Source organism: Microbulbifer echini, assembly GCF_041447225.1.
Lineage (GTDB): Bacteria > Pseudomonadota > Gammaproteobacteria > Pseudomonadales > Cellvibrionaceae > Microbulbifer > Microbulbifer echini.
Map to the genome: position 1 here is coordinate 115,343 of NZ_JBGMEL010000009.1, position 57,671 is coordinate 173,013.

Sequence of the window (57,671 nt, forward strand, 5' to 3'; positions counted from 1 at the left end):
GCCAGTTGAATGCGGCACTCAAATCCTTAGACGATCTGCGCCAGATTGGCAAAGTCGAAACTGTGGAACTCAAGCTTCCCAGAGAAGTACTCGGCAATACCGGCAACGGCCTCGCCGTGCTGTTAGTGGAAAATAATAAACACGAATCCCTGCAGGCAACACTGGAAGCCATGGGTCATCATGTGCAAAGAGAGTGTAACGGTATCGACGGCAGCAGTGCCGCCCTGCAAAAAAACTTTGACCTGATACTGACCGATACGCACCTGCCGCTGATGGACGGTGTGGAAGCCGTGCGCGAAATTCGCCGAGAACGCGGCGCAGACCTACCAATTTTCGCCCTACTGCAAAGTGCCAGAACCGGCGATAAAGAGCGCTACCAGGCGCGTGGATTTACCGGGGTACTCACCCACCCGATTGGCGACCGGCAGTTGATGCAGCTGATGCAATGGGCGACGCGGCGCATTCAGGGAGCACCACAACAGCAGAAACCTCGCCCGGCGCAGCTACTGAACACCAATACCCTGTTGCGCCAACAAGATACCTTGGATCATCTCACATTCGCCGAACTACTCAGCGACCGCAGCGCCACCCTACCCAAGCACATTACCTCGCTCACCAGCGCACTCACCGGACGCCACTGGTTGGATGCGGAGAAACAAGCCCAGGATGTTGCCCGAGCTGCGGCGGAAGTGGGTCTCGACAATGTATCCACACGTCTGCGCAGCCTGGCCGCTAATCTCTCCATCGATAGTGAACGCGAGCACTGCCGCCGGCAGCGCACTGAATTATTGCAGCTAATGCGCGAATCGGTACGCCAGCTAAAAGCCTGGCGCGAACGCAATGTACACACCGAGTGGGCCCTGAAATAATATTACTTACGGTTGTTAGCCGACATACAGACAAGTTAATGGGATGATACGACACAGGGATGGGCCAACGCCCTCGAGGTTAACAGCCCCCCCAACTGTTCCAGCCCTTCAAGGTCCGGCTAACACAAACCATAGCCGGCACCGACTGTCGCACAAAAACACCACTCCAACGCACATACGTTGAATTGCGCAGTGGGGACCACACTATATTTTGCAGAGTTCAAAAGAGAATTACGTCATGTCTGAGCAGTACCCAACCCGCTCCCAAGAGGCCCGCGAACAGAGTGGCCGCGATCTGGCCATCATGGTCTACTTGATCCAGGCCATCAGCCTGTTTACCGCAATCCCTTTTTTTGTCGGCGTACTGATTAATTATTTTAAGCGCAGCGATGTACGCGGCACCCTGGCGGAATCTCACTTCCGCTGGCAGATTCGCACCTTCTGGTTTTGGCTGCTGTGGACGATTGTCGGCTCTCTAACCTGGTGGATACTCGGCCTGGGCTACTTAATTCTCGCCATCAATTGGATTTGGGTCATCTATCGGGTCATTCGCGGCTGGCTGATGCTGGTCGATCGCCGCCCCGCCTATGATCCGATGCACTATTAAAAAATGCCCGCCCGCGTGAAAATCCGCGCGGGCATTGCCCATTTAAAGCAAGCGCAAGCCACCACCACCCTGTCGAAATAACCCGTTCCTGTTAAGACGGTTTTACATTTCATCTTTTCTATAAAACTGCCATTCACTCTCTCCTGCATTCAACGCTTAATATTCGCCCTATCTTCGCCTGTGCATTTCGCAACTTCACGGGGGCTTCAAGTCTCAACTTTCCCTAACCTCGGCGGCGCAACCCCCTTGCGGAAAATTGTGCGAAGATAATGCCCAGAATCTTCACCGGATATCGCTAGGGAGAAAAAGGGTTGTGAGTCAGGATCAAAATACCCCGCTACGGGAGGACGTCCGCCTACTCGGCGAGGAACTCGGTTCGGTACTGCGCGAGCAGGCCGGTGAAACACTCTTCGATACCGTGGAAACCATTCGCCAAGCAGCGGTGGAAAGTCGCGGCACCGGTGAGATGCAAGTCGATCGCCTACACCAATTGCTGGACCCTCTCGACGATGACACGCTGTTGGAAGTCGCCCGCGCCTTTAGTCAGTTTCTGAATTTGGCCAACATCGCCGAGCAGCGCCACCGCGAGCGTCTGCACCGGCAACATCAACGCTTCTCCGGCGACCCGGACACCGACCGCGGCCTGCGCCAGGTACTGGCGGAGCTCAAGAACGCCAAGCAGGCACCGGGCGATATCCACGCAGTGCTGAAGGACCTCTCTGTAGAGCTGGTGCTCACCGCACACCCCACAGAGGTCACCCGCCGCACTCTGATCCGCAAGTACGACCGCGTCGCCGACCTCCTCGCCGACCTGGACCGGCCCGACCTCACCCAGGAGGAGGCGCGCGAGCTGCGCCGTCATCTACACGAGCAGATACTCTCCGCCTGGAGCACTGATGAAATCCGTCGTGAGAGGCCAACGCCGGTGGATGAAGCCAAATGGGGCTTCGCCACGATCGAGCAGTCGCTGTGGCAAGCGGTCCCGCAGAGTATGCGTGCCATCGAGGCCGAACTGGCTCTGGCTGAGCTGCCACCACTGCCGGATGACTGGGTGCCAATCCGCTTTGCTTCCTGGATGGGTGGCGATCGCGACGGCAACCCCAATGTCACCGCCAAGGTAACCCGCCAGGTGTTGTTACTGGCTCGCTGGATGGCTGCCGACCTCTTTCTGCGAGATGTGGAAAACCTGCTGGCGGACCTGTCTATGCACAAAGCCAGTGAAGAATTACTGGAGCAGACAGGCCCCAGCCACGAACCCTATCGTCTAATACTGAGACGTGTACGCCAGCGTCTGCGCAACACCCGCGCACAAATGGAGGCGCGCATCGGCGGCGCCGAACCCTCCAGCGATACCGTGTTTAACAGCAACCGGGAACTGTTCGAGCCCCTAAGCCTTATCGACCGCTCCCTGCGCACTGTGGGCCTATCCGCCATTGCCGATGGCCAGCTTAAGGATACCCTGCGTCGCCTCAACTGCTTTGGTATCACCTTACTGCGTCTAGATATCCGCCAGGAGTCCACCCGCCACGCCGATGCGCTCGATGCCATCACCCGCTATTTGGGCCTAGGTAACTACGCCAGCTGGGACGAACAGAGCAAATTGGCATTTCTACTGGCCGAGCTGGAAAATCGCCGCCCCCTGGTGAACGAGGATTTCTACCACACCGATTTCTGCGATGCGGATGTGCGCGAGGTCCTGGAAACCTGCCAGGTGGTGGCCGAACAGGGCCCTGAGGGGCTCGGTGCCTATGTAATTTCCATGGCCAGGAAAACCTCCGATGTCTTGGCGGTGATGCTGTTGCAGAAAATTGCCGGGGTCCATCACCCCATGCGCGTAGTACCGCTGTTTGAGACCCTCGATGATCTCAACAATGCCGCCGACACCATGAGTACCCTGCTCAATATTCCCCAATACAAGCAGCGTGTACTGGAGGGCCAAGAAGTAATGATTGGCTACTCCGATTCCGCCAAAGATGCGGGCTTTCTCGGTGCGGCCTGGGCGCAGTTCAGTACCCAGGAGGCCCTCACCAAGATCTTCCGCAACCACGGCATTCCTCTGACGCTGTTTCACGGCCGCGGCGGTTCCATTTCCCGCGGTGGATCGCCCACACGCATGGCGCTACTGTCACAACCACCCGGCTCGGTAGCCGGGCGTATCCGCGTGACAGAACAGGGGGAAATGATCCGCTTCAAATACGGTCGACCAACAGTGGCCGCCTATAACCTGGAGCAGTATGTGGCTGCCACTCTGGAAGCCACCCTGATGCCACCGGCACAGCCGCGCCCCGAGTGGCGCAACCAGATGGAGCGACTCACCGAGGTCTCGGTGCAGAGCTATCGCGAAGTGGTGCGCGACGACCCGGCCCTGGTAGCCTACCTGCGCACTGTCACACCGGAGACTGAACTCCGCCGCCTGGCACTCGGCAGCCGCCCGGCAAAACGCAAACCCGGGGGCGGCGTGGAGACTCTGCGCGCTATTCCCTGGGTGTTTGCCTGGACCCAGATCCGTCTAATGTTGCCCGCCTGGCTAGGCACGGGCACCGCCCTGGAGCACGCTCTAAAGCAGGCCGACGAGGCCGATACATTACGAGAGATGAGTTGTGAATGGCCCTTTTTCCAAGGGGTCGTGGATATGCTCGAGATGGTACTGGCCAAGTCCGACACCCGTGTCGCCTCCTGGTACGAGGAGCGGCTCACTGACAGCGGGGAACTGATCGAACTGGGCGAGAACCTGCGCGAACGCCTGGCCCATACGGTGAGCGCCCTGCAACAGCTCACCGGCCGCGAAAGCCTGCTGGATAATAACCCGGTGATGCGTTGGTCTATCCGCGTGCGCGACCCCTACACAGACCCGCTGCACCTGTTACAGGCCGAACTGATGGCACGCTTGCGTGAAAGGGAGAGCGACGCCGTGCTAGAGAGCGCCCTGATGGTGACGATTGCCGGCATCGCCGCGGGAATGCGCAATACCGGTTAGTAATGTCGAGCTACTACTATGAGGTTGCCGTAAAACCGAGGAAACAGGGAGAGGAGCGGCCTCTCCCGTAGGTAAGGGGAGTTAAAATTGCCCAGTTAAGGCCATCAGGAACAAATCCGGCGGCAGCTGCTGGCCATTGACTTCCAGGCGCCCGCGATTGACCTCCAGGTGCATCTGTAGCTCATCGTTGTGTTCGATCAGCAAACCATATTCCCGCAGCATCATCGCCTGCCCCACCAGTGGCGATTGCAGCAGTGCCGACTCGGCAGCACTCAAAGTCATAGTACCCACCAGCGGCTGCAGCCACTGGTTCAAGGCGCTGCCGTTGCGCTGGCGTGGGGCGCGCTTCATACCCTTCCAGTCAACATCAGCATCCACCAGTACTGGGCCATTGCGCGACTCCACCACCAACTGTTGCTGCAGGCGCAGCGGTGGGCGCAGATCAAGGGCCCAATTGCGCTCCGCCACCGGCAGCAACAAACGTAAATAGTGGCCCAGGTCAGCGGCCTTAATCTTCGGTAGGGTCATCTGCTGGCGCGCTGAGGTGATGGGTGTAGCAGACTGGACATTGGGCAAATGTAAATCGCTCACTACCTTGAGAGTCTGCGCAGCCAGCATTTCCAGGTCCAGGTTGAGGCGAATATCCCGCAACTCCACCGGGCCGGAATCGGACTCTGCCCGCAATAAGGAAAGGCTTAATTGTGCTTTGCCGCCCCGTTGGGGTTCCAGCTGGAACTCTCCTGTGACTGGTTCGGTAAATAGTACCTCTACCCCATCTCTCAGCTGGCGTAAGCTACCCAGATCGACAACCCCTTCGAGGGTTGCACCGCTGTAATCCGTCGAGACGGCAATTTCTCCACCATTAAATTCCAACTGACCAAAGTCCCCCGTACTCTTGAAGGGCTCCAGGCGCAGGGTATTTAGTACACGGTTATCCGCCGATACCAAAGTCTCTAAAACCAGAGGGCTGTCCTGCAAGCGCCCATAGAGGGATTCAAGCTGCGCGCGCAGCTGGGGATTTAATTGCTCAAGATCCAGGCGGGTTTCACTGTAGATCACCCCGAAGCGAGGCCCGCGGGAGGTCAACAGCAGTGGACCGTGATGGATTTCTGTACGCAATTCCGTGGTGCCATTTTGCAGGGCCACCTCGGTATTGGTCTCAGCGCCAAACCAGCCGCGCTGATAGCTGGTGGAGTTACCCCCCTGTAGCCGGCCCAATTGCTGCTTCCAGATCTCCTCCACTTTGGGCCCGATAATACCCGGCGCCGCCAGGGCGGAGATCACCAGTAAAGCCAGCAGTATTAACAGAAGCCAACGCAAGAGTTTCATAGCAATCAATCTAACAGCAGAATTTGCGCCGATGGTAGCAGATTATGGCGTTATTGGTGCGACAGCAACCACATTGCCCAAGATAAGTACAGCTAAACCGCTTAGTTCACAGGGTTCTTGGGTTTACCTACGATCAGCGCCTTGCCGAACTAACTCTCTAGAAGCTAAGCAAAGGGGGAATCTGTAGCATTACAAACTTGAGTAAAACTATAAATAGTTTTTTATCCCTGCGACCCAGCTAAATACCACCACTAGATAAATCACTTAAATAAAGTCTAATAGCTTATAAAATTCACCACGACATTGACGGCTATCAGTCCTGTAGATCGGCTAAATATTTCAAGTTCTCCTCTAAAATCATTACCCACTGATAATGTCTCTGATTTATGAGTTCAACAACACCCTTAAATTAATACAACCTATCAATTTGGCTGAAAATATTTTATCGACTAGCCTTAAAGCCTTCAGCTAAAATAGCTCCCAAAAAAAATAGACTTTAATTTCTGACCAACATAATAGATAACCACTTAAAGTCAGAGGCCACCTTATTATCCATTCAAGCCACTACTATTTACTTTGTTTTGTCTACACCTGCATTCATGTACACCGACTCAAAGCCTAACAGAGTCACAATAGAAAACCGGTATTCAGTAAATATAGAACCACTGCTGGCCGCCTGGTTTCTTCGGAATAAAGAAGCATCCAACCTACGAAAATTTATTTACAATCAATTGGCTTTCAGTTTGTTTACACTGCCTTCTTCCAACCAAACCTACACTCTCATATCCAATTTTTTTATTTTTGCTGCTACGTTCAAGCTGGACCGATGAAAGCACTGCCTTATCCAGTAGAATTCAAACGAGATCCCCCCTCCCTTTTGTACCACTTTCCAGGCAATGGTCACTCCTAAAACTTCAACCCGGATCAGCATCTAAGCTTCTGCCCGCGCCTTCGTTCTAGTTTCATCAATCACTCGAAAAGAGCACAGTGTTTTCTTTCACAGCCTGATAAATTCATGTATTTTGCAATCACCTACAATGCGAAATTTATTACCGTATATAACTTATCACTTCGTACAGCTTTACCCAGGGAGGGGATTCATTTCATGAACATACGTATGGCATCAAAACACGATGTATCTGCTATCGCCGATATACATAGTACAAGCTGGCAGGAAAACTATAGCAATGTACTCTCCACAAACTACCTAGAAAAAGAAGCCCCGGCCGACAGGCTTGCGCTTTGGAATACTCGCTTCGAAAAACCACAGTCTAATCAGCAAGTCCTTGTGGCAGAGGTCGACGGCAATACCGCAGGTTTTGTCTGTCTTTTTGCCGACAAACACCCCGAATGGGGATCACATTTAGATAATCTACATGTGCGGAAAGCGTACCGTTCACTAGGTATCGGGCACACACTCTTTATTGAGGCCGCTCGCTGGGCGTATCAACAGGCGCCATCCAAAGGCATGTGCCTTCTGGTAAATCAAGATAACACCAAAGCTCAGGCCTTCTACCAACGATTAGGGGGGCGCAAAGCTCAAGAGAGTATCTGGAATGCTGCCGATGGGAGTAAGGTAGCAACCTATTGGTATGTTTGGGAACACCTGAGAGATCTGACCAATTAGAAAGTAGGAAATATGGAAGAGATCATTGGCGGCGCATTCAGGTTTATCTTTCACTTATTATTCGAGGTTGTGGCTAGAATAATCCTTGACTGTATATTCTATTTCCCCGGCTACCATATCAGTAAGTGCCTCACTCCCAAAAGAAGAGAGCCGAGTACAGCAGAAATATTAGTCGCCAGTATTTTATTTTGGTTAACCATTGGCTTAATCAGCTTTTTTATTTATTCGAACATAGGGGGAGCGTCTGTACCACAGCCCCCTACAAGTTAAATAAGACTAATACGCAACATCATTAAGCAACAATAGGTATCGATATCGCTCGAGAAGCGGCAACTAAAAGATACTCAAAATGAAAAAAATAACCATTTTAATAAGTATCCTAATTTCACCGGTGAGTGGTGCACAAAATATCTCATTGGCCGAGGCAGCACTGGAACGAACTCATCATAAAGTGCGATACGTACCAGCCTATGTCGCCATCCCCTATCCAAATGGGGATGTGCCTGCCGATACTGGAGTCTGTACCGATGTAATAATTCGCTCTTTTAGAAAGCTGGGAATTGATCTGCAAAGAGAAGTACATGAAGATATCTCTGACGACTTTCAGGCCTATCCATCAAAGCGTATCTGGGGGCTCTCCAGACCTGACAGAAATATTGACCACAGACGAGTACCTAATCTTCAAGCATTCTTTACCCGCAAGGGATTGTCACTTCCGATAACCCATAAAACGAATGACTACCTGCCTGGAGATATCGTTACCTGGGTACTACCAGGGGGACTTCCCCATATCGGTATTGTTTCCGCGAAGCTATCACAAAATACGAATCGCTACTTCATCGTACATAATATTGGCGCTGGTCCGGTCCTTGAAGATATTTTATTCTCTTATAAGGTAACCGGGCATTATCGCTATGACACCGATCTAATCAAAGAACCATCAACTAGTATTCAAGGCCGGCGCAACTAAATATCTACTATAACTACCCGATAAACACCCTACTCATTTATGCTTGAAACGATGTTGAGCGCAAAGCAATAATCCGTGCATACCGGGGCCTCATTGGCTTCTAATTCATAATCACCGTAAGCCCTGGGAACTTCCAATGGTAAGGGTACACTTCTGCTTCTGCTTCTGCTTCTGCTTCTGCTTGCTGCTATTACTTCCCCCATCCCTCGCTGCCAGTGAGGAAAAGATTTCCACCAAAAAAACAAACCCTCTGACCCTGCTGGATCCCACAACTGTGGATAAGTTTGTTAACGAGCTGCCAAACCCCATCGAAATCCGACCCCTTGGCGCTGCCCCCGTGAAATTACCAGCCTTGCCTACCCGCACCTGGATGGGCCTGAGAGATAGGGAAGGCAAACGTTTGATGACCAAGGTCTGGGGGTTTGAATACGCAGGGCGTATCCATTCTCCCGGCCCAACTATTCGCGCCCGAGAAGGCCAGCCAGTATTTGTACACTGGGCAAATGGGCTGCCCGGACCACACCTCTTCCCCGTTGATCGTTCCATTCACCTCGCCGACGTAAAGGATCCCAAAGCCGTACCTATCGTTATCCATCTTCACGGTGGCCACACCGAGTGGAAGAGTGACGGCAATCCCCTCGCCTGGTACACCCGTAATTACCGCGAGACAGGTCCACAGTTTGATAAAAAAATCTACGAGTACGATAACTCCCAGGATGCCGCCACTATCTGGTATCACGACCATACCCTGGGAATGACCCGTCTTAATGTCTATGCAGGTCTATTTGGTTTCTACTTGGTTGGCGATAAAAATGAAGATCGCCTGATTCAGGAAAAGCTGCTCCCCAGTGAAGAACACACCAGGGTTGTCGCTATCACAGACAGCTTATTTACCTCTGATGGGCAACTCTATTTTCCCGGCTGGCGGAACCAGCCTCCATCACCAGTTTCCCATGAGGTGGTAAAGGCCAATTGGCCCAACCCCTCCCATCTGGATGAATTTTTCGGTAATTTTATCCTGGCAAACGGTATGGCCTGGCCCAAAGTCAGTGTCACCCCACACGTCTACCGACTGCGGCTACTCAACGCGTCCGATACCCGCACACTGATCCTCAGGATCAACGAAGATATTCCTTTTGTGCAGATTGGCGGCGACGGTGGTTTTCTCGATCACCCAGTACAACTGGATGAGTTAGTATTGGCCCCCGCAGAACGAGCAGATGTCTTAGTGGATTTCAGTGGTTATGAAGGGCGACAACTGACATTGAGAAATTTTGGTCCGGATATCCCATTCAAAGGATTTGTGGAAGCCAATGATCCAAAGAGTTCAATTCCACTTGTCTACAACCCGGGTGGTAAACGCGTATTAAGCGATGGACGCGGTGGCACCACACCAGCCACCGACCCCAATAACACTGGCCAAGTTTTGCAATTCCATATTGCTTCGGCACCTACAAAAGTTTCTCCGGATAGACAGAAAACAGCGGCTATAGACACGATTGGAGATTTAAAGCTAACTTTAAATACCCCCCTGCGCCCTCCGCTTAATAGGCTTAGTCAAGCGAGCAAAATACGACAACTTGCCACCTACCGCCTGGACGATCCCTACGGCCGCAATCTATTGATGTTAGGTCCAGTAAAAGAAGGCTCCCTATTCTTCGAAGACCCTACCACGGAAATTATCCAGCACAACGCCGTAGAGATCTGGGAAATCTACAACCCCACGGTATCGGCTCATCCCATTCATATTCATTTAGTGGAATTTCAGGTACTGGACCGCCAGCCTTTTAAGGGAAAACTGATTCCCAAGCCGCAGAAATTTATGCACACTGATAAGACATTCCAGGGGGCACGCCTGGAAATAGAATCCCTACAGGGAAAACCCCTTCCACCTCAACCGGAAGAAAGCGGTCCCAAAGATACGGTCATCGCCCTTCCCGGCCAGGTTACCCGAGTGATAGCGCGTTTCGACCGCGAAGGCCTCTATGTATGGCACTGCCATCTGCTCTCCCATGAGGATTACGATATGATGCGGCCGTTTGAGGTATTGGCACCCAAATTATCTACTGCTGACTAATTCACTATTTTCATTTATTTCACCACCCAAACCACCAGCATTTGCTCAAAAAAAATGACACGTTAAGGGCCTATGAAGAACAGGCATACGTTCTTTATAAACGCCTTACTTTTAAAATACTCCAGGAGCAGATTCATATTTTTTTTGGAATAAGTTGGCTTAAAAACTGAGAGGGTTAATGGGAAGTTATCTATACTGAAAATCAACTGAGTAATATAATCATAATTGCTCCCACTCTTCCCTTGGGTTCTCATCATCTTATGAATTTGAAGATAGGAGCTCATCATTACTAACAACAATAATCTATTCAAAAGCAGGTTAGATTCCCGCGTACCAATATGATTTTATATTTAGGACAATGCTGGAGAGCAGCAATGAAAATACCCGTCTTGGTATTCGCTTCATTTTACCCAAAGCCGGGAAAGGAAGAAGACGTCAAAGATATTCTGATGGGGATGGTAGCGCCATCAAGAGCAGAGCATGGCAATCTAATTTATGAGTTTTGTGAACAGGCGGGCACAAAAGGTAAAGAAAAAATCTACAACCTAATTGAAAAATATGAAGATGAAACTGCGCTTGACAAACATAAAAATTCGAGCCACTACATCAATTACCGAAAGAACATAGAAGCGCTCCTAGCCGAGCCTATAGGTGTCACTAATTTAAAAGGAGTTTTCTGAAAAATCTGTACTGTAATAACAGTTGTTTTAGCCGAATTGCATATACTGGAATTACTCATTGTCGCTTTTTAAGCTTTCCCGAGTATCGATACAACATCATGAGTTGCCTGCAAGGAAAAGAGCATGTCAATAAAGAGCATCAACCCTGCAACGGGTACCTTGCTGAAAAGCTTTCCCTCTTTAAGTGACGATGAAATAGACCGGGCGCTCACAACTTCTCACAGTGCTCAGATTCATTGGAAGAATGTTAGCGTGCCGGAAAGGAGTGAATTTCTCCGCCGAACGGCCGATATCCTACTGGCAGATCGCAATATGCTGGGTCAGCTGATGACAACTGAAATGGGAAAGCCGCTGACGCAGGCTATCGCTGAGGTCGAAAAATGTGCACTCGCCTGTAAATTCTATGCAGATGAAGGTCCAAAATATCTTGCTGATGAACCTATTTACCCCCGGTGGAAATGGAATAATACGTTATCTGCCGCTTGGGACTATTCTGGCTGTAATGCCCTGGAATTTCCCACTTTGGCAAGTGTTTCGCTGTCTAGCGCCTAATTTGCTTGCCGGGAATGCACTGCTATTGAAACATGCCTCGAATGTTCCCCAGTGCGGAGAGGTAATTGCAGACATCACAAAAAGAGCCGGACTACCAGACGGCGTTTTCCAGAATCTTCTTATTGGCCCCTCAAAAGTCGCAGGTATAATTCGTGACTCTCGGACTGCAGCCGTAACTTTAACCGGCAGCGGCCGCGCCGGCACCAGTGTTGCAGTTGCGGCAGGCCGGGCACTGAAAAAATGTGTCCTGGAACTTGGGGGTAGCGATCCCTTTATTGTCCTTCCCTCTGCAGATCTGGATGCCGCTGTGTCGACCGGCGTTAAGGCACGAATTGAAAACAATGGACAATCTTGTGTATGTGCGAAGAGGTTTATCATTCATGAAGCGGTTTATAACGAATTTCTAAAGAAATTTGTTGCGACTATGGAAGCCCTAAAATTGGGCGACCCGATGCTCGAAAGCACCAACCTTGGTCCACTTGCAACTGAGGATGGTGCTGCCACTCTTGAGGATCAGGTTAAGGAGTCAGTTGCGGTAGGTGCCAGATTACTGACAGGCGGTAAAAGAGCTGATGGCTCCGGTTTTTATTTCCCGGCAACGGTTCTTGCGGAGGTTAAGGAAAATACCCGCGCCTATAAGGAAGAACTGTTCGGACCTGTCGCCGTAGTTTTAAAGGCAAACAACCTGGATCATGCTATAACACTTGCCAATGACACACCCTTCGGTCTCGCCAGTAGCGTCTGGACTCACGATAAGGAGGAAATCGAACAGTGTATCAACAGAATTGAGGCAGGACAGACTTTTGTAAATGCAATGGTTGCATCTGATCCCAGGCTGCCGTTTGGAGGTATAAAGCACTCGGGATATGGTCGTGAACTTGGTGTCCCCGGAGCTAGAGCCTTTACAAACGCTAAAACGGTCTCATTACACACTTAACGTGGTTTTAATTATTTGCACAGATATCAAACTGACAGGCTCTGCTGAAATGAAAATACTTGATTTTGATAAGATTAAAGCCTGTTGCTAGGAAGCAAGCTTTAATCGAGGATATAGAAGAAAAATTTATCCATCACATTAATAACCCAATGGAGTTGCGTAATGGATCTTGGTATTTCAGACCGTGTTGCCGTTGTCACTGGGGCAAGCTCAGGAATTGGCTATGCTATCACGGAAGAGTTCCTTAAAAATGGGGCAAAGGTTGTGCTCGTTGCACTGCGGAAAAACCGCTTGCAGGAAGCAGAGAACACGTTTCACAAGAACTTTAAAACCAAAATTATTTCAATCGCAATAGATGTCACTGAGCCTGACTCGGCTCAGCGCATCCTCGATAAAACCCTTGATGCCTTCGGGCCGCCAGAGATTCTCGTCAATAATGCCGGTCGCGCCCAAACAGGTGGCCTATTATCCTCAACCGAAGAGGACTGGGAGCAGATGACTGCAGTAAAATTTACCTCCATGCGGCGCTTGTGCAAAGCTACTATTCCCTATATGCAAAAAAAGAGATGGGGTAGGATTGTCAATATGTCATCAATTGGCGGTACTTACCCTAATCCCAAGTTATTTATTTCTCATGTCCTAAGTGCGGCTATTAATAATCTATCGAAGGCCCTGGCACTGGAAGTTGCTGCGGACAATATTCTGGTCAATGCGGTTGGAGTTGGAGCCGTAAAAACCGAGAACTGGAAAAACAATATGCTCCCTTTTATCCGCAAGACCACCCCAGGGCTTGCTCAACTCTCTGATGACGAGCTCCTCGCTCAAGTATCCAAAGAATGTACGCCGGTAAAACACCCTGGAGCACCGGAAGATATTGCCTCCCTCACCGCCTATCTTTGCTCTGCACGTAACAATTTTGTAACCGGAGATGCTATCGAGGCATCAGGTGGAGCCGATCGCTTTATGTAAGTTTAGTAAGCTCGGCAAATCTGAATCAAAAAACTGACCATGTCACCAAATACTATGAACGCAGTTTTGTCTTAAGATAACCGGAATACGGCGACTCCAAGAAACCTAAAAAGGGCACCTCTAACAATTATATTTTTATACATTTTATTGTGCTGGAATCCCCACTATGCGCTACTGATCGACACCAAAAAAGTACTTTTTAGGGGTGCCCTTATATTCCTTTCAAGCACGATGACAGGCCAACTTCTTGCCAGCAGTTCCTCTAGAATTACAATGAAATATCAAATTCTGATTGTATCTACTATCGTCGTAGGTACAGGTTTCAAAATCCTTGTGACTGTCGCCCTGCGCACAAGGCGTTTATTTATTGACCATAGAGGGGCTGTGTGTGGATAGGCAAAACCTGAATTAGTGCAGATCAAATCTGGCACCTTATGTAATTTATATATAGGCGGGTTCCAAAACAGGTTAACTACTTTGACATGTCTTAACTTTGTTATAATTTTATGTGTAATTTGTGTTCCCAAGTGGCAGCAGGTGTTTTCTTTGCCAAGTAGCCTCCAAACTTAAAGGATAACCGGGATGCCAGCAATCAACCCCATTCCAGATGCGATGAGCGTAGTGCTTGTTCAATTTTCACCTAATGCTGCATCCGATGCCACTGGCATCAAAAAAAATATCAAGAGAATCGAAGCGTATATTGATCGTGCCTGTTTATGTTTTCCTGGCGTGGACCTTATTATTTTTCCTGAATACAGCACCTACGGCTTTGGCTTCCACCCTTACGCCCAGCATTTAAAACTTGCTTCGACTATACCGGGCCCCGAAACTGAGGCTTTCGGTAAAATTGCTAAGGCCAACGGGGTTTGGTTATGCGTATCGGTTGTTGAGCGTGCACCTGAACCGAATATGAAGCCATACAATGCCATGGTGTTAATCAATACCGATGGCGAGGTCGCTCTATCTTATCGAAAAATGATCCCATGGTGTCCCATGGAACCATGGAGTCCGGGGCCAGATATGTCGGTTTGCAAAGGACCGAAAGGATCTAAGCTGGCGATTACGATTTGCTCAGACCTTGACTATCCAGAGGTGGCGCGCGAAGCAGCCTGGAAGGGGGCAAATGTTATCCTTAGGCCCGCCAAATACATGTATCCCTGGGATCATATTTGGGGCATCACCAATCAGGTGCGTGCCTATGAAAACCAAGCCTATGTGGTTGCGGTCAATCACACTGGCGAGGATAGCTCCTACGCCTATTTTGGTCGGTCTATGGCCTGCGACTTTGACGGAAAGATCATCTGTTCACTCGATGGCAGCGAAGGCATGACAAAGGTTGACCTTTATCCGCAATTGGCCGATGAGGCACGTGATAAGCGATTATCAAACAACTACCTTTACCAGCTCAAGCACCGCGGATATACAGGACTTCCACCAAGGGGAGCAACCCATAATCCCTTCACCATATATAGCGATTGGGACAATATTCCGAAACGCTGGAACCGAGACCCCAGTAAAGAGGCTGAGAAGATCTCGGATAGAGGACGGGAAATTCTGGCAAAAGCGGCACAAAAGGGGAAAGCTAAGCCACCGGACTCGGCAGGGGAGTAATTTCCTTCCCCTCTTTTCTAGAGTAGGAAGCCCTCTGCGGAAAAATATTTGGATTTCACAAGAGGGCAGGTGCGCCACCGCCAGCCCTGTAAAGGCAAATTAATCTCCAAATCGCAGAAATTTATGCACACCGATAAAATGTTCCAGTGGGCGCGACTGGAAATAGTGTCCCCACTGGGAAATTCCTTCCCATCACAACCGACAGAAAGCGATCCCAAAGATACGGTGATCACGCACTTCGATCACAAAGGCCTCTATATATGGCACTGCCATCTGCTCTCCCATGAAAAGTATTCACCAACCGATTAAAGACATCATATCTTACTACGCCAGCAAATTATCAAATCAAGAAATTTTAGACACATTACAAAATACTCCATTGAGCCTGAAACTGAGGCAAAACATATTCTTTTATTTCTTGATTCTATCTGCACTGAAATTGCAAAAGATGCTCAGGAAAATATTGTAGTGCTTAGACAGTCCATTAAGACAACTGATGCAGAAAAAATCTGCGATATGGTTGAAGATCACATATAGAGGAATCCGGATTTTAAAGCCAACCAACAAATACCCGTTAATTTGAATACAAATTAGTACCATGAGAGAGCTTTCATTTAAGGAAATTTTATATTTATGCTGCGTTCTGGAAGGGTATATCAGCCATCTTAAGCTTGATATCGAATCAGGCGAACTTGAAGGCGAAGGAAGTCTAGATCTACAAGCCTCAACTCCTCTATGAATTTACCGAGGGAGACGTAATATTTATTGTATCAGTGAAAGGCAATAAAAGTGGATCTGAGATAATGAATCTTACAATGAGAAACCCTATTTAAATTTTCTCCGCCCACAATCAATCTGAAATACTCTGAAAGGTTCTCTCCAGGAAAAGTCTTCCCCTGGAGAGTGGCAGCCACTAACTCAGCAAGGCACCAAAGCCTTAGCCACACGGGAGTTGGTCTCCCGTCCCAACTGTTCAGAAATAAAGTTCCCAGCCTCTGCCAGTAACTGTAAATCCACGCCGCTTTCAATACCCATACCATTGAGCATGTAGAGCACATCCTCACTGGCAACATTTCCTGAAGCGCCACGGGCATAGGGGCAGCCGCCGAGGCCGGCTACAGCGGAATCCACGACTGCGACGCCCATTTGCAAAGCCGCGTAGATATTGGCCAGCGCCTGGCCGTAGGTATCGTGGAAATGCACCGCAAGTTTTTCCACAGGTACGCGGGCCAACACCTGTTCCAGCATGCGCTTGGCGGCTTCCGGGGTGCCGACACCGATGGTGTCTCCTAGAGAGATTTCATAGCAGCCCATTTCCAACAGCGCGGCACTGACGTCGGCCACCTTGGCCGGGTCAATATCGCCCTCGTAGGGGCAGCCGAGTACGCAGGACACATAACCCCGCACGGGAATACCATCCTGCTTGGCTTTTTCCACCAGCGGGCGGAAGCGCTCCAGGCTCTCCGCGATACTGCAATTAATGTTTTTCTGGGTGAAAGCTTCCGAGGCCGCACCGAATACGGCGACCTCGTCGGCTTTGGCTTCCACTGCACGCTCATAGCCTTTTAAATTTGGCGTGAGCGCGCTGTAGATAACACCGTCTTTGCGCTGGATACCCGCCAGCACTTCTTCGCTGGCGGCCATTTGCGGTACCCACCTGGGGCTGACAAAACTGCCGGCTTCAATCACCGCCAGGCCGCTGGCACTGAGCTTGTTCACCAGGGCGATACGGGTCTCCACGGAGATTGGCTGCTTTTCATTTTGCAGACCATCGCGGGGGCCCACTTCTACGATTTTAACTTGCTTGGGCAAATCCATTATTGCTCCTCCCCGGCGAAATCCACCAGCAAGCTGCCACCATCCACCAGCTCACCTTCGGCGCAGAAGAACTGCTGCACGGTGCCGGCGCCGGGAGCACGCAGGGTGTGCTCCATTTTCATGGCTTCCATCACCAGCAGTGGCTGGTCTTTTTCCACTGTGGAGCCGGGCTCAACCAGCAAGGAAATTATGGTGCCGTTCATGGGGGCATCGAGGCCGTGGGCCTGGTCGTTGCTCTCGCCGATATCCGGTGGCAGCAGTTTGAATTCCACCTGGGTGCCATCGATAAATACCGCACCGCCATCGCGGGTATCCACAGCGGAGAAACTCATGCGGCGGCCATCCACCAGCATCAAGTCGCGACCCGGCAGCAGGCGAATCTCACCGCTGTTTTGTTCCTCAGGCAAGGCATCGCAAGTCCAGTGCAGGCTATTGCCCTTCGCAATAAAGCGTATTTGAGCGTGCTGGCCACGGTAGTCCACCGTCTGGGTGCGACTGCCGACCAGGGCATTGCGCCAATTATCGCCACTGTGCCAGGGGGAGAAGGGGTCCCGCTGTGGAGCGCTGTTGCGCAGGTCACACTCTTCACGCTGCTGCAGGTATCCGGCAATAGCGGCGCACTTGAGCGGCGTCAGTGTCTGCTCCTGGTGCAGGACTTCCGCTTCGTAGTCTTCGATAAAGTGAGTGGAAACACGACCACAGGCGAAAGCCTCGTGATTGATCACCCGGCGCAGGAATTCGATATTGTGACGCACACCGGCAATCTGGTAATCGCGCAGGGCGCGGTCCAGTTTGGCCAAGGCCTCTCTGCGGGTGCGGCCGTGGCAGATCAGCTTGGCGATCATTGGGTCGTAGTACACACTGATTTCATCGCCGGTCTGCACGCCGGTATCCACTCGCACGCCCTCGTCTTCCGCCGGAGGCTGGTGACGCACTAACAGACCTGTTGCCGGTAGGAAATCATTGTCCGGATCTTCGGCGTAAATCCGCACTTCCATGGCGTGGCCGTTGATCTGCAGCGCATCCTGGCTCATGGGCAGGGTGTCGCCAGCGGCGACGGCCAGCTGCCAGGCCACCAGGTCCTGACCGGTGATCATTTCCGTCACCGGGTGCTCTACCTGCAGGCGGGTATTCATTTCCATAAAGTAGAAAGCACCGCTGGCATCCAGCAAGAATTCCACTGTGCCGGCGCCCACGTAACCGATGGCGTGGGCCGCGCGCAGGGCCGCTTCACCCATACGGGCTCGCAATTCCGGACTCATTCCCGGTGCCGGGGCCTCTTCCACCACTTTCTGGTGGCGGCGCTGCACCGAGCAGTCCCGTTCGAACAGGTAGACGCCGTTGCCCTGCTGATCGCAGAACACCTGAATTTCCACATGGCGCGGGCTTACCACGTAGCGTTCCAGCAACATAATATCGTCACTGAAGGCGTTCATGGCCTCGCGCTTGGCGGCAGCCAGTGCTTCGTGGAATTCATCAGCACTGTCGACACGGCGCATGCCTTTACCACCACCGCCGGCAGCAGCTTTCAGCAGTACGGGATAACCGATGCGATTGGCGTGGCCTTCCAACAGATCTTCATTTTGGTTGGTGCCGTGGTAACCCGGCACCAGTGGCACATTGGCCTCTTCCATAATGCGCTTGGCGGCAGACTTGGAACCCATCGCCTCGATTGCACCGGTGGGCGGGCCGACAAAAATTATGCCGGCGCTGTCACAGGCACGACAAAATTCCGCATTTTCAGACAGGAAACCGTAACCCGGGTGAATGGCATCGGCGCCGGTCTGTTTCGCCGCGCCCAGTACCTTGTCGATATCCAGGTAGGAATCCCTGGCCGGGGCGGGGCCCAGGTGTACGGCTTCATCGGCCATCTGCACGTGCAGGGCATCGGCATCCGCATCGGAATAAACCGCCACGGTGGCCACCCCCAGGCGGCGGGCGGTCTTGATAATACGGCAGGCAATTTCGCCGCGATTAGCTATTAATAATTTGCGAATCATAAAAATTATCCTTCGCCGCCATTCATCCACTTGGGCGCGCGTTTTTCCAAAAACGCCGTCAACCCTTCCTGCCCTTCCGGCGACACCCTCACAGCGGCAATCAGCGCACTGGTCTGCCCTTGCAGCTCGTTGTTAATCACCCGGTTGGACATGGACATGGCCAGTTGCTTGGCCATGGCAACCGCCTTGGGGCCGTTATCGGCAATGGCGGCCACCAATTTCTGTACATGCAGGTCCAGGTCACCCTCGGCACAGACTTCGGATACCAAGCCGATCTGCTCGGCACGCTCGGCGGAGAAGCGCTCCGCAGTCACAAAATAACGGCGCGCGTGGCGGGTGCCGATGGCATTGATCACATAGGGGCTGATGGTGGCTGGCAACAATCCGATTTTAACTTCGGACAGGCAGAAGCTGGCGCGCTCAGAGGCCACCGCCATATCGCAGCAGCTCACCAGGCCCACGGCGCCACCAAAAGCAGCGCCCTGTACCCGCGCGATGGTAGGCGCAGGAAAAGTATCGAGTTTGTACAGCATGGCGGCGAGTGCGGCGGCATCGCGGCGGTTTTCCTCTTCTGAATAAGTCGCCATGCGCTTCATCCAGTTGAGATCGGCTCCAGCAGAAAAACTCTTGCCGTTGGAAGCCAGTACCAGCACGCGTACGGCAGGGTTTTGCGCCAGGGTGTCAAAGGTAGTGGCCAGTTCGTGAATCAGTTCATCGTCAAAGGCATTGTGGATTTCCGGGCGGTTCAGGGTGACCGTGGCCACGCCCTCGCTATCCACTTCGCACAGCAATTTATCGCTCATTATCATTCCTCGAATGGGGCGTCTCTCTTGCGGCGCAGGTTTCAATCGCCCTCGCCGCAAACCACGGTTTGGTTACATGCGGAACACGCCGAACTGGGTCTCTTGCGGCTCCTTGTGGCTGGCTGCCGCCAGGCACAGACCGAGTACCCGGCGGGTATCCGCCGGGTCGATAACACCGTCATCCCACAGGCGCGCGGAGGCGTAATAGGGGTGCCCCTGGTGCTCGTAGTTATCCACAATCGGCTGTTTAAACTGGCGCTCTTCCTCATCACTCCAGGATTCGCCGCGCGCAGCCTTCTGGTCGCGCTTCACCTGCGCCAATACGCCGGCAGCCTGCTCGCCGCCCATTACCGAGATGCGTGCGTTAGGCCACATAAACAGGAAGTTGGGATCGTAGGCGCGGCCACACATTCCGTAGTTACCGGCGCCGAAGGAGCCGCCGATCAGGATGGTGATTTTGGGCACCTTGGCGGTGGCTACAGCGGTCACCATCTTGGCGCCGTGTTTGGCGATGCCGCCAGCTTCGTACTGCTTGCCCACCATAAAGCCGGTGATGTTTTGCAGGAATACCAGCGGAATCTTGCGCTGGGCACACAGCTCAATAAAGTGCGCGCCCTTTTGCGCACTCTCCGCAAACAGGATGCCATTGTTGGCAACAATGCCTACCGGGTAGCCCTGGATACGGGCAAAACCAGTGACCAGGGTGGTGCCGTACAGCGCTTTGAATTCATCGAACTCAGAGCCGTCCACAACCCGTGCGATAACCTCGCGCACATCGTATGGTTGGCGCGAGTCCTTAGGCACTACGCCGTAAATATCTTCCGGTGGATACATCGGCTCCACCGGCTTTTGAATATCCAGGCCCGGATTTTTGATACGGTTCAAACGAGCTACTGAGCGGCGCGCCAACTGCAGGGCGTGTACATCGTTATTGGCGTAGTGGTCGGAAACCCCGGAGGTGCGACAGTGCACTTCGGCACCACCGAGCTCCTCGGCGGAAACCTCTTCACCGGTGGCCGCTTTTACCAGGGGCGGACCCGCCAGGAAGATGGTGGCCTGTTCCTTCACCATAATGGATTCATCTGCCATCGCCGGTACATAGGCACCGCCGGCCGTGCAGCTGCCCATCACTACTGCGATCTGCGGAATATTCTGTGCAGACAGGTTAGCCTGGTTGAAGAAAATACGGCCGAAGTGTTCCCGGTCTGGGAAAACATCATCCTGGCGCGGCAGGTTGGCGCCACCGGAATCCACCAGGTAAATACAGGGCAGGTTATTCTGTTCGGCAACAGTCTGCGCGCGCAGGTGTTTTTTTACCGTGAGCGGATAGTAGGTACCGCCTTTTACCGTGGCATCGTTGGCAACGATCACACAGGGCTGGCCGGAAACAGTACCAATGCCAGTAATAATACCGGCAGCGGGAACCTCTTCACCGTAAACCTCGTGAGCGGCCAGCTGGGAAAATTCCAGGAACGGACTGCCCGGATCGAGCAGCGCATCGATGCGGTCCCGTGGTAATAACTTGCCACGCGCCAGGTGTTTTTCCCGCGCGCGCTCACCACCGCCCTGGGCGATGGCTTCCACTTTTTCACGCAGGTCTGCCACCAGCGCCTGCATCTGCTCGCGGTTTTCGCCAAAAGCGGCATCGCGGGTATTTATTTTGCTCTGCAACTGATTCATAAAATCTGATTCACTTTCCCGGAGAAAAGACCTCCACAGGGCGCGGCTGATACCGCAGGGCCCGACTGGAGACAGCTGCCACCGGCAAGCGCCGGCGGCGAGGAGAAATGCCCAGCCTTAGCGGGTCTCTTTAAACAGCTCGCGACCAATCAACATACGGCGCACTTCTGAAGTGCCCGCGCCGATTTCGTAGAGCTTCGCATCGCGCAACAGGCGGCCGGTGGCGTACTCGTTGATGTAGCCATTACCGCCCAGTGTCTGGATAGCCTGCAGGGCCATCTGCGTTGCGCGCTCAGCAGTAAACAGGATTACCGCGGCGGCGTCCTTGCGCGAATCCTCACCGCGGTCACACGCCCGAGCCACCGCGTAGAGATAGGAGCGGCTGGCATTCAGGTCGGCGTACATATCCGCAATCTTGCCCTGCATCAGTTGAAATTCACCAATGGCCTTGCCGAATTGCTTGCGCTCGTGGATATAGGGCACAACCACATCCAGGCACGCCTGCATAATGCCCACCGGGCCACCGGAGAGAATGGTTCGCTCGTAGTCGAGGCCACTCATCAATACGCGCACGCCGCCGTTCAATTCACCGAGGATATTTTCTTCTGGCACTTCGCAGTCTTCGAACACCAGTTCACAGGTGTTGGAACCGCGCATACCCAGCTTGTTGAGTTTTTGCGCCTGGGTGAATCCGGCGAAACCGCGCTCGACGATAAAGGCGGTGATACCACCGGAGCTGATGCCCGGCTCGGTGCGCGCGTAGATTACATAGGTATTGGCATCGGGACCGTTGGTGATCCACATTTTATTGCCGTTCAAGATAAAGCGATCACCGCGCTTTTCGGCACGCAGCTGCAGGCTCACTACGTCGGAACCGGAATTGGGTTCACTCATGGCCAGCGCACCTACATGCTCACCGGAACACAGCTTGGGCAGGTATTTGAGCTTCTGCTCGCGGGTACCGTTCTTGTGAATCTGGTTAACACACAGGTTGGAGTGGGCACCGTAGGAGAGCCCCACAGAGGCCGAGGCGCGGGAGATCTCTTCCATCGCCACGGCGTGGGCCAGGTAACCCATATTAGAGCCACCGAACTCCTCTTCCACGGTCATGCCCAGCAGGCCCAGCTCGCCGAACTTTTTCCACATATCGGCCGGAAACAGGTTGTCTTCATCAATCTGCGCCGCGCGCGGGGCCAGTTCGGCTTGGCAGAACTTGTACACCATGTCACGGAGCATATCGATGTCTTCACCGAGGCCGAAATTCAGGGTTGGGTAGGAGGTATTCATAGTGACTCCACTTAAAATGAAAGGGATTTAATTCAACTAGCTGCGCTGTGCCTGTGCATTACTGCAGAAGGTCTTTAGTGTATTTAAGGGCCATCGGCCACTCACACAGCGCTCGCCGAAATATTTACCGTTATTGTTTAGGGGGTTTCGTCTTCGCGACTTTTCAACAGGGCCGTTTGCGCGCGGACCTCGACTTCCTCTAATTCCCCCATCAGGCTCTCGATATCCCGCAGCTGCTGCTGCAACTGCGCACGCTTTTGTGCGATGCGCTCCAGCAGACGCTCTAATTGCTCCACATTACCGTGAGCCGGATCGTACATATCGATAATTTCGCGGCTCTCATCCAGGGAGAAGCCGAGCCGCTTGCCGCGCAGGATCAGTTTCAGGCGCACCCGCTCCTCGGGGCTGTAAACGCGGGTCTGGCCGCGCCGCTCCGGTTTGAGCAGCCCCTTGTCCTCATAGAAACGGATGGTACGGGTGGTGATATCAAACTCCCGCGCCAACTCCGAAATACTGTAACTATGGGGCTCTACGATGCTGGCTTTGGCTTTCATAAGTACTTCCTCGAGACACAGCAAAGCCTAACAAGAGTTTACGTTAACGTAAACGTAAAGCACGCATCAAAAAATAACTGCGGAGGGCTAATAAGTCATTAACTCTCCGCAGTGTAGAAGTGGGCTGTCAGGCGCCCAGCAGCTGCTGCAACTGGTTGTCGAGCAACTTTTGATAGGAGGGGGTCAGACCCGTGACCTCCAGAGCCCAACCGGCGCCATGGTGCTCAATCCGCCCAGCCAGGGAGGTGTCTTCCAGCAGTTCCGGGTGCAAGAACAACCCGCGTGATTGGTTCAACAATTGCTCGGCGGAAAAATCTGGGGCACTCGGCTCACAGGGTGCCACCGCCAGGGCCAGCTTCAGACCGGTGGCGCGACTCACACTTTGCATCTCCCGCAACAGCAGACCACAGCAAACTGCGCGAAACGCTGCATCGGTACCGGAGAATCCCAGGCCGATCTGCGGCCCGGCACAACTCAGCGGATGAGCTCCGTAAATGCGCCGCAGTAACTGCATACGCCCATCCAATTCCCGCTGTATTCCTTCGAGCGCACTGCGGCTCAGTTGATTGGTCAGCTGGGCCCAATTCAGGGGGCGCAGATAAAGACCTATGCTTTCACCTTTTTCCACCGGCAGATCCTGCGAAGGCCGCGACTCTTCGGCTGGCAGGCTTCGGGAAGAGGAAAGCCCACCCGCCAGCAGTGCCGCTACCGCGCTAAACGGCAGGGCGAACACCAGGATCAACAGCAGGCTGGCCCAGGGAAAGGTTACATCCGCTCCGGGTACCAGAGTCACGGTGACATTGCCGGCGATACTGTCGTGCAGCACTACCGGCACGCTAATCGTTTCGCCATTTTGCAGGTCGCCAACTTCCGCCAAACTATTCGATTCAACATCTTCAATGGCGATACCACTGACAGCGGGTAGCTCCAGCAGCTGTCGGGCCAGAAGCTGCATACTGATACGATCGGCGGCGACAATACGCTCAAGGCTCTGCCCAGCGAGAAAACTGGCCGCCGCCTGCGCTGAGGCCCGGTCTTTATCCACAGCGTCGGCATGCCGCTGCCCATAGTAGTGCGCCAGGGCGGCAGTACAGAATATGGCCAGGGTCAACCAAATTGTGACAGCCAGCAGGCGCTGGCGGGCACGCTTGGATAGAAGCGCAAGCTGCTGCGGCAATCTGCGCAGTAGAGAAATTATCGATACAGACATAAAACGGCTGAAATACCTTGCCTTGTTTATTATTACCTTGCGACTCAACAAGCCATCCCGACCTGTTAAGTCGTCGCCCATAAAAACACTGGCGCAGGTGCGTAGACCTGCAGGTGTGTTTTGGGCTCGCGATGGCCCGCGGCCGCGGCGCTATATTAATCCTTACACAGGTCTATTAATGCACCCTGTAATTTCCTGTGCCGTTTGTGGATCTGACAACAAAATAGTTCCATAGCAATGTTCAATCTTCAGCAAATAAAGAGGTCTTGCCTTTCGGCGGCGATTTTAACGAAGATTTCCGCTAGCGCTATAATGCGTCGCTTATCGAATACTATTGCGGAGTTGCGCCATGGGCGACAAAACGAAAGCACACGAATTTCACCTGCCCCTGGCAAAAATTACCCAGTCAGCGCTGAACTGCCCTGTGCGTTACCTCACTTTCCACAACGACCATGCGCGACTGGGTCTTGAATACAGCGGCGCCACTCCATTCTCAGACACCTTTCATTGTGACCTGAACTTACCAAGCTCAAAGCCTTTAATGGTGCAGTCCCCCTGGTGCCTGACTCTTCTGAGCCCTGCCGCCAGCCTGGATCAGCTACAGCGCTTAATACATTTTTGCGCCGAGCAAAATTGGTGTATCGATACTATCGATACACTTTCCTATCGACGTGAATGCACGGTAATCCGCTTCCAGTTCAGCGCGGAATTGGAGTTTTCCCCGGCGCGCTTTGCCTGTTTGCAACTGGCCGAGGAAATAGGAGTCGATTTGGTTTTACAGGAGGGCCCCAGCCAGCGGGTACCGGCGCTTGCGGGCTTCGATATGGACTCCACTTTGATCGATGCCGAGGTCATCGACGAACTCGCCAAGATCACCGGAATTGGCGAGCAAGTGGTCGCCATCACCGAGGCCGCCATGCGCGGCGAGCTGGACTTCCGCGACAGCTTCAAAAAACGTATGGCCCTACTCAAAGGTTTTTCCGAACAGCGCCTGGCAGAAATCGCTCAACAGCTGCCGTTGAAGGAAGGGGCACAAGAACTGTTGCACTGCCTGCGCGAGCTGGGCTGTAAAACGGTGATCCTATCCGGTGGTTTTACGTACTTTGCCAATTTCCTGCAGCGAGAACGTCTAGCCGTAGACTGGGTTCACGCCAATCAACTGGAGTTTGCCGAGGGCGCACTCACCGGTGAGGTCATAGAACCCATCGTCGACGGAATCCGCAAGCGGCTGTTGCTGGCAGAAACGGCAAAAGAGATGGGGTTATCACTGCAACAAGTGGTCGCTATCGGGGATGGGGCCAACGATATCCCCATGCTGAACCTGGGTGCCCTGGGTATCGCCATTCACCCGAAACCCAAAGTACGCCTGGAGGCGCCACAGTCCATCACCCGGTTCGGGCTCGACGCCGCGCTTTACCTGTTTGGTCTCAATGACCAGCAAATTGCCAAGTTGGGGCAACCGTAACAGCGCACCAGGAAAAGACGTCAGATGATTGCATGGGGAAAGGGGAAAGAGCGCGGCTTGCTGTTATCCGAACAGGCGCTGGGCTCATATCCACAACTCACGGCGCAAAAACTAAGCACAACCAATAATAAAATCCGCCTGTACATAGGTACCTCCCTTTGCCTAATTGGAATTTTATTCGAACCGCAGGTTACGCAAAGGGTTCCGGTTTGAATAGTGGCTTAATGATTTTTATGCCAGAAAATTGACGTAAAAACTCTCTTTTTGTACCGATTTGCTCAATTTTGCTACACAGCGTATTACACGAACTTTTTGTCATGCCCTGCACCTATTACATGGTGCTCTACAGATATTTAACCAAGACGGGTCCCTCCCCACTCAAGGAGTGGCAAAGGGGGACTAGAAGAAGAATAAAGTGAAGGGCTAAAGTGGCAAATAGTGCGTTCGCCCGCGCCTGTAAGGCGAGTCGCAATTTCGGCACAGAGTGCCGAAATTGCTGAAAGAGCTGGGAATGATTCAGCTCTCTTTTTTACCGTAGATTACCAGGCTGTTCACTTTGACTGTCAGCGGATGGTAGCCCACTTTGGCTCGCTCAAAAATACGCGCGGCCACATCTTTCTTACCCGTCTCAACCATATTGCGATAGAGCGGGCGTAGGAACTTATTGCGACCAATACTGGTGAGGAAATTCTCCAGGCGCTCGAAGGCAGGCTCGTAATCATTGCGCACCGCAATCATCAACCAGCTAAACGCCACCTCGTTATTACGGGATTCGGTCAGGCCAAAGCTGCGGTCCAGTTCTTTCAACTGCGCTTCGCTCAGTTTCTCCGGCATACCATCGAGGAAGTACTTCCACTGGTGGAAAGTCCAGCCTTTGGTGTCGATATCTTTGGCCGCCAGCTTACCGTCCAACCACTGCTGACGCACCGGGTCAAGCTTAGTGAAGGCATCGGATTGCGGGTGCGGCGCGCCTTCGGGGATACCCGGCTCGAAGATCCACTGATGAATACGCTCGCGATCCAGCTTGTCACCGTGCTCTACCAGCAGCGTCTCGTCGAGGTACTTCACGAAGTCCTCAGTGGTGATGCTCTGGAAGGAGAAGTGGTTGAAGTACTCCATCAGGAAGCGGTCGAATGCCTTGCGGCCCACTTTCTGTTCCAGCTCATACAGGAACAGAGAGCCTTTCTCGTAGGGGATATTGGAGAACACTTCATCGGGATCACGGCCGCGCAGGTCGATAGCCATAATCTCGTCGCGGGGCTCTTTATCGGCCAGATCCGCCTGTAGGTCGTCGAAACCCAGCGCCATTTCCATCTGGTAGCGCTCATCACCGTAAACAAACTGCATGATGCGGTTGGTCAGGTAGGTGGTGAAGCCTTCGTTCAACCACAGGTCGCGCCAGCTGGCATTGGTCACCAGGTTGCCGGACCAGGAGTGCGCCAGTTCGTGGGCAATCAAAGCCACCAGGCTCTTGTCGCCGGCGATCACGGTCGGAGTGATAAAGCTCAGGCGCGGGTTTTCCATACCGCCGAAGGGGAAGCTCGGTGGCAGGATGAGCAGGTCGTAACGATCCCAGTGGTAGGGGCCGTAGGCCTTTTCGGTTACTTCCAGCATGGATTCGGTATCGGCAAACTCCGCCGCTGCAGATTCCAGCATGGAGGGCTCGGCGTAGACACCGGTGCGCTCCCCCATAGGCTTGAACTGCAGGTCACCCACCGCCAGGGCGATCAGGTAGGAGGGGATACGCTGGGGCATCTCGAACTCGTAGACGCCATCTTTGGTCGCCTGCGGGTCGTTATTCGCACTCATCACCGCGCGCAGTTCTTTCGGTGTGTGAACGGTGGCGTTATAGGTGATACGAACTTTGGGGGAATCCTGCAGCGGGATAAAGCTGCGCGCATGGATCGCCTGGGCCTGGGTAAACAGGAACGGGTGCTTCTTGCCGGCAGTCTGTTGTGGCTCCAGCCACTGCACACCGGAAGCGCCCGGGGCTGTGCGATAGCGGATAGTGATGCTCTCGGCATCTTCTGGCAGCTCAACGTTCAGCGGAGTACCCAGGTGACCGTCTTTCTCGCCCATGGAGAACTTCACCGGCGCGCCATTGGCGGAAACGGAAACCACTTTCAACTCGCGGGTATCCAGCACCATTGGCAGGTTCTTATCGTTGAGGCGCTTGAAGTCCAGCTTCGCTTCGCCCTCGAGAACCTTGCGTGAAAAGTCCACGGTCAGGTCCAGATCCAGGTGCTGGACCTGGTAATCATTGCTGTTGGCAAAAGAGTGGTAGTCCACACCGGACTGCGGTGCCTTGTCAGCGGTGGTTTTCTTTTCCATCACCGCGGCCGCTTTTACCGGAGTGCTTGCACTATCGGCTTCAGATTTGGACGGTTCTGTCTTGGAACAACCGGCGACTACGGCGAGGCCGCCGACAATCAGGCTGGTGCACAGTAAACGGGGCAACATGGGTCAACTCCCTAGGTTCAACTTTTCAATTTGCGCCACAGGATACCCGAGAGCGCGCGGATGCGGAACGACGGGGGTTCAGATCCCCGCTCCGGGCCGAACTCAAGTTGCGCCTATTCACAACTAAAACCTCAAAACATACTTTTAAGAAAGGCGTAAGTAGACTCATTTCTCAACTTTACCCCTAACGGACGAATTTGCTGACTAAACCGCACCGAGAGCGAAAATTTCTGCGGCAATTAACAAAGCCTTCACTTTCTGAATCCAGACTGCGGGTCCTCTACAACATACCGATAAGGAGAACCCCATGTCCCTGTCCCGGAGGCGATTCCTACAATTTTCCGGTGCCGGCCTGGCATCCCTGCCACTGCTAAAAGCCTATGGCGCCGGCTTACAGCCTTTCCAACACGGCGTTGCCAGCGGCGATCCATTGAGCGATCGGGTAATTCTGTGGACCCGTATCACCCCCTCCGACGACCCCAGCTTTCAGTCCATAGTGCCCTACACTTGGCAGATCGCCCTGGACCCGGAAATGGGCATGGTGGTAAACAGCGGCAGCGGTGTCACCGGCCCCGAGGTGGACTACACCATCAAGGTGGACGCCGCCAGCCTGCAAGCGGGCACCACCTACTACTACCGCTTTTATTCCAACGGCATAGATTCCCCCATCGGCCGCACCCGCACACTACCCACCGGCCATGTGGACCGCCTGCGCTTTGCGGTCACCAGCTGCTCCAACTATCCCATGGGCTACTTCAATGTGTACCGGGAGATCGCCCTGCGCGCCGACCTGGATGTCGTGCTGCACCTGGGGGATTACATCTACGAGTACGGTCCCGGTGGTTTCGGCACCGGAACCGGTCTGGGGCGCGAGCCTATTCCCGCCAAAGAAATGGTGGATATCCAGGACTACCGCCTGCGCTACGCCCAATACCGTACCGACCCGGACCTGCAGGAGGTCCACCGCCAGCATCCGTTTATCTGTGTGTGGGACGACCATGAAACCACCAACAATGCCTGGGCCGGGGGCGCGGAAAACCACGATCCACAGGAGGGCGAAGGCGACTGGAGTGTGCGTCGCACCGTAGCCAATCGGGCCTACTTCGAGTGGATGCCAATCCGCGATAACGGCCTTCTTGATCTCTTCGGCGACAGGGCTATCTACCGCAGCTTTCGTTTCGGCAATCTGATGGACCTGATGATGCTGGATACCCGCATCGCCGCCCGCGACGAGCAGGCCAATTGGTTTGACCAGAAGACCGCCGATAACCCCGAGCGCAGTATTCTCGGCGCACAGCAAGAGCAGTGGCTACACAGCGGGCTCAGCCGATCCCAATCTGATGGTGTGCGCTGGCGGGTACTGGGCCAGCAGGTGATGATGGCCCAGCTGACCCTGGCCAAAGATCTGTCTGTAAATATGGATCAATGGGATGGCTACACCGCCTCCCGCAAGCGCCTGTTCGAGCACATCAGCAACAACAATATCGATAATTTTGTCGTGCTCACCGGGGATATCCACAGCTCCTGGGCCTGGGACCTGGCCAGCAACCCGTTCAGTATTCTCGAATACGGACGCCTCACCGGTCGCGGTGCCTTGGGCGGTGAATTTGTAACCCCCGGCGTCACCTCCAGTTTCCTGGATAAATCCCACCTGACCGATGTGGCCGCTATCGCCATGGACGGGCTGATTCCACACCTGAAGTGGGTTAATGTCACCCAGCGCGGCTACCTACTGATGGACGTCTCCCACTCTCGCACCAAGGCCCACTGGTACCATGTAGACACCGTCACCAGTAAGAATTACAACGCCAATCTAGCGCGGATTTACAAGCAAAAGGCTGGCGAAAACCATGTACAGCGCGCCTGGAGCGAGAGCACCGGTCCCGCCCTGGTACCGGCACCGGCACCGGGTTACGCCACCCTGGCGCGTAATGCCATCGCCGCCCTGCGCAGCCGCTACAGCGTTTAAGCGCAAAAAAAACGCGCGGTCCCAGCGAGCTGCGCGTTTTTTTCGGCCTTAAACTGAAAAGGCCCTTCTCAATCCAGGCTAAAGTCGAAACTCATCTCCTCCGCCGGAGCCTGCACATAATATCCCTGGATATAATCTGTACCGGTCTGCCACAGGGTGGGCAGCATGCTGGCCTGCTCAATATGCGGCACAATCACCTTAGTCTCCGCCTCGCCCAGACGCTGCACCAGACCCGCTAATGTTTCGCTGCTCTCGCCCTCATCCTGCACTTCGCGCACAAACGACGGGTCTATTTTAGCGATGTCCACCTTTACATGTTCCAGTGCTTTGAAGGGGTTCAGGCCGGTGCCGAAGTGGCACACGGACACCTGGCAGCCGAGCTGCTGTACCTGGATGGTGAAGTCACGCGCGGCGTGGAGGTTACTGGTGATATCTTCCTGGCGCAGCTGGAAAATCACCGAGCCGGGCACCAACTTGGCCGCTTTAAAGGCCACACCCAACCAGGCCGGCAAACTGTTGTCGAGCAATGAAGCGGTGGTGAGATGCAACAGCAGCGACACTTCCTTGCCCTCAGCCCGGGCGGCTGCGGCAGCCTTGATCGCGGTGAGGATCACCCAGCGATCCATCTTTGCGGACAGCCCCGCATCACCGAGTTCCTGTAGGAAGGCCAGTGGTGCCAGTTCCTCTTTTTCGTCGAGCATACGCACCAAGACTTCGTACATCTGCTCACCGGTACCCTGCAGACTCAAAATCGGCTGATACAGCAGTTTGAGATTGCCGGCCTCCAGGGCCTGTACCACTCGGGCGCGATGATAGGTGCCGGCATCGGCACTGTTTTCCGTATCCGGTTCATACAGGGCAAAAGCGCCACCCCGACCATCTTCGCCGAGCGCCTGTTTATGGGCGATCTGCGCCTGCTCCAATACCTGCTGAGCACCACTGGAGGCCTCGCTCAACAGGGAGATCCCGATCGAGGCGGTCACCTGTTGGGTCTTACCGGCAGCATCGAAGATCGTATCGGCAATTCTCTTGAGCATATCTTTGGCGCGCAGCTCGATACTGTCAGGAGTAGTGTCGGGACTCAGCAGGCAAAAACTGTCGTCGCTGTAACGCGCCAGGGTATCGCCACTGCGCTGGCAACCCTGCAACAATTCGGCCATGGCTTTTTGCAATACGTCAGCACCGGCTACCCCCACAGTCTTTTGCACTTCCTCACCGAAACGGTCCACCTGAATAAACATTAGGCCGCCGGTGCGGCGGGATTCCGCGGAAGACTTAATGGTGGAATCCAGCAATTGCAGGAAGTGCTGGCGGTTGAACAGACCGGTGAGAGAATCGCGGTTTTTGATATCGCTGAGCTGCGCCTCCAGTTGCTCGGTGTCACCGCGGCGAGTGGCAATACGCACCTGTAAGCAGCGTTCATCATCATAGTTGGTACTGAGTACCTCGGCGCGGGTGGGGAGTGGATCGCCACTGAGAGTTCTGGCAGTGAACCGCCACTCCTTAGCCTCCACTTCGTTATTGTCAATGGCGCAGCGCTTGAGGAATTCCCGCGCCCCTCCCTGCTCATTTTCCGCGAGCATATCAATCAGCGGTTGGTACTCGACTTCTTCGCCGCTTTCAAAGCCGAAGCGCTCAGCAAAGGAGTCGTTGGCATACACCAACAGGCCATCAGACACATAGGCGATGGCGTCTTTAGAGCTGTCGAGCAATTCCTTGGCGCGTTTGAGTGTCGCGTGATAGCGGCGGTCGTGTATCCGCGCCTGGCGGCGGTTGTCGAGCGCAGTCATTTCTCGCTGAATCACCAGCAACAAGTGCTGGTCCTCATCCACTGTCACCACATCCCGTGCCCCCTGCTTTAACCCCTCCACCACGGGCTGGGAGCCTCGACGCTCACTCAGAAGGATCACCGGCACATCTTTTTGCAGTTTGCTGATAGTGCGCAAGGCCACTGCCGGGGGAACTTGGGTACTGCTCTCTGCGGCAATCACCAGATCCCAGGTTTTGTCTTGTAGCAAGCGGGTAAAAACCGCTTCACTGGCAACATGCTTGGCGCGGTTGGGTCTGCCGGCATTGTGCAGCATGCTTACCAGGCGCTGCGCCTCTGAGGGCGTATCGTGAATCAGGAGGAGTCTGATAGTGTCGTTGCTATTCATTATTTGCTCTATTTATTCAGGGCGGCGCACCGCAACCGCGTGCGGTAAGTTTAGGGGGCCCCTGTGGTGGCATACAAGAGCACATCTGAATGGTACACGTGAATCAAGTCACACAAATCTGCCTGCCACAAAAATGCGCCCTAAATTATTTCTATGCGAATGAGTCATCACTTATCGAGCCGATAAGATCTTTCAAATGGTGGACATTACCGAGCCCAAAAGCGCGGCGGACACTATATAGATAGACCCAGCCGCGCATTTAGCCCAGATCAATTCGACGCCCATTTTGTTTGAGTAGGCCCGCTTTTTATTTATCGAGACGCGATGCGTTAGTGCAATTTTCTAGCGGAGATTTGGAGGCGACACCCGGCACTTCGCGCACGAGCTTTGGCACCAAGTAACCCGGCATACGCTGGCGCAGCTGCGCAATCAGCTGCAGAGCCTCGCTATCGTCCACCTCAAAGTGTGCCGCTCCATTGATCCTATCCAACTGATGTAAGTAATAGGGCAATACCCCCGCATCGAAGAGAGTTTCACTCAATACTTCCAGAGCACTGCAGCTATCGTTTACTCCGCGCAGCAACACCGCCTGATTGAGCAGAGTCACACCGGCATCGCGCAATCGCACCAGGCCCGCACGTACCTCTTTATCAATTTCATTGGCGTGATTGCAATGCAACACCAGCACCGGTTTCAGCCGCGACTGGCTAAACCAGGACAGCAATTCATCGGTAATACGGCTCGGTGCCACTATGGGTACGCGACTGTGAATACGCAGTGTATTTAGGTGTGGCACCTGTGCCAGCTCACCGGCGAGCCAGCCGAGCTGGCGATCGCCGAGTACCAGGGGATCGCCACCGCTCAATATCACTTCACGCAACTCGGTGCGCGCGCGCACATAATCCAGTGCCATCGACCACTGCTGTCGGTTTAAATGATTATCGCCGTAGGGGAATTCACGGCGGAAACAATAGCGACAATTAACCGCGCATTGCCCTGCGGTAATGAACAACAAGCGGCCGTGGTATTTGTGTACGACTCCCGGCAGCGGGTTGGCCTCAGCTTCCTGTAGGGGGTCGGCACTAAAACCAGGTACTGCCTCCAGCTCCGCGGCACCGGGCAATACTTGTAGCAATAGTGGATCATTGGGATCGGCGGAGCGCATGCGCCGAATAAATGGGCGCGGTACCCGAAGGACAAACTTCTCACTCGCGCGCAACGCCCAGGGCAGTTGGGCCCGATCGAGCTGTAATAATTGAATCAACTCTTCGGGATCTGTAACCAGGTCTGAAAGTTCATCCTGCCAGCGGCGGGTTTCGCGGATATCGATCAGTTCGCTGTCGACGGCTGGAGATTTCGCCATAGGAATACGCACAGAAAGGAGTAACACAAAAACGAGAAAGCGTCATTGTACCAGAAGCCGATCCGGACAAAGGCAGTCCCTGCGCAATGTATCGCGTTCCAATGGGACAGTCCTCCGAAACCGTATGGTCACCCCGTCTCGCAAACCAATAAACATCGACTGTTCAGGCCCCCAGCACCACTTTCTACATCAGCACACCCAAACTGGGGGCATAGTGCCTATATTCCTCTCGTCGTATTTATTCAACTTTGTCACAGAAACAACAAAAAAAAATCGACAATTAAATATCCGCCAAACCGCACAAAATACCAGCAGATGCTATCTGAAACTTTATTGTGCATACGCGCGCCATAGCCTAAAGGCGAAGTGGAAACTTCGGTGCAAACCTGAGTGAAAATATCCTTCAGAGGAAAAACAACACACTTAGTAAAAAATAAACCATCAGTATAAAAATATTACTTTCAGTACCAATTTCCTTAGGAAATTCTTCACAATCTCCCCATTCACAACAGGGTTAATACGATGTTAATTTAACCAAAGACAAGGCGATAACAACTTTGTCTTATTTGAATTCAGTGCACTCGAATTTCAATAAAAAATGGGAATCTCCCCCGCCCAATAAAAAATGGAATTATAAAAAGGAAAAATTCGATGGAAATGCAGCTCGAATTACTTGAGGCCAATAAAGATTTACTGATTGAGCAGACTCGCGCTCATCCATTCCTCAAGCGCTGCCGCGATGGCTCCATAACCATGGAAGAACTGAAAATTTTCCTGGTCCAACAGGGAATTTACAGCCGCTATTTTGTGCGCTATCTGTGTGCAATGATGGCAAATCTCCCCAGCAATAAAGAAGTGCATGAACTGGCAGAAAACCTGATGGAAGAACTGGGCCTGGAACCAGACAGCCCTAAACCCCACGCAGAAATTTACCGCGAGATGCTCGAACACTTTGACCTTAGCCTGGAAAATGCAGAAATTCTGCCGGGCACTCAACACCTGGTCGACACCATGTTCCAACACTGCCGCGACCTCCGCGCAAGCTCCGGCCTGGGCGCACTTTGCCTGGGTGCCGAGGCACTGGTGCCGGATCTGTACAGCGATATCGTAGCCGGCTTCCGCGCCTGCGGCGTTGCCGATGAACAGCTGACTTTCTTCCTGTTGCACATCGAGTGTGATGACGGCCACGCGGAAACTATCCGCGATATTATGGTAGAGATCGGCAGTAAAGACGCTTCGCAACTGGATGTGATGCTCGGTGCCGGGCGCCGCTTGGTTCAGGCCCGCCAACAGTTTTTCGATTCCATCGAAACGGCCTACCGCACCTCGCGCCAATCACACCCCCAAGCCATACCCGCCTAAACCGCTTGTGCCCAGCCTACTAAGCGGGCTGGGCACAACATAGACCAGTATTTGCAACAGCGAAGTATCCACACCTGTTGTACGAGAAATTTAAAAACTGAATGGGCTTTTTTAGCGGCCGCTGCACGTCGAGCCACAATCGCTAAAAACCCAGTGCCGTAAGCGTTGGAGTTAACTATGGCTGAAACACTATCAATGAATAAAGGCGAGCTGATTGAGCGCGCCAGCGAATCCATGAAGCAGCACCTGGGTGTGCCCGAATGGTCCCTGCGCGAAAAGCTCGCGCTGACCTGCCGCATTCTTTTTGCCCATGGTCACGACTCCGGCCTGGCCGGGCAGATTACTGCCCGGGCGGAAACACCCGGTAACTATTACACCCAGCGTTTGGGTCTGGGTTTTGACGAAATCACCGCGTCAAATCTATTGGAAGTCAACCAGGACCTGGAGGTTCTCTCCGGCGACGGCATGGCCAATCCCGCCAACCGCTTCCACACCTGGATTTACCGCGCGCGCCCGGATGTGAAGTGCATCGTACACACTCATCCGATCCATATTTCCGCACTGTCCATGCTGGAGCGCCCGCTAAAAATCTCCCACATGGACGCCTGCATGCTCTACGACGATATCGCTTTCCTCAAGGAGTGGCCCGGTGTGCCGGTCGGGAATAGCGAGGGAGAAATTATCGCTGAGACGATCGGCGATAAGCGCGCGATCCTGCTCGCGCATCACGGCCTGATCATCGCCTGTCGCTCGGTGGAAGAGGCCTGCTCTATGGCCCTGCAATGCGAGCGCGCCGCCCAGCTGCAAATACTGGCAGAATCTGCCGGGACCATTCAGGACATCGCCCCGGAACTCGGCCGTGAAGCCCACGACTGGATCTTGCAGGAAAAGCGCAGCCAGGCCACTTTCGCCTATTATGCTAGGCGCCTGCTGCGGGACATTGACAAGTCCAATGACACTCCCCTCAGCTGATACGCTATACACAGAGGTTCGCCAGCCCGCAGTGTCTGCGCTTCGCGGGCTGCAACCGCGCCGTGGCAAACACACAGTGAAATCCTCCGCAGCCAGGCAATACCGCGATACAAATGCTGTGTAGATTCGTTCAAGCCGCCACCCTCCTGTATAATCCCGCCCCAACATTTCAGGGCCGCCGCTAAAGTCTCTGCGCCGCGGCCGGACGAGTCGCCTGCAGCTACCTTTTTTGCCGGGAGCGAACAGGAATCCCAGGGGTGGAGCGGGCCGTGGCCGGTTTTTACACAATGGAAAAACTCGTTAAATATCAAAGAGATAAATGACTTAAAAGGGCTCTAATTGCTATGGCTAATTACTCCACCAACGAATTCAAGGGCGGCCTCAAGGTAATGCTCGATGGCGACCCCTGCTCTATTGTGGAAAACGAGTTCGTCAAACCTGGCAAGGGCCAGGCTTTCAGCCGAGTAAAACTGCGCAACTTGAAAACCGGCCGCGTATGGGAACGCACCTTCCGTTCCGGTGAGAGCCTGGAATCCGCGGACGTAATGGACCGCGAGATGGAATATCTCTACAACGACGGAGAGTTCTTCCACTTTATGGAGCCCGAAACTTTCGAGCAGCACCAGGCCAGCACTAGCGCGGTGGGCGACGCGGCCAAGTGGTTGAAAGAACAGGACGTTTGCACCGTCACCCTGTACAACGGTGCCCCACTGGCGGTAACCCCACCCAACCACGTCATCCTGGAAATCACCGACACCGATCCGGGCCTGCGCGGCGACACCGCCCAGGGCGGCACCAAACCCGCCACCCTGGCAACCGGCGCCGTGGTAAAAGTCCCGCTGTTCCTCGAGATCGGTGAGACCGTCAAGGTGGACACCCGCACCGGTGAATATCTGGGCCGCGCCAAAGAAGACTGAGTTTTCCCACCCCCTGTGGGCGGCCACCCGGCCGCCCACTGTCCGAGCCAATTCCATGACCGCTGATTCCTGGCGCCCCGTCGCCACCCTTGCAGCCCTGCGCCAACGCGCCGCGCTACTGGCGGAAATTCGCCAGTTTTTTGCCCAGCGCCAGGTTCTCGAAACCGAAGTGCCAGTAATCTCTCGCCGCGCCACCAGCGACCCCCATATCGAGTCCATTACGACCCAGTGCGTCGGTACCGCAGCCTACATGGCCACCAGCCCAGAATTTGCCCTGAAGCGTCTCCTGGCCGCCGGTATCGGCGACTGCTATTACCTGGGCAAAGCATTTCGCCAAGGAGAGGCCGGCCGCCGCCACAACCCAGAGTTCACCATGCTGGAATGGTATCGTTGCGGCTGGGATGATCGACGCCTGATGGATGAAGTGGCGGACCTGCTCTGCCAAATATTGGGTAGGCATCAGGTGCAGTCATTGAGCTACCGGGAGCTATTTCAGCGCGAGTTGCAACTGGACCCACACAGTGCCAGTGACCAAGCCCTGGCAAGCTGTGTCGAGCGGGAAATGGACCTGGCTTTTGCGCCCAATGATCGCAGTGAGTGCCTGGACCTCCTAATGAGCCACCGCCTGGAACGGGCCATGGGTGCGGGTATTACCCTGCTATATGACTTTCCCGCGAATCAAGCCGCACTCGCCAAGGTGATCCCAGATAAGAGCGGCACCCTGGTGGCACGGCGTTTCGAAGCCTATGTAGGAGGGCTGGAGCTGGCTAACGGCTACTGGGAACTGACCGACAGCGCGGAACAGATGCGTCGCTTCGAGGCGGATCAAGCCTACCGCAAAAAGAATGGTAGCGCTGTCCATCCATTTGAAGAGCGCTTGGTGATGGCGCTGCAGGCGGGCATGCCGGAGTGTGCCGGCGTCGCCCTGGGGGTAGATCGTTTATTGATGCTGGCCGGCGGCTATAAAAGCATTGAGGATGTCATCGCTTTTCCCCTTGAGCGCGCGTAATCAGATTCGCTCGATGAGGGCTCAAGGCGTGAAAAGATAGCGCGCCACTTCACCGACGGCAAAGAAACCGCAATCCAACGGCAGCTGCTGGCGCTCTGCCGGCACCAGCGCAACCAGGCTGCGGTGATGGCTGGCCTGAGCCTGCTCAAGCAGGTGGCGAAATAACCTGCGCCCAATACCCCGCCCCCGGTAGTCTTGCAGAGTGGTCAGGTCATAGAGGCCCAAAGCATCGGCAGAGGCAAATAAACAACCAGCCGCTACGGGTACACCTTCCAATCGCGCCAAAAAAAATCTGAGCCGCGCGCGCCGCTGCTCGGGAATCGCCGCAAGCGCGATATAGAATTTTTGTAGCTCGGCAGCCTCCTGCGCACTGCTACATTCTGCCGCCAGTACTTCCCCGTAGGTGGCCAGCTCCTCTTTTTTGACCCCCGATACCTCCAATTCATCTCCTGTCAGATCCCCCTCGGAAGGTGCGGCGCCCTGCACAGCAAGGCGCTGTACTTCTGCAGCCATGGCAACCTGGGACTGCTTGCGCTGCAATCCCAGCTGCGCCAGGGCGTCGTCATCGAGGGGCTTTGAGGCACTGTGCCAGAGGGTGAAGGGGCTATGGCGTTCGGCAAAATAATCCAGGGCAAATCGCTGCAGTATGCGCGGCAACATTACCGTATTGGAAACCGCCTGATTGAGCCGGCTAGTCAGCAATCCGGTATCACTGCGAACGATACCAGTGATCTCCTTCGTGTGATTGGGATTGAGTAAGCCCGCACAGTAACTGGCGTGGGCCTCAAGATTGCGGCAGACGAGATTTTTGGCGCTGAGACTGTATTTCATGGGTACAAGGATAGTTCCATTTATCCATTGCCCTGGGGGGCGAAAAACCCCGCAGCCGGCGGGGTTGTAGTCGCTACTTTTCCACTTGCGAAAGCGCGCACTGATCCATAGACATGGCCGGCTGGGCACAGGTCGCCGGACCCACCACCTTAGCCGGCACACCGGCCACCAGGGTTTTTTCCGGCACCGACTTTAACACGACACTACCAGAAGCCACCTGGGCACACTCCCCCACTTCGATATTGCCCAGCACCTTACTGCCTGCGCCGATCAAAACCCCACAGCGGATCTTCGGGTGGCGGTCGCCGCTCTCCTTACCGGTACCGCCAAGGGTTACCGATTGCATGATGGACACGTTGTCCTCTACCACTGCAGTCTCACCAATAACAATACCGGTGGCGTGGTCGAGTAAAATACCCTCGCCCACTTTTGCCGCCGGGTGGATATCCAGGCTGAACACCACCGACACCCGGTGCTGTAAAAACATAGCCAGAGAACGGCGCTGTTGTTTCCACAGCCAGTGGGCTACCCGGTGTACCTGCAAGGCGTGGAATCCCTTGAAATACAGAAAGGGCTCGTGCAGCGACTTACAGGCCGAATCACGCAGGTAAGTGGCATTCAGATCCGCACGCGCAGCGTGGCCAATGCACGGATCTGCCGCCAACGCCTCATCAATCACTTCGCGGATCAACAGCGCCGGTGCCACCGCATTGTCCAGTTTATTGGCCAGATGGAAGCTGAGAGCCGCCTCCAGAGAACTGTGATTGAGAATGGTCGCGTGCAGGAAGCTGGCCAGAATTGGTTCTCGCTCAACCTGTTGCGTCACCTCGATGCGAATTCTCTCCCACAGTAAATCCGTATTTGTCTCGGCGCACGAAGCGCCCACGGTGGACTTTTCCATATCAAACCGCTCCCAGTGTCAGAGGGGGTTCCAGCAGCGCCGATTGCTGCTCGCGCAATGCCAGTATATGTTCCGCCCAGTAACGGGGGGTATTAAACCAGGGAAATGCCTGGGGGAAAGCCGGGTCTTGCCAGCGCCTTGCCAGCCAGGCTGCGTGGTGCATCTGGCGCAGGCAGCGCAGCGGCTCCACCAACTGTAACTGCTGTGGATCAAAACGATAGAAGGTTTCATAACCTTCCAACACCGCCTCCAGGTAGGCGGTCTGCTCCGCGCGATTGCCGGAAATCAGCATCCAGATATCCTGAATTGCCGGGCCCATCAGGCAATCGTCCAAATCCACAAACCAGGGAGTATCGTCACGCCAGAGGAAATTACCGCTGTGACAATCCCCGTGCAGCCTGAGCATATCCCATTGCCGCTCAAACAATGGCGCGACCTGTTCAATAATATGCCCGGTCACAGAAGCGTAGGCCTCGCGATTCTCTCTCGGCAGAAAATCGCCACCGAGAATAAATTCGCGGCTGTCGATCGCGAAATGCTGAAGCGTTAGGGTCGGGCGGTGGGTAAAAGGTTTGGCGCTGCCAATCGCGTGAATACGCCCTAGCATGGTACCCACCTGCCCCAGGTGCTCGAAATTATCCAGCTCCAGCTGGCGTCCACCGCGGCGTGGGAACAGGGCGAAACGAAAGCCGGCCGATTCCATTAATGTGCGGCCATCGAATGCCAGCGGCGCCACCACCGGAACCTCCGCTTCGGCCATTTCCAGAGTGAAGCGGTGCTCCTCCAAAATCTGCTCATCGCTCCAGCGACCCGGGCGATAAAACTTCGCGATCAATGGCTCGGCACCCTCGATGCCCACCTGATAAACCCGATTTTCGTAGCTATTCAAGGGAAATATACGCGCGTCGGAAAGGAGCCCGCTGCTCTCGACACAGTCAATTACCACGTCCGGCGTGAGGGCTTCGTAGGGATGGTGGCTCTGAGTCATAGCGGGTACCAACTGAATATCGGTTGGCTATGCTAACGCGCTGGCAGGGGCGGGGACAAACACAGAATAGCCGCACTGACCCGCCACATGGATCGGCTAGAGCGGCAAACCTTATGCCCAGCGGCGCCGGCATCCTATGCAGGTCACCCAAGAGGAGGCTTTAGCCGCTACTTCCGCGGTGTTGTCGCAGCATCCGGACCACTTGGTCGCGGCCAAAGACCTCGGCAAAGTCCTCCGCCGAATGTCCGGCCTTGTTGGCCATCTCCGGATCACAGTCCTGCTTCAGCAGAGTTCGGGCGAGGGAAAATTCGCCACGAAAAATAGCCGCCATCAACGCCGTATTGCCACGGCGGTCCTGCGCACAGGCGTCGGCACCCTTTTGTAAGAGGTAGTTCACCGCACCCGCATTGCCGTTATACGCCGCGATCATCAGGGCTGTATAGCCTTTAGGGTTGCGCAAATCCAAGGGAAAACCCGCTTCGGAAAATTCACGCAGTACCTCGGTATCACCCACTCGCGCGGCAGCGAAATAATACTGGGCGAGCTCGGCAACGTCGGAGTCCCGTTCTCCCGGCTCCCCTGCCTGAACAACGGCGCTGAGCAAGAGTAGCGCGTACACTAGGAATCTCATGATTTCACCTGTACAGGTAATGCGGGAGGCCCGAGCCCCCCGCAGATTGGTTCAACCTACCGAGCCAGCTTTTTCACTCGTCCAAGGTCTCCGCCCACCGCTTTGGTCAGGCGCTGGCCGTACTCTTTATCGGCCTGGTAGAAGTAGCTCAACATAAGGTGCTGAGTATTGCTGTCGCGCACTTTACCCAGGTCACCGGCTAGGTTTTCTACCAGGTTCTGGCGCTCTTCTGGACTCAGGCTGCGGTAGAAAACACCCGCCTGGGCAAATGGCAATGTCTTCTCAATCGCTTTCTGCTGGGTACTGCCTGTTAACGGCTTACGGCTGTAAAGACCTTTAGGGTCTTCATTGCGCGCATCAATACGGCTCGGTTGGTAGTTCACATCCGAAGTCTGTTGGCCGTAATTACCCCCACCATCCTGGTTCCAGTTGCTTACCGCTACACGGGGTCGGTTGATTGGCAATTGCTGGTGGTTGGCTCCCAAGCGATACATCTGTGTATCGGAGTAGGAGAACACACGGCCCTGCAACAAGCGATCTTCCGACGGTTCAATACCGGGAACGAGATTCGCCGGAGCAAATGCAGATTGCTCGGTTTCCTGGAAGAAGTTCGTAGGCACGCGATTCAGAGTCATGGTGCCGACTTGGGTTTCCTTCACATCTAGCCACATTTTTGTAGCGTCTAGAGGATTGTAATTAAAGCGGCTCAGCTGAGAGGGCTTCAGGACTTTAATAAATAAATCCCATTTGGGGTAATCGCCCTTCTCAATCGCCGCATACATATCTCGGGTCGCGTGACTAAAATCTCGGCTTTGAATTTCCGCCGCTTGTTCCGCAGTCAGGTTCTTAATTCCCTGGCGGGTTTTCCAGTGAAACTTCACATAGCTCACTTCACCCTTGTCATTAACAAATTTATACGCGTGCACTCCCCAGCCATCCATCTGGCGTAAATTAGCCGGTGTGCCGTAATCGGAGTAGACCCAGCTCAGCATATGTGAGGCTTCCGGCACATGGCTGAAGAAGTCAAAGAAACGATTGGGGTCCTGCTGGTTAGTGACCGGGGATGGTTTCAGTGAGTGAACCATATCCGGGAATTTAATCGCATCGCGGATAAAAAATACCGGCAGATTGTTGCCGACCAGATCCCAGTTACCTTCTTCAGTGTAAAATTTTGTAGCAAATCCACGCGGATCGCGCAGAGTTTCCGGTGAGCCTTTGGAGTGAATGACGGTGGAAAAGCGCACAAAAACCGGCGTCTTGGAGCCCCGTTCAAAAACAGCGGCGCGGGTTAAATCACTAAGGTCCGCCGTCGCCACAAATTCACCATGAACCCCTGTACCACGTGCATGCACTACCCGCTCGGGTATACGCTCACGGGCAAAGCGTTGTAATTTTTGGATAAGATGTACGTCCTGCAAGAGGTTTCCACCATTTTCTCCCGCGGTTTGCGCATTTTGGTTATCGCCTACCAGCGCACCGTTGTCGCGGGTCAGAGTCTCTGCATTGGCACCGCCTATCAGGCCGATAGTTAATGCAAATAAAGGAAGGTATTTCATTGGTAAGTTTGCCCCTACAACTATTTCTATCACAGAGGCAGAGCTTATAGACGAGCGTAATAATAGAGAAATTAGACCTTGTTATCGCTCTTATAGCGGGGATCAATCAATTGCTTTGAAAAAGAAAAATTCTCTCACGTTTCCCCAGGCTTTTTAAAACTATGTTTAGGCATAAGATACCAAAGCACACCGGCCACCAAGTAAAGGGCCGGGATATCTCCCACCAGGTTGGTGCGCTCAGTGTGGTCGTAGAGAGCCTGCAGTAACATAATTGTGGCGTGCACCAGGCTAGACCACACAGTAAACCAGATCAAACTGGCGTTGGCGGCGGGATTTTTTGCCGCGCGAATCAGGAAGACCCCCAGGGTAGCGTAGATCCCCAGGATCATTTGCTCATACTCCGGCTGTCGTGGCGTCCACCCCCAACCCGAAGGCCATACCCACATCATCATTGGGTAAATGGCAATAATAAATATCAGCCCGACGATAACCAGGGCGATGGGTAGGTATTTGGCGCGGGCGATATCATCCATGGTGCTCTCACTGATCGAACAGGGGCCGGTTGATTCAATTATTCCTGCAAATCCCCCGGCAAATGGCAGACCACTTCCAGGTTGTTACCATCGGGGTCGAGTACGTAGGCGGCATAGTAATCCGGGTGATACTGCTCATAGATACCTGGAACACCATTATCGGTAGCGCCGGCCTCTAATGCGACCCGGTAAAAATTGCGCACCACTTCACGCTCTTCTGCGCGAAAGGCAATATGCAGCTGGGCACTACTCTGTCCCCCCTCGGAAATCCAAAACTCCGGCTTATCCGCCCAACCAAAGCCCGCCGATTGATCAAATTCCATGACCAACTCATAGCCAATCGACGCCAATGCCTGGCGATAAAAATCGCGGGAGCGGGCAAAATTTTCTACCGGTATTCTGATGTGATCCAACATTGGCAAGTCTTCCCTGTCTTGTGGTGGCTTCACCGCCAGTCTGCAAGATAGCTCAGGGGGATGGATTCAGCTTTGACTGAGCTGAAGTCGTGACGGGCTTTACCGCGCGAATAAGCACTGAGAGACACAAAAAACTTCAGCAACCCCACAACATCCATTGCCGGGTTACTACATCAATGCCGGCAAAATTAGGGCAGGAAATACCAGTGATGTAATCCATAAGCCGCCACGCCAAACCCAAAAATAAGCTGGCCGACCAAAAGCACGCGATAGGCAAAGGTATAGCGGGCCACACCGCCCCGCTGAATAGCATCATTGGAAAAAATCCTGGCCTCCTCGGGGTAGTCCTGCTCCAGATTTTTTAATGCCGGAACCGCCAACCTAAGCAACTGCCGGCTGCGGATATCCATTAACCAGAATACGGTTACAAGAATCACCACAGAGCCACCGAGCAGGGCGAGAATCAAAGGATGAAAATTTTTCTCCATCGCAGTAAAAATCCCCCCCTCCACAAACATGGTGAGTATCACAAAAAAATTAATCACCTTGAGGCGCTGATCTGCGGCAAATCGATAGTGCTCACAAAGGTACCGTCCCTGCTCCAAATTCATTCTCCTTAATTCGATAAAATAGGCCTGAAAATAGCCAAACCGCTCTTCCGCCACGAGTAAAAAAGCCGGGCTGAGCCCGGCTTTTTCTCCATACCAACAGCAATTTTCCGTGGTAGTAGTGGTTGTTCGCTAAATTCAGGTCAGCGATTTTCGCGATGTGCCAGCAGATCGTCAACCACAGTGGGATCGGCCAGGGTGGAAGTATCGCCGAGATTATCCAGGTCGTTACAGGCGATTTTGCGCAGGATACGCCGCATGATTTTGCCCGAGCGGGTTTTCGGCAGACCAGGAGCCCACTGAATCCTATCCGGCTTGGCTATAGGGCCAATCTCGCTGGCACAGAGCGCGGTTAATTCCCGCAGCAGTGCTTCACTGGGTTGGTGCCCCGACTTCAGGGTGACAAACGCATAAATGCCCTGCCCTTTAATATCGTGGGGATAACCTACTACGGCGGCCTCGGCGGTATCCGAATGCAGAACCAGGGCACTTTCAATTTCGGCTGTGCCCAGGCGGTGGCCTGAAACATTCAACACATCGTCGATACGCCCGGTGATCCAGAAATAACCATCGGCATCTCTGCGCGCCCCATCGCCGGTAAAATAGTAACCGGGATAGGTGGAGAAATAGGTGTCGATCATCCGCTGGCGATCGCCGTAGACATCGCGAATCATCGATGGCCAGCTTCTTTTTATGGCCAGGGCACCCTCTCCCGGACCATCAATTTCCCGACCATCGCCATCCAGTAATACCGGCTGTACACCAAAGAAAGGTTTTGTGGCTGAGCCCGGCTTGAGTGCCACCGCACCCGGCAAAGGGGTAATCATATGGGCGCCGGTTTCCGTCTGCCACCAGGTGTCCACAATGGGGCAGCGCTCCTGCCCGACCACCTTGAAGTACCACTCCCACGCCTCGGGGTTGATCGGTTCTCCCACAGTGCCCAGTAACCTCAGAGAACTGCGCTCTGTGCTCGTCACAAATTCATCGCCCGCGCCCATAAGGGCACGAATCGCCGTGGGGGCGGTGTAGAAACTGTTAACCCTGTGCTTATCCACAACTTGCCAGAAACGCGAGGCATCCGGGTAGGTCGGGACACCCTCAAACATCAAGCTGGTAGCTCCGGCCGCAAGGGGGCCGTAGACAATATAGCTGTGGCCGGTAATCCAACCGACATCGGCGGTGCACCAAAAAACCTCTCCCTCGCGGTAATCAAATACATACTTGAAGCTCATGGTGGCCATCAGCAAATAACCGGCGGTGGTGTGCAGCACCCCCTTGGGTTTTCCGGTGGAACCAGAGGTGTACAGGATAAATAGCGGGTCTTCCGCATTGATAACTTCCGGTGCGCATGCGCTATCCATCTCTGCGATGGATTCCGCATACCAGATATCCCGCTTGCTATTCCAATCTACCGGCGCGCCGATATGCTTTACCACAATGGTTGTATGCACATTGGGACATTCGGATAGGGCCTGATCCACATTGGCTTTCAGAGGAATATGTTTGCCACCGCGAACCGCCTCATCCGCTGTAATAACCAGATGACAATCGGAATCGAGAATACGGTCCTTCAGGGCACTTGGCGAGAAACCACCGAACACCACCGAGTGCACCGCGCCAATACGAGCGCAGGCCAGCATGGCGTAGGCCGCCTCGGGAATCATAGGCATATAAATACAAACGCGATCCCCTTTTTTAACCCCGCGGGATTTCAGCAGATTTCCCAGGCGACATACATTGTCGTACAGGGTGCGGTAGGTAATTGCCACGCTATCCGCCGGGTCGTCCCCCTCCCATAAAATGGCCGTTTGATCACTTCGGCTAGCCAGGTGGCGATCGATACAGTTCACCGTGACATTGAGCTGACCATCAGCAAACCAGGCCGAATGCCCTCGGTGCATATCCTCTTCCAGCACCTGGGTAAAGGGTTTTTCCCACTGTAGGAAATCCTTTGCTTGTTGCGCCCAGAAAGCCTCCGGATTTTGCACCGACTGATGATACATCCTCTCGTAATCTTCTGCGCCAATCAGGGCATTGGCGGCAAACTCAGCAGGTATGGGACGGGTATGCACTTCTGACATCTTCTTCTCCTTTATTATTAGCTTGGCATGATGGCCTAGAGAAATCTGAGCTTGTTCGAACTGTATTCGTATCACTTTATAGCATTGCTACCGCGAAACAATCCCCACCTCACGGCAGAATTGGAAAATTGCAAAGGGCGACTCCGAGTTGGGTACTTTGCACACCCGCCCTCTATCCAGGCTGGCCGAAAGAAAAGATCATAAATGAAAGAAATTAACAGTCGAAGATCGTCGAGTAGAGTTCCAAATATTATTCTACGCAGTCAATTCACCGCCGGAATCTCCGGCATTGGAAGCCCCTCTGGGTTCAACCAAAAAAATCACCCGTTCCGTTCAGCTTTTTGTTTTTGCTTTACCCCTTTGGCCACCTTACACGTATCCCAAGGGCCTAAAGAAACTGTATTATCAAGAAACCCAACATGCATGTTTCTATACTCGCGATTTAAACCCCAACAAAAAACTAACGAACTTGCTGAATTCTCTTTAGGAAATTAACTAAAACATTCTGACCATGTAAAAAAGCTAAGCTTCACCTTACCAAGATCTCCTGCTTGAAACACATACCTGAAAAAAATCCATTCATCCATGAAAAGCAGCTCAGGAAAACAATCTCTTAACAGAGAGAAAAATTGCTATAGCAACCCCCCAAAAATACGCATACCATAGATTGAAACTACGATCCCTCAACTTAAAAACCCCACCTACAATTAAAGAAAACGTGGGTAAAATAATAAAAACCCCTAACATCGAAAAAAGCACACCCCATAGAGCCATCACATCCTGCAGTATAAATAGCGGAATTGCTGAGATCACTGAACCAACAATAAACAAGCTCAATCCAATTGCTTTAGGAAACTGGTTTTTCTTTTCTGCATCCACCTATGCAATAACCTTTTAATAGCTAAAACTGTAGGAATAGTTTTACAAATGGAAAAACATCTACCAGATTTGTCGAGGGTAATACAGTAGAATAAAGTAGATCGACTGGGCGAGCTAATTTGCCCACCCAGCTAAGAAAGCATTACGCTTCGGCTAGCTGCACCGGAATCGTATTCGTGCTGCGCTCTACCTGGTTTTTCTCATCCAGATACACCAGCTTGGGCTTGTGGCTATCGGCCTGCTCCTCGGTCATCTGGGCATAGGACGCAATAATAATACGATCGCCAACCTGGACTCTGCGGGCAGCGGCGCCGTTCATAGAAATAATGCCGGAACCGCGCTCAGCAAGGATCACATAAGTGTGAAAGCGCTCGCCGTTACTCACGTTATAAATATCGATTTTCTCGAATTCGCGCAGCCCCGCCAGCTCTACCAGATCCTCGTCAATTGCGCAGGAGCCGTCATACCAAAGTTCGGCCTGGGTCACCGCGGCCATATGCAGTTTGCACTTCAACATTTCAATTTGCATGGTTGGATGCCCCTCAGAGTTCCAGGGATACGTTGTCGATCAGGCGAGCAGCACTGGTGTACATCGCTCCGAGGATCGTAATTTGCTTGTCATCATCGGCGGCCGGCTGCAAGTCCCTGCTGTAGCAGATGGAAAAGTAGTCGACACGAAAACCGCTGCCCTCAATGCGTCGGCGCGCCTCTTTTTCCAAATCGGAAAAATCCCTACGCCCCGCTAGGATCTCATCCTTGACCCAGTTCAGCGACTGATTAAGCACTGCCACTTTAGGCCGCTCGCCCGCACTGATGTAACCATTGCGCGAGCTCATGGCCAGGCCATCGTCTTCGCGGTGCACAGGTGCTGCAATGATTTCCACCGGCATACACAGGTCTTCCACCATACGGCGTATTACCGCCAGCTGTTGGAAATCCTTAATACCGAATATCGCCTTGTCCGGCTGTACAATATTAAACAGCTTGGAGACCACCGTAGTGACCCCTTCGAAGTGCCCTGGGCGACTGGCACCACAGAGTACATCTGTCATGGCAGGGCAAACTACACGGGTCTGCTGGTCCATACCATTGGGGTAGATCTCACTTTCGTCCGGGTGGAACAGGAAATCACAGTCCGCTTCTCGCAATTTAGCGATATCACGCTCCATAGTGCGCGGGTATTTGTCCCAGTCCTCATTCAAACCAAACTGCAGGCGGTTGACGAAAATCGAGACCACTACCAAGTCACAATGTTGCTGGGCCAACTTAACCAGTTCGATATGGGCATCGTGCAGATTGCCCATGGTAGGCACAAAGCCGACCGACTTGCCGTCTTTGCGGGCCTGGGCCAGCGCTTCGCGCAGGCTTACTACGTGGTGGAAGACTTGCATTGCTCTACCGCTCACTATGAATCAGCGCGGCATCATACTCGCTGAGACCTGGTGTCTCAACATAGTGAAACTGCCACTATCGCCTGGTTTTCCCCCGGCAGTCTAGGCCGGCGGCAGCCCACAGGGGTCACCCACACACCGGATTGCCGGTCACCCCCATCACTTCCGCACGGCACATTTCCAGCACGAACCATCGCCGCAAAGAGTTCAGGAAGTGTTCATGCCCGCCAAGGCAAACTGCCCGCCAACATAGACAAAGCCCTTAAACAATATCAAAGAGCCATCCGCGCTCGGGAGCGCTGCCATGAGACAACTCACTACTGCCATCGCCACCGCGGGCCTGCTATTACTAGCTACCCCCGCTCTCTCCGAAGCACACCGGGGATACCAGCGTGCAATAGACCACGATCAACACGGGCAGGGAAGAGCTCAGCGCGAGCAGCGCCACTTCGAGCGCGGTCACGATAAACACCACAAAAAGCACCACAACCGCGAGCACGAAAGACAGCTTCGCAAGCAAGAGCGCAGAGAAGAACACAGGCAGGAGCGCCGGCAAGAGCGTAGAGAAGAGCGCAGGCAGGAGCGCCGGCAAGAGCGTAGAGAAGAGCGCAGGCAAGAGCGCAAACACCGTCGTGAGGTTCGCCACGCCTATAAAGATGGCTATTCCAAAGGCTACAACCGCGGGCACCGCAAGGGGCATCGGCACGAACACCGCGCGGTACATCGCCCCCACTATCGCCACGGCCACCGCGGGCACCGACCCCACTGGCGTCCGGCGCATTACGGCTACGGCTACCGCTGGCGTCACCTACCGCAAAATATTGTCAGCGTGAGTATCGGCGCGGCAGGTTTTTATTACAGCGAAGGCATTTTTTACCGCCCAGCGTCCCACGGCTATGTGGTAACCCGGCCGCCCCACGGCGCCATAGTGCACAGCTTACCGGCTTCTGCCTTGACTGTGGTTGTCGGCGGCTACAACTACTATGTGGCCTACGACACCTACTACCAGTGGGACCAGGCGCGACGCGGCTACCGGGTGGTGCCAAATCCCGGCCTGCTGTAACGCTTATCCCCCCTCGCTTCAGCGGTCTTCGGACCGCTTTTTTATTTCTTCGCTAAAATCTGAACAAAAACTCAATAGCCGGAAAGGGCGAGGAAACCCACAAAAAACCGAATAAATATTTAGTTTTTTAACCGGTAAAAAATAGCGTTTTTTTATCTATAGTTATTGCTTTCCAGCCCTGCTGGGCCCAAGATTCGCGCCCGCCACAGATCAACGGAAAGGCGCCATGAAACAGCAACAAGTAAAAAACTGGACCTGCGAAGATTCAGCCGAACTGTACGGCATCCGCAACTGGGGCGCCGGCTATTTCGACTTGAATGAAAACGGTGAAGTCTCAGTACTGGTAGAAGGCCCAAACGGCAAATCCCACAGCGTATCCCTGATGGAAATCGCCCGCGGCGCCACCGAGCGCGGCCTGGGCATGCCGCTGTTACTGCGTATTGAGAACCTGCTCGACGAACAGATCGCCCGCATCAATGAATCCTTTGCCCGCGCCATCGACGACTGCGGCTACGGCAACGTGTTTCGCGGGGTTTTCCCCATAAAGGTGAACCAGCAGTGCCAGGTAATCGAAGAGATCGCCAGTGCCGGTCGACGCTTTAATCATGGCCTGGAAGCAGGCAGCAAGGCCGAGCTCATCGCGGCACTCTCCATTCTGGATAACACCGAATCCCTGATTGTGTGTAACGGCTACAAGGACGAGGAATTTATTAACCTCGGTCTACAGGCCCAGCGTCTGGGTGTACAGATCTTCTTCGTGGTGGAGACCCCCTCGGAGGTGGAAACCATTATTCGCTGTGCCGAGCGCGAGCAGGTGCGCCCCAATATCGGCGCGCGGGTAAAGCTCGCCTCCAAAGTCGGCGGCTACTGGAACGCAACCAGTGGCGACCGCAGTATTTTCGGCCTGGGCAGTAATGACCTGATCGCCATGGTCGACCAGCTGCGCAGTCACGATATGCTCGACTGCCTCAAACTGCTGCACTACCACCTGGGCTCACAGGTGCCGAATATTCGCGATATCCGCACAGGCGTATTGGAAGCCTGCCGTTACTACGCCGACCTGGTAGAGGAGGGCGCTCCCATGGGGTACCTGGACCTGGGTGGTGGCTTGGCGGTGGACTACGACGGCACCAAAACCAACTATACTCACTCGAAAAACTACTCTTTAGACGAGTATTGCGTGGATGTGGTGGAAGCCATTATGGGCACCCTCGACAGCGAGGGCGTGGCCCACCCGGTCATTATTACCGAGTCCGGTCGCGCCACCGTGGCTTACTCCTCGGTACTTTTATTCGATGTGCTCGACACCACCCGCTTCGAACCGGTAGAGCTGGAGCACACCAAGATCAGTGATGGCGACCACCAGATGTTGCTCAACCTGCAGGACGCGGTGCGCAGTATCACCCCGAAAAACCTGCAGGAAAGCTATAACGATGCCCTCTACTACCGCGACGAATTGCGCTCCCTGTACCTGCACGGCCAGGTGAGCCTGCGCGAGCGCGCCAATGCGGAAAACCTGTTCCTGCAGGGCGCTCAGGAAATTCGGGCACTGCTGGATGAGGCCGAGGCCATACCCGCGGATCTGCAGGCGCTGCCGGAGGTCCTTTCGGATATCTACTACGCCAATGTGAGCGTATTCCAATCGATCCCGGACATGTGGGCTATCGACCAGGTGTTCCCACTACTGCCGATCCACCGCCTGGACGAGGCGCCGACCCGCTCCGCCATCATTGCCGACATTACCTGCGACTGCGACGGCAAGATCGACCGTTTTATCGGCCATGAAAAAGAACAAAAGACCCTGCCCCTTCACGAACTTAAAAAGGGCGAGGACTATATTCTCGGCACCTTCCTGGTGGGCGCCTACCAGGAGACCCTCGGCGATCTGCACAACCTGTTCGGCGACACCAATGTGGTGAGCGTGCGCATACAGGAAGACGGCAGTATCGACTTCAGCCGTGAAATTCACGGCGACAGTATTTCCGATGTATTGAGTTACGTAGAATACCAACCTAAAGCGCTGTTTGAGCGCTTCCGCCAACTGGCGGAACGCGCCGTGAAGCAGGGGCTGATTACCGCGGCCCAGCGCAAGCAAATACTGCACACTTATACCGCCAGCATGAGCGGTTACACCTATTTTGAAAAATAAGTTAAAAATTAGGCGCCAGCGCCTTTAAGACGATAGCGGCGGTCAACGCCGCAGACTAAGGAGATCTTTATGGCCAACGTACTGATCATCGGCGCCGGCGGCGTCGGCCAGGTGGTCGCACACAAGTGCGCCCAGGTTGAGGAAGTATTTGAACATATCACCCTCGCCAGCCGCACCAAGAGCAAGTGCGACAAAATTGCGGAAATGCTACCGCGCAAAATCGATACTGCCGAGGTCGATGCGGACAACGTACCCGAGCTGGTCAAGCTGATCGAGAAAGTAAAGCCGGACCTGGTGATTAATGTGGCCCTGCCCTACCAGGATCTGCACATCATGGATGCCTGCCTGGAAACCGGCGTGCACTACCTGGACACCGCCAACTACGAGCCGCCGGAAGAGGCCAAGTTCGAGTACAAGTGGCAGTGGGCCTACCAGGAGAAGTTCGAGAAAGCCGGCCTGATGGCCCTGCTCGGCAGCGGTTTCGACCCCGGTGTCACCAGCGTATTTACCGCCTACGCCAAGAAACACCACTTCGATCGTATCCACACCCTGGATATTCTCGACTGTAACGCCGGTGACCACGGCCTGCCGTTCGCCACTAACTTCAACCCGGAAATCAATATCCGCGAGATCACCGCCAACGGTCGCTACTGGGAAAACGGCCAGTGGATCACCACCAAGCCCATGGAAGAAAAGCGCGTCTTCAACTTCCCCGAGGGTATCGGCGACAAGGATATCTACCTGCTGTACCACGAGGAGCTGGAATCCCTGTCCAAGCACTTCCCAGAAATCGAGCGTGCACGCTTCTGGATGACCTTTGGCGACAGTTACCTGAAGCACCTGGAGGTCCTGCAAAACGTCGGCATGACCGGCATTGAGCCAGTGGAATTCCAAGGCCAGCAGATTGTCCCCATCCAGTTCCTCAAAGAACTGCTGCCGGACCCCGCCAGCCTGGGCCCGCTAACCAAAGGCAAGACCTGCATCGGCAATATTATCCGCGGCAGCAAAGACGGCGAAGAGAAGATCTACTACGTCTACAACACTTGCGATCACCAGGATTGTTACCAAGAAGTACAGTCCCAGGCGATCTCCTACACCACCGGCGTACCCGCGATGATCGGCGCCAAGATGATGCTGGAAGGCAAGTGGATGAAGCCGGGTGTGTGGAATATGGAGCAGATGGATCCGGATCCCTTTATGGACGATCTGAACCAGTACGGCCTGCCTTGGCAGGAAACCTGGCTGGATAAACCCTTCCAGTAAACACCGCACTTTTCCACCCCTCGGGATGGGCCCCGCGCCCATCCCGCGCAGCAGGATATATTGCCCCCCATGGACCTCACTCCCCGCGTTGACTACTTCGGCCACTTCGACCCCTACCGCGTACCCTCGCCCTGTTTCGTAGTTGACGAAACGGCCCTGCGCGACAACCTCGCTCTACTCGCCGATGTGCAAAAGCGCTCTGGTGCCAAGGTGCTGGCGGCGCTCAAAGCCTTTTCCATGTTCAGCACCGGTCATATCGTCGCAGAGTACCTGTCCGGCACCTGCGCCAGCGGCCTCTTCGAGGCGAAACTCGGCTTTGAGGAATACGGCGGCCGCGATCAGGGCAAAGAAGTACACGTATTCAGCGCCGGCTATAAAGAAGACGAATTACGCGAGATTCTGCAATTCGCTCAGCATGTGATTTTCAACTCTTTCTCCCAGTGGAAGCGCTACCGGGCGCTGTGCCTGGAGATGCAAAAGCAGCGCCCGGAGCTGCGCTTCGGCCTGCGTATCAACCCCGAGCACTCCGAGGGTCACACCGATCTCTACGATCCCTGCGCACCCTGCTCGCGCCTCGGTATTGTGCGCTCACTGTTTGCCGGCGAATCCCTCGAGGGCATCAGTGGCCTGCACTTCCACACCCTGTGTGAACAGGACTTCAAACCGCTACAGCGCACCATCGCCGCGGTGGAAGAGAAGTTCGGCGACCTGATTCCGCAGATGGAGTGGATCAATTTCGGTGGCGGCCACCACATTACCCGCCGCGATTACCAGGTGGAAGAACTGATCCAGGCCGTGCGCGCTTTCGCCGGCAAATACGATGTGCAGGTCTACCTGGAGCCCGGCGAGGCTATCTCCCTATTCTCCGGCATTCTCGTGTCAGAAGTGGTGGACACCGCCTGGAACGGCGAAAACCAAGCCATTCTCGACGCTTCCGCTACCTGCCATATGCCGGATGTACTGGAAATGCCTTACCGCCCGCAAATTACCGGCGCCGCGCGCCCCGGCGAGCTGCCCCACACCTATCGCCTGGGCGGCCAGAGCTGCCTGGCCGGCGATAGCATCGGCGAGTACAGTTTCCACAATCCACTCAAGGTGGGGGAACGCCTGGTATTCGAGGAAATGGCCTACTACACCATGGTAAAAACCAACACCTTCAACGGCATCCCCCTGCCCGCCATCGCCCTGTGGAACTCGGATACTGACGACCTGAAGATAATCAAACGCTTCGGCTACGAGGACTTCAAGGATCGTCTCTCCTGAGTCCAACCCAACCCAGACAGATACGGGCGGCGGGCCGCGCAAGCGCCCCATCGCCAGAGGATATGCAGATGCAGCCAGAAAACGATTACCCCATCTTCCTCGGCTCCGAGATTGAGCAACCCAAGCCGGAAGATGCTCTTTTCCATATCATTCCCATCCCCTATGAAGAAACCGTCTCCTATGGCGGCGGCACCGGCAAGGGTCCGGCCTCTATTCTCGAAGCCTCCTGGCAGCTGGAGACCTATGACAATTTTTCCTCACCTTGCAAACTGGGTATCTACACCCGGCCACCGGTAACGGTATCGGCACCCGCCGAACAGGTGATGGACAATATCGCCGCAGCCACCAAAGAGGTATTGGCACTGGGTAAGATGCCGGTAGGTATCGGCGGTGAACACTCGGTGACCTGGGGCCTTATCAAGGGATTGCTGGACGCCGGGGAGACCGACTTCGGCGTGGTTCAAATTGATGCTCATGCCGATCTGCGCGATCGCTACGAGGGCCACAAACACAGCCACGCCAGCGTGATGCGCCTGGTCGTGGAGGCCGGCGTGCCGCTGTTCCAGCTGGGTATCCGCGCCTACTGCGAAGAGGAAATGCAGGCGCGCAAGGACTATGACGTAGGCTTCCTGGATGCCCACCAGCTGGTGCCCAACAACGTGCAGGAATTCCAGCTACCGGATAACTTCCCCAAAAAGGTCTTCTTTACCCTGGATATCGACGGCATGGACCCTTCGGTCTTCCCGTCCACCGGCACCCCAGTACCCGGAGGCCTGGGCTGGTATCAGACCCTCAATCTATTCGAATCTGTTGCACGGCAAAGAGAGATTATCGGCTTCGACGTGCTGGAATTTGCGCCGATTGAAGGCTTTCACGCCTATGACTTCGCCGCTGCACAATTGATGTACAAGCTGATGGGTATTATCCAGCGCAATCGCTGACCAATCCTCCACACTCCAGCGCTTTGACAATTCTTAACCAATTCACCTGTCTTTGCTGTCAGGATAAGGGTTAGTATGCAGGTGTGAGTAATCACTTCGCTGGAGAGACTGTGAATAAACTGAACCTAGTTCTGGGCGCCGGTGCCTTCATTGCACTGGCGGCCTTTGCCTTTAGCCCATCTGCCGATGCGCGTGGATACGAACGTGGGGACAATCACCGCCACCACCACCGTGGACACTATCGCGGCCCCCGTGTTTCTATCGGCTTTATCGCCGCGACACTGCCCAGAGAGCATGTGCGCGTCGCCGTTGGCGGACGCCCCTATTATTATCACGGTGGTCATTTCTATCGCCACAGCCCCAGGGGTTATGTGGTGGTCAGTGCGCCGCTGGGCGCCTCTGTAGTGACTCTGCCAGCAAGTGCTGTGCCAGTACAGGTGGGCGGTTTGACCTACTACCAATACGCCGACTCTTATTATCAGTGGATACCCGCCAACCGCTCCTATGTTGTGGTTGCGCCTCCCGCACCGGTGGCCGTAGTTCCCGCTCCAGCCCCAGTTGTCACAGTTCCAGCTCCGGCACCGGCAACCATTCCCGCGACGCCGAACCCTGGCCCCAACGGTTTCCAGCCCGGCCAAGTAGTGGAGACTCTGCCAACGGGTTACACCGCTGAAATGATTAACGGCATCCAGTACTACCGCTATGGCGGCAATTACTTTATGCCCACCCAACGCGATGGCCGCGAAGTCTATGTGGTGGTCAAGCTGTAAGCCGCGCTTTGCTTTCCAGCCCGTGAAAACGGGCGAACTGCCCAAGAGCCCGGTGAAAGCTCGCTTCGAGCGAGGTACCGGGCTTTTCTGTCCAATGCAGGCTCTCTATACGCAACACCCCAACCTCCCGATCGGCCTTTAAGTCCACCAGTCCCACAAAGCGGTCTGCATATAAAATTGGCAGGCAAAAATAGCCATAGCGACGTTTGGCCGCGGGTACATAGCATTCCAACTGGTACTCAAACTCAAACAGTCGGCGCAGGCGCTTGCGCTGCAATATCAACGGGTCGAATGGCGATAGCAGGCGCACTTTGCGCGATACCCTAGCGGGCCCCTGTTCCAGCTGTTCGGTCAATATCAGCTCCTTCCCCAGCGGGGACAGCTCACCACTCGCCAGCATGGCCTCTACAGCCCGCTGTATCAAAGGCTTGTCTTCGCGGCGCAAGTAGGCAATTTCCTCAGCCCGACCAATCCCCTGGCACCCCAAAAAGGTGCGCACCAAGTGACAGCCGTAGTCGAGCTCTGAAGCAGCGCTGGTAGGCAATTTTGCCGGCAATATTCGCTCGGGCAGATCAAAGACTTTCTGGAAACCCTCGCGGTGGCTGACCATGAGCTCACCCTCGTGAAACAGCTGTTCCAAGGCTTTCTTCTCGTCGGACCACGCCCACCAACCGCTTTTGGTCCGTACGAAATCGCTGGCGCGCAGCGGCCCCTCTGAACACACCCGGTCGAGCACATAGCGACACAGCTTGGCATTTTTCTCGTACCAATGCCGCTGGCCGGCGCGGATACGCTCCATGCGCACACGCGCGTAGCGGTAGTGCGCCATGGGCAGGTAGGCGGCGGCGTGGGACCAGTACTCAAAAATTTCACGGCGCTGCTCCGCCTCGGCCAGATGTACCTCGCGGTAGTGCGGTAGTCGGTTGAACAGCTGGTGGTGGTGGGCGCGGGTAATACGCTGGATGGCATCCAATTGCAGCGCGCCCAAATGCTCTAGTAACCCGGAGAGCCCCTCGGTCCAGGGGCTGTGGATAAACTGGCGCTGCAGCACCAGGGCGCGAATTTTCTGCTCTGACAGCAAGGTGCGACTCTCCCTGTGTCCAGCCAATAGCGTGGCTGGCGGTGGCTTTAACCCGAGGCGGGGAGCGGCTTACTCGCCCTGATAGTATTCCGGTGC

At 54.3% G+C, this 57,671-nt stretch carries 50 protein-coding genes (2 of these 50 running past the window's edge); 25 read left to right on the plus strand and 25 right to left on the minus strand.

The features are described from left to right. From ACCI51_RS10705 to ppc, 3 genes are all read left to right on the plus strand, one after another. A protein-coding gene (locus ACCI51_RS10705; RefSeq protein ID WP_371843545.1) for an ATP-binding response regulator crosses the window boundary here: on the plus strand, positions 1–869 show its 3' portion. 505 nt of this gene lie to the left of the window's left edge; only the last 869 of its 1,374 coding nucleotides appear in the window; its start codon lies beyond the left edge, outside the window; it ends in the stop codon at positions 867–869. Between the two features lie 238 nt (positions 870–1,107). Beyond that, on the plus strand, positions 1,108–1,476 hold the full coding sequence (locus ACCI51_RS10710) for a DUF4870 family protein (protein ID WP_299582294.1): 369 nt from the start codon (positions 1,108–1,110) through the stop codon (positions 1,474–1,476). A 313-nt stretch (positions 1,477–1,789) separates the two neighbouring features. After that, positions 1,790–4,453: a phosphoenolpyruvate carboxylase gene (ppc, locus tag ACCI51_RS10715; protein ID WP_371843546.1), complete on the plus strand. Its 2,664-nt coding sequence runs from the start codon at positions 1,790–1,792 to the stop codon at positions 4,451–4,453. 81 nt (positions 4,454–4,534) lie between these two features. On the opposite strand, the gene ACCI51_RS10720 is transcribed toward ppc, so the two are convergent. After that, positions 4,535–5,782, minus strand: a complete 1,248-nt coding sequence (locus ACCI51_RS10720; RefSeq protein WP_299582290.1) for a DUF945 family protein — start codon at positions 5,780–5,782, stop codon at positions 4,535–4,537. Positions 5,783–6,887: 1,105 nt separating this feature from the next. On the opposite strand from ACCI51_RS10720, the gene ACCI51_RS10725 reads away from it, so the two are divergent. The 10 genes from ACCI51_RS10725 (at position 6,888) to ACCI51_RS10770 (ending at position 15,514) form a co-directional block, all read left to right on the plus strand. After that, entirely contained in the window at positions 6,888–7,409 is a 522-nt protein-coding gene (locus ACCI51_RS10725) for a GNAT family N-acetyltransferase (RefSeq protein ID WP_371843547.1), read from the plus strand. Between the two features lie 349 nt (positions 7,410–7,758). Then, entirely contained in the window at positions 7,759–8,379 is a 621-nt protein-coding gene (locus ACCI51_RS10730) for a DUF1287 domain-containing protein (protein WP_371843548.1), read from the plus strand. A gap of 136 nt (positions 8,380–8,515) precedes the next feature. After that, on the plus strand, positions 8,516–10,456 hold the full coding sequence (locus ACCI51_RS10735; RefSeq protein ID WP_371843549.1) for a multicopper oxidase family protein: 1,941 nt from the start codon (positions 8,516–8,518) through the stop codon (positions 10,454–10,456). Positions 10,457–10,830: 374 nt separating this feature from the next. Continuing rightward, entirely contained in the window at positions 10,831–11,136 is a 306-nt protein-coding gene (locus ACCI51_RS10740) for a putative quinol monooxygenase (RefSeq protein WP_371843550.1), read from the plus strand. A 123-nt stretch (positions 11,137–11,259) separates the two neighbouring features. After that, the gene (locus ACCI51_RS10745; RefSeq protein WP_371843551.1) at positions 11,260–11,688 is read left to right on the plus strand and encodes an aldehyde dehydrogenase family protein; all 429 of its coding nucleotides are present in this window, start codon (positions 11,260–11,262) and stop codon (positions 11,686–11,688) included. Continuing rightward, positions 11,639–12,625, plus strand: a complete 987-nt coding sequence (locus ACCI51_RS10750; protein ID WP_371843552.1) for an aldehyde dehydrogenase family protein — start codon at positions 11,639–11,641, stop codon at positions 12,623–12,625. The genes ACCI51_RS10745 and ACCI51_RS10750 overlap by 50 nt, the downstream gene beginning before the upstream one ends. Before the next feature lie 162 nt (positions 12,626–12,787). Continuing rightward, positions 12,788–13,594 (plus strand): SDR family NAD(P)-dependent oxidoreductase, encoded by an 807-nt coding sequence (locus tag ACCI51_RS10755; RefSeq protein WP_371843553.1) that lies wholly within the window; start codon positions 12,788–12,790, stop codon positions 13,592–13,594. A gap of 147 nt (positions 13,595–13,741) precedes the next feature. Next, a complete protein-coding gene (locus tag ACCI51_RS10760; protein WP_371843554.1) occupies positions 13,742–13,990 on the plus strand; it encodes an ABC transporter permease in 249 nt (82 codons plus the stop codon). Between the two features lie 186 nt (positions 13,991–14,176). Beyond that, complete coding sequence (locus tag ACCI51_RS10765) at positions 14,177–15,205, plus strand: nitrilase-related carbon-nitrogen hydrolase (protein WP_371843555.1); 1,029 nt, start codon at positions 14,177–14,179, stop codon at positions 15,203–15,205. A gap of 48 nt (positions 15,206–15,253) precedes the next feature. After that, positions 15,254–15,514, plus strand: a complete 261-nt coding sequence (locus ACCI51_RS10770; RefSeq protein ID WP_371843556.1) for a cupredoxin domain-containing protein — start codon at positions 15,254–15,256, stop codon at positions 15,512–15,514. Between the two features lie 609 nt (positions 15,515–16,123). Here ACCI51_RS10770 and ACCI51_RS10775 read toward each other — a convergent pair. From ACCI51_RS10775 to ACCI51_RS10805, 7 genes are all read right to left on the minus strand, one after another. Continuing rightward, on the minus strand, positions 16,124–17,023 hold the full coding sequence (locus tag ACCI51_RS10775) for a hydroxymethylglutaryl-CoA lyase (RefSeq protein ID WP_371843557.1): 900 nt from the start codon (positions 17,021–17,023) through the stop codon (positions 16,124–16,126). Continuing rightward, on the minus strand, positions 17,023–19,023 hold the full coding sequence (locus ACCI51_RS10780; RefSeq protein WP_371843558.1) for an acetyl-CoA carboxylase biotin carboxylase subunit: 2,001 nt from the start codon (positions 19,021–19,023) through the stop codon (positions 17,023–17,025). The genes ACCI51_RS10775 and ACCI51_RS10780 overlap by 1 nt, the downstream gene beginning before the upstream one ends. Before the next feature lie 5 nt (positions 19,024–19,028). Continuing rightward, on the minus strand, positions 19,029–19,826 hold the full coding sequence (locus ACCI51_RS10785; protein ID WP_299582276.1) for an enoyl-CoA hydratase/isomerase family protein: 798 nt from the start codon (positions 19,824–19,826) through the stop codon (positions 19,029–19,031). 72 nt (positions 19,827–19,898) lie between these two features. Further along, complete coding sequence (locus tag ACCI51_RS10790) at positions 19,899–21,506, minus strand: carboxyl transferase domain-containing protein (RefSeq protein WP_299582274.1); 1,608 nt, start codon at positions 21,504–21,506, stop codon at positions 19,899–19,901. Between the two features lie 117 nt (positions 21,507–21,623). After that, a complete protein-coding gene (locus ACCI51_RS10795) occupies positions 21,624–22,793 on the minus strand; it encodes an isovaleryl-CoA dehydrogenase (RefSeq protein WP_371843559.1) in 1,170 nt (389 codons plus the stop codon). A gap of 137 nt (positions 22,794–22,930) precedes the next feature. Further along, positions 22,931–23,347 carry a MerR family transcriptional regulator gene (locus tag ACCI51_RS10800; RefSeq protein WP_299582269.1) on the minus strand — a complete coding sequence of 139 codons (417 nt, stop codon included), beginning with the start codon at positions 23,345–23,347 and terminating at the stop codon, positions 22,931–22,933. Positions 23,348–23,474: 127 nt separating this feature from the next. Continuing rightward, positions 23,475–24,557 carry a hypothetical protein gene (locus tag ACCI51_RS10805; protein WP_299582267.1) on the minus strand — a complete coding sequence of 361 codons (1,083 nt, stop codon included), beginning with the start codon at positions 24,555–24,557 and terminating at the stop codon, positions 23,475–23,477. A gap of 349 nt (positions 24,558–24,906) precedes the next feature. Here ACCI51_RS10805 and serB point away from each other — a divergent pair, with 349 nt between their 5' ends. Next, the gene (gene serB, locus ACCI51_RS10810) at positions 24,907–26,022 is read left to right on the plus strand and encodes a phosphoserine phosphatase SerB (RefSeq protein ID WP_371843560.1); all 1,116 of its coding nucleotides are present in this window, start codon (positions 24,907–24,909) and stop codon (positions 26,020–26,022) included. A 516-nt stretch (positions 26,023–26,538) separates the two neighbouring features. Here serB and ACCI51_RS10815 read toward each other — a convergent pair. Further along, the gene (locus ACCI51_RS10815; RefSeq protein WP_371843561.1) at positions 26,539–28,482 is read right to left on the minus strand and encodes a M1 family metallopeptidase; all 1,944 of its coding nucleotides are present in this window, start codon (positions 28,480–28,482) and stop codon (positions 26,539–26,541) included. A gap of 307 nt (positions 28,483–28,789) precedes the next feature. Between ACCI51_RS10815 and ACCI51_RS10820 the strand changes: the two genes are divergently transcribed. Next, positions 28,790–30,451 carry an alkaline phosphatase D family protein gene (locus tag ACCI51_RS10820; protein ID WP_371843562.1) on the plus strand — a complete coding sequence of 554 codons (1,662 nt, stop codon included), beginning with the start codon at positions 28,790–28,792 and terminating at the stop codon, positions 30,449–30,451. A 68-nt stretch (positions 30,452–30,519) separates the two neighbouring features. Here the strand turns inward: ACCI51_RS10820 and ACCI51_RS10825 are convergent, their stop codons facing one another. After that, entirely contained in the window at positions 30,520–32,607 is a 2,088-nt protein-coding gene (locus ACCI51_RS10825) for an EAL domain-containing response regulator (RefSeq protein ID WP_371843563.1), read from the minus strand. A 307-nt stretch (positions 32,608–32,914) separates the two neighbouring features. Beyond that, the gene (epmB, locus tag ACCI51_RS10830) at positions 32,915–33,970 is read right to left on the minus strand and encodes an EF-P beta-lysylation protein EpmB (RefSeq protein WP_371843564.1); all 1,056 of its coding nucleotides are present in this window, start codon (positions 33,968–33,970) and stop codon (positions 32,915–32,917) included. Between the two features lie 651 nt (positions 33,971–34,621). Between epmB and ACCI51_RS10835 the strand changes: the two genes are divergently transcribed. The 4 genes from ACCI51_RS10835 (at position 34,622) to epmA (ending at position 38,230) form a co-directional block, all read left to right on the plus strand. Further along, positions 34,622–35,332, plus strand: coding sequence for a TenA family transcriptional regulator (locus ACCI51_RS10835; protein WP_371843565.1), 711 nt, complete (start codon positions 34,622–34,624; stop codon positions 35,330–35,332). Between the two features lie 177 nt (positions 35,333–35,509). Next, the gene (locus ACCI51_RS10840) at positions 35,510–36,304 is read left to right on the plus strand and encodes an aldolase (protein WP_299582252.1); all 795 of its coding nucleotides are present in this window, start codon (positions 35,510–35,512) and stop codon (positions 36,302–36,304) included. 344 nt (positions 36,305–36,648) lie between these two features. Beyond that, positions 36,649–37,221, plus strand: a complete 573-nt coding sequence (gene efp, locus ACCI51_RS10845; RefSeq protein ID WP_299582249.1) for an elongation factor P — start codon at positions 36,649–36,651, stop codon at positions 37,219–37,221. Beyond that, a complete protein-coding gene (gene epmA / locus ACCI51_RS10850) occupies positions 37,190–38,230 on the plus strand; it encodes an EF-P lysine aminoacylase EpmA (RefSeq protein ID WP_371843566.1) in 1,041 nt (346 codons plus the stop codon). The genes efp and epmA overlap by 32 nt, the downstream gene beginning before the upstream one ends. Before the next feature lie 21 nt (positions 38,231–38,251). On the opposite strand, the gene ACCI51_RS10855 is transcribed toward epmA, so the two are convergent. From ACCI51_RS10855 to panC, 12 genes are all read right to left on the minus strand, one after another. Next, entirely contained in the window at positions 38,252–39,061 is an 810-nt protein-coding gene (locus tag ACCI51_RS10855; protein WP_371843567.1) for a GNAT family N-acetyltransferase, read from the minus strand. Positions 39,062–39,134: 73 nt separating this feature from the next. Further along, positions 39,135–39,962 (minus strand): serine O-acetyltransferase, encoded by an 828-nt coding sequence (cysE, locus tag ACCI51_RS10860; RefSeq protein ID WP_299582240.1) that lies wholly within the window; start codon positions 39,960–39,962, stop codon positions 39,135–39,137. A gap of 1 nt (position 39,963) precedes the next feature. Next, on the minus strand, positions 39,964–40,950 hold the full coding sequence (locus ACCI51_RS10865; protein ID WP_299582237.1) for a serine/threonine protein kinase: 987 nt from the start codon (positions 40,948–40,950) through the stop codon (positions 39,964–39,966). Positions 40,951–41,110: 160 nt separating this feature from the next. Then, a complete protein-coding gene (locus ACCI51_RS10870) occupies positions 41,111–41,581 on the minus strand; it encodes an ankyrin repeat domain-containing protein (RefSeq protein ID WP_371843568.1) in 471 nt (156 codons plus the stop codon). A gap of 56 nt (positions 41,582–41,637) precedes the next feature. Beyond that, positions 41,638–43,137 carry a catalase gene (locus ACCI51_RS10875; RefSeq protein ID WP_371843569.1) on the minus strand — a complete coding sequence of 500 codons (1,500 nt, stop codon included), beginning with the start codon at positions 43,135–43,137 and terminating at the stop codon, positions 41,638–41,640. A 134-nt stretch (positions 43,138–43,271) separates the two neighbouring features. Further along, positions 43,272–43,670, minus strand: coding sequence for a DUF6632 domain-containing protein (locus ACCI51_RS10880; RefSeq protein ID WP_299582228.1), 399 nt, complete (start codon positions 43,668–43,670; stop codon positions 43,272–43,274). 38 nt (positions 43,671–43,708) lie between these two features. Next, positions 43,709–44,086: a VOC family protein gene (locus tag ACCI51_RS10885; RefSeq protein ID WP_371843570.1), complete on the minus strand. Its 378-nt coding sequence runs from the start codon at positions 44,084–44,086 to the stop codon at positions 43,709–43,711. Between the two features lie 188 nt (positions 44,087–44,274). After that, a complete protein-coding gene (locus ACCI51_RS10890) occupies positions 44,275–44,697 on the minus strand; it encodes a hypothetical protein (RefSeq protein WP_299582222.1) in 423 nt (140 codons plus the stop codon). A 140-nt stretch (positions 44,698–44,837) separates the two neighbouring features. Next, entirely contained in the window at positions 44,838–46,775 is a 1,938-nt protein-coding gene (gene acs, locus ACCI51_RS10895) for an acetate--CoA ligase (RefSeq protein WP_299582219.1), read from the minus strand. Between the two features lie 597 nt (positions 46,776–47,372). Continuing rightward, complete coding sequence (locus ACCI51_RS10900; protein ID WP_371843571.1) at positions 47,373–47,654, minus strand: hypothetical protein; 282 nt, start codon at positions 47,652–47,654, stop codon at positions 47,373–47,375. Positions 47,655–47,796: 142 nt separating this feature from the next. Further along, positions 47,797–48,183, minus strand: coding sequence for an aspartate 1-decarboxylase (gene panD, locus ACCI51_RS10905; RefSeq protein WP_371843572.1), 387 nt, complete (start codon positions 48,181–48,183; stop codon positions 47,797–47,799). A 13-nt stretch (positions 48,184–48,196) separates the two neighbouring features. After that, positions 48,197–49,045, minus strand: coding sequence for a pantoate--beta-alanine ligase (gene panC / locus ACCI51_RS10910; RefSeq protein WP_371843573.1), 849 nt, complete (start codon positions 49,043–49,045; stop codon positions 48,197–48,199). Between the two features lie 304 nt (positions 49,046–49,349). On the opposite strand from panC, the gene ACCI51_RS10915 reads away from it, so the two are divergent. The 6 genes from ACCI51_RS10915 (at position 49,350) to ACCI51_RS10940 (ending at position 56,494) form a co-directional block, all read left to right on the plus strand. Continuing rightward, positions 49,350–50,108 (plus strand): DUF6515 family protein, encoded by a 759-nt coding sequence (locus tag ACCI51_RS10915; protein WP_371843574.1) that lies wholly within the window; start codon positions 49,350–49,352, stop codon positions 50,106–50,108. A gap of 226 nt (positions 50,109–50,334) precedes the next feature. Beyond that, positions 50,335–52,257 carry a biosynthetic arginine decarboxylase gene (gene speA / locus ACCI51_RS10920; RefSeq protein ID WP_299582198.1) on the plus strand — a complete coding sequence of 641 codons (1,923 nt, stop codon included), beginning with the start codon at positions 50,335–50,337 and terminating at the stop codon, positions 52,255–52,257. A 69-nt stretch (positions 52,258–52,326) separates the two neighbouring features. Then, positions 52,327–53,520: a saccharopine dehydrogenase family protein gene (locus tag ACCI51_RS10925; RefSeq protein WP_371843575.1), complete on the plus strand. Its 1,194-nt coding sequence runs from the start codon at positions 52,327–52,329 to the stop codon at positions 53,518–53,520. A 69-nt stretch (positions 53,521–53,589) separates the two neighbouring features. Then, positions 53,590–54,783, plus strand: coding sequence for a carboxynorspermidine decarboxylase (gene nspC / locus ACCI51_RS10930; RefSeq protein ID WP_371843576.1), 1,194 nt, complete (start codon positions 53,590–53,592; stop codon positions 54,781–54,783). A gap of 68 nt (positions 54,784–54,851) precedes the next feature. Then, complete coding sequence (gene speB, locus ACCI51_RS10935) at positions 54,852–55,724, plus strand: agmatinase (RefSeq protein WP_371843577.1); 873 nt, start codon at positions 54,852–54,854, stop codon at positions 55,722–55,724. A gap of 110 nt (positions 55,725–55,834) precedes the next feature. Further along, a complete protein-coding gene (locus ACCI51_RS10940) occupies positions 55,835–56,494 on the plus strand; it encodes a DUF6515 family protein (protein WP_371843578.1) in 660 nt (219 codons plus the stop codon). On the opposite strand, the gene ACCI51_RS10945 is transcribed toward ACCI51_RS10940, so the two are convergent. Both ACCI51_RS10945 and dnaB read right to left on the minus strand, forming a co-directional pair. Further along, positions 56,484–57,575 carry a winged helix-turn-helix domain-containing protein gene (locus ACCI51_RS10945; RefSeq protein WP_299582183.1) on the minus strand — a complete coding sequence of 364 codons (1,092 nt, stop codon included), beginning with the start codon at positions 57,573–57,575 and terminating at the stop codon, positions 56,484–56,486. The two genes, ACCI51_RS10940 and ACCI51_RS10945, sit on opposite strands and share 11 nt — an antisense overlap. 69 nt (positions 57,576–57,644) lie before the next feature. Beyond that, positions 57,645–57,671 carry the end of a replicative DNA helicase gene (gene dnaB, locus ACCI51_RS10950; RefSeq protein WP_299582181.1) on the minus strand. Its footprint extends 1,416 nt past the window's final position, so 27 of the gene's 1,443 nt are visible here — the last part of the coding sequence; its start codon lies beyond the right edge, outside the window; its stop codon occupies positions 57,645–57,647.

Excerpts from the sequence above, each read along its gene's own strand:
- ACCI51_RS10710 (WP_299582294.1), top strand. The coding sequence starts at position 1,108 with ATGTCTGAGCAGTACCCAACCCGCTCCCAAGAGGCCCGCGAACAGAGT.
- ACCI51_RS10720 (WP_299582290.1), bottom strand. The coding sequence starts at position 5,782 with ATGAAACTCTTGCGTTGGCTTCTGTTAATACTGCTGGCTTTACTGGTG.
- ACCI51_RS10725 (WP_371843547.1), top strand. The coding sequence starts at position 6,888 with ATGAACATACGTATGGCATCAAAACACGATGTATCTGCTATCGCCGAT.
- ACCI51_RS10730 (WP_371843548.1), top strand. The coding sequence starts at position 7,759 with ATGAAAAAAATAACCATTTTAATAAGTATCCTAATTTCACCGGTGAGT.
- ACCI51_RS10735 (WP_371843549.1), top strand. The coding sequence starts at position 8,516 with ATGGTAAGGGTACACTTCTGCTTCTGCTTCTGCTTCTGCTTCTGCTTG.
- ACCI51_RS10740 (WP_371843550.1), top strand. The coding sequence starts at position 10,831 with ATGAAAATACCCGTCTTGGTATTCGCTTCATTTTACCCAAAGCCGGGA.
- ACCI51_RS10745 (WP_371843551.1), top strand. The coding sequence starts at position 11,260 with ATGTCAATAAAGAGCATCAACCCTGCAACGGGTACCTTGCTGAAAAGC.
- ACCI51_RS10750 (WP_371843552.1), top strand. The coding sequence starts at position 11,639 with ATGCCCTGGAATTTCCCACTTTGGCAAGTGTTTCGCTGTCTAGCGCCT.
- ACCI51_RS10755 (WP_371843553.1), top strand. The coding sequence starts at position 12,788 with ATGGATCTTGGTATTTCAGACCGTGTTGCCGTTGTCACTGGGGCAAGC.
- ACCI51_RS10765 (WP_371843555.1), top strand. The coding sequence starts at position 14,177 with ATGCCAGCAATCAACCCCATTCCAGATGCGATGAGCGTAGTGCTTGTT.
- ACCI51_RS10775 (WP_371843557.1), bottom strand. The coding sequence starts at position 17,023 with ATGGATTTGCCCAAGCAAGTTAAAATCGTAGAAGTGGGCCCCCGCGAT.
- ACCI51_RS10780 (WP_371843558.1), bottom strand. The coding sequence starts at position 19,023 with ATGATTCGCAAATTATTAATAGCTAATCGCGGCGAAATTGCCTGCCGT.
- ACCI51_RS10785 (WP_299582276.1), bottom strand. The coding sequence starts at position 19,826 with ATGAGCGATAAATTGCTGTGCGAAGTGGATAGCGAGGGCGTGGCCACG.
- ACCI51_RS10790 (WP_299582274.1), bottom strand. The coding sequence starts at position 21,506 with ATGAATCAGTTGCAGAGCAAAATAAATACCCGCGATGCCGCTTTTGGC.
- ACCI51_RS10795 (WP_371843559.1), bottom strand. The coding sequence starts at position 22,793 with ATGAATACCTCCTACCCAACCCTGAATTTCGGCCTCGGTGAAGACATC.
- ACCI51_RS10800 (WP_299582269.1), bottom strand. The coding sequence starts at position 23,347 with ATGAAAGCCAAAGCCAGCATCGTAGAGCCCCATAGTTACAGTATTTCG.
- ACCI51_RS10805 (WP_299582267.1), bottom strand. The coding sequence starts at position 24,557 with ATGTCTGTATCGATAATTTCTCTACTGCGCAGATTGCCGCAGCAGCTT.
- serB (WP_371843560.1), top strand. The coding sequence starts at position 24,907 with ATGGGCGACAAAACGAAAGCACACGAATTTCACCTGCCCCTGGCAAAA.
- ACCI51_RS10815 (WP_371843561.1), bottom strand. The coding sequence starts at position 28,482 with ATGTTGCCCCGTTTACTGTGCACCAGCCTGATTGTCGGCGGCCTCGCC.
- ACCI51_RS10820 (WP_371843562.1), top strand. The coding sequence starts at position 28,790 with ATGTCCCTGTCCCGGAGGCGATTCCTACAATTTTCCGGTGCCGGCCTG.
- ACCI51_RS10825 (WP_371843563.1), bottom strand. The coding sequence starts at position 32,607 with ATGAATAGCAACGACACTATCAGACTCCTCCTGATTCACGATACGCCC.
- epmB (WP_371843564.1), bottom strand. The coding sequence starts at position 33,970 with ATGGCGAAATCTCCAGCCGTCGACAGCGAACTGATCGATATCCGCGAA.
- ACCI51_RS10835 (WP_371843565.1), top strand. The coding sequence starts at position 34,622 with ATGGAAATGCAGCTCGAATTACTTGAGGCCAATAAAGATTTACTGATT.
- ACCI51_RS10840 (WP_299582252.1), top strand. The coding sequence starts at position 35,510 with ATGGCTGAAACACTATCAATGAATAAAGGCGAGCTGATTGAGCGCGCC.
- efp (WP_299582249.1), top strand. The coding sequence starts at position 36,649 with ATGGCTAATTACTCCACCAACGAATTCAAGGGCGGCCTCAAGGTAATG.
- ACCI51_RS10855 (WP_371843567.1), bottom strand. The coding sequence starts at position 39,061 with ATGAAATACAGTCTCAGCGCCAAAAATCTCGTCTGCCGCAATCTTGAG.
- cysE (WP_299582240.1), bottom strand. The coding sequence starts at position 39,962 with ATGGAAAAGTCCACCGTGGGCGCTTCGTGCGCCGAGACAAATACGGAT.
- ACCI51_RS10865 (WP_299582237.1), bottom strand. The coding sequence starts at position 40,950 with ATGACTCAGAGCCACCATCCCTACGAAGCCCTCACGCCGGACGTGGTA.
- ACCI51_RS10870 (WP_371843568.1), bottom strand. The coding sequence starts at position 41,581 with ATGAGATTCCTAGTGTACGCGCTACTCTTGCTCAGCGCCGTTGTTCAG.
- ACCI51_RS10875 (WP_371843569.1), bottom strand. The coding sequence starts at position 43,137 with ATGAAATACCTTCCTTTATTTGCATTAACTATCGGCCTGATAGGCGGT.
- ACCI51_RS10880 (WP_299582228.1), bottom strand. The coding sequence starts at position 43,670 with ATGGATGATATCGCCCGCGCCAAATACCTACCCATCGCCCTGGTTATC.
- ACCI51_RS10885 (WP_371843570.1), bottom strand. The coding sequence starts at position 44,086 with ATGTTGGATCACATCAGAATACCGGTAGAAAATTTTGCCCGCTCCCGC.
- ACCI51_RS10890 (WP_299582222.1), bottom strand. The coding sequence starts at position 44,697 with ATGAATTTGGAGCAGGGACGGTACCTTTGTGAGCACTATCGATTTGCC.
- acs (WP_299582219.1), bottom strand. The coding sequence starts at position 46,775 with ATGTCAGAAGTGCATACCCGTCCCATACCTGCTGAGTTTGCCGCCAAT.
- panD (WP_371843572.1), bottom strand. The coding sequence starts at position 48,183 with ATGCAAATTGAAATGTTGAAGTGCAAACTGCATATGGCCGCGGTGACC.
- panC (WP_371843573.1), bottom strand. The coding sequence starts at position 49,045 with ATGCAAGTCTTCCACCACGTAGTAAGCCTGCGCGAAGCGCTGGCCCAG.
- ACCI51_RS10915 (WP_371843574.1), top strand. The coding sequence starts at position 49,350 with ATGAGACAACTCACTACTGCCATCGCCACCGCGGGCCTGCTATTACTA.
- speA (WP_299582198.1), top strand. The coding sequence starts at position 50,335 with ATGAAACAGCAACAAGTAAAAAACTGGACCTGCGAAGATTCAGCCGAA.
- ACCI51_RS10925 (WP_371843575.1), top strand. The coding sequence starts at position 52,327 with ATGGCCAACGTACTGATCATCGGCGCCGGCGGCGTCGGCCAGGTGGTC.
- nspC (WP_371843576.1), top strand. The coding sequence starts at position 53,590 with ATGGACCTCACTCCCCGCGTTGACTACTTCGGCCACTTCGACCCCTAC.
- speB (WP_371843577.1), top strand. The coding sequence starts at position 54,852 with ATGCAGCCAGAAAACGATTACCCCATCTTCCTCGGCTCCGAGATTGAG.